The organism is Pseudoalteromonas porphyrae (genome assembly GCF_001298125.1).
In the GTDB taxonomy this organism is placed as follows: Bacteria; Pseudomonadota; Gammaproteobacteria; order Enterobacterales; family Alteromonadaceae; genus Pseudoalteromonas; species Pseudoalteromonas neustonica.
This window is the reverse complement of the sequence record NZ_LHPH01000030.1, coordinates 1-56,815: the sequence shown is the minus strand read 5'-3', so window position 1 is coordinate 56,815 and position 56,815 is coordinate 1. Positions and strand designations below refer to the sequence as shown.

Here is a 56,815-nt window from a genome sequence, read left to right as displayed (position 1 = left end):
TAAATGAATATTGAATGACTACTTTAGCCTGTTCGCAATGCCAAGCTACTCTCACCTGCAATGTTGATAATATCAATGCCTGTTGGTGCAATGAGCTGCCTGCTATTTTACCGCTTGATAGCACAACCACCAGCTGTTTATGCCAAGTGTGTACTTTGGAAAAAATTAATACATTTTTAAACACGCTGTATCAGCGCCCCCTTAAAGAACAAGTCGCTTTTGCTAAGCCCTTTCAAAGTAATGCTAATTTAATTGAACGCCTCGATTATGAGATGCAAAACGGCTATATGGTATTCAGTCGTTGGTTTTTTTTAAAGCGCGGCAACTGCTGCAAAAACAACTGTAAAAATTGTCCGTACCGAAAACAGTAAATAGTTATTCAAATAATTTAAATAATATTGCAAATAACGCATGACTATCAGAATAAAAATACATTACAATTGGATATAAATTCACTAAGAATTTACTTAATTGCGCCTTACAAAGTGGTTTAGGCTACTTTTTAAGCATAAATATACTGTAACTTATTCGGAAAATGAACATGACTGCCTTTAGACCTGCGTTACTTGCCTCTGCCGTTTCTGCCATTTTATTTAATAGCCAACCACTATCAGCTGCTGAATCAGCAATTCAAGCAGATAAAGCAATCGAAACTATTCAAGTAACTGCAACGCGTCGTGCGGGTTCAGTGCAAGAAGCCCCCCTTAATATTACCGCTCTTGATGGCGATGTGATCAAAGATCAAAACATTGGTGATCTTGAAGATATAGCGCGTTGGGTGCCCGGTTTAACTATTTCTGATCAAGGCGGGCGTGAAGGCTCACCGATTATTGTCCGCGGCTTAAATACCAATACCTCTGATCGTATTTCTGACGGCGGTACTGTTGCTACTTATGTGGGCGAAATTCCACTTAATATTGATTTACGTTTAACTGATGTTGATCGTGTTGAAGTACTTATTGGCCCGCAAGGCACTTTGTATGGTGCTGGTACATTAGGTGGCGCTATTCGTTACTTATTAAAGCAGCCTGAGCTTGATATTACAGAAGGCCAAGTAACCGGTGATATATTTGCATTAAATGAAAGTGACGGTACGGGCGGTGAGTTTGGCTTGGTATTCAATACGCCTTTAATTGAGGATGTGTTGGCTATTCGCGCCAGTGTAAATCATTACACTAACCCAGGTTATATCGATTATAACTACGTGGTGCAAAACCCCGGTGTATCAAACCCAAATCCAGATTTTACCAATCAGCAAGATGTAAACGCCAACTTACGCCGTGTTAGTGACGTAAATGATGAGCAAATCACTACTGGTCGTGTATCACTGCGTTGGCAAGCTAACGAAGCAGTTGAAGCAACGCTTAACTACTTTTATCAAAAGCAAGAAAACGGTGGCAATTCAACATCGCAATATAATTCACTAAGCGATACCAACCCATTACACGGTATGATTGGTCAATATGAAAATGCCGCGCGTATTCTTGAGCCAGGTGAAGAAGAAAACGATTTATTAAGTTTAGAGATCAAAGCTGATTTAGGCTTTGCTGAACTTGTGTCGGCATCAGGCTGGTCAAGCTATGAGCAATCTGGGCAACGTGACCAAACTGATTTGCTTTACGATATTTGGAGTGGTTATGCTGATTTCCCTGCGTTTGTAGCGCAAACTTTGGATACGTCAAAACGTGATAGTTTCACTCAAGAAATTCGTTTAGTGTCTAACTCTGATAGCGCTTTTAACTGGATTGTCGGTGGTTATTACAACAAACTTGAAACTCACTCAGACGATCGCGAATACACACCCGGTTTAACTGAGTTTTGGGGCGATGATATTCCTAATCTGCAACAAGATCTCGAGTATATTTTAGTCAGTGACTCTGAGATCACTGAACAAGCTTTATTTGGTGAGGTAGGGTATGCCTTTACCGAGCAATTTAACGTGACACTTGGCGCGCGTTTTTACGAGTATGATGTATCAACAACATCTGGCTCAGCAACACCGTTGTACTCAGGTGATTTTTCATCATTAGATCAACTTACAATGGTGAATACGAGCGCCAGTGATAACGGTAACTTATTTAAATTTAATGCTAATTACACATTTAATTCTGGTGTACTTGCTTATTTTACCGTAAGTGAAGGCTTTAGAATTGGCGGTGGCAACGGTCTAGCACCTTGCCCAGATATATTACCTGAACAGCAAATAGTCTGTGCTCTTCCAAATGAAATTGGTTATGAACCCGATACCACAGTAAACTATGAGCTAGGTTTTAAATCAAGCTGGTTTAAAAATCGCTTACACTTTAATGCGGCGCTATTTAACGTTGACTGGAAAGACGCACAAGTAGGTACTGCAACCGTAAATGGTCAAGAGCTAATCACCTCAAATGCAGCTACAGCTAACTCAAAGGGCGTGGAAATTTCATCTCGCGCTATGATTGCTGATAACTGGACTGCCTACGCCACTTATGCTTATGCAAAGGCACAGTTAACTGAAGATGCTCCTGGGTTATTAGGTGTACTGGACGATGAATACGCACAGTATCAAACATATTACGATGGCTCTGATGGCGACCGTTTACCAGGCGCGCCTGAGCATCAGTTTTCATTTGGCCTACGTTACGAGCAAGATGTACTCGATGATAAATTGCTAAGCATTAACTACGGTATGACCGCGCAAAGTGATGTGATCACTAAAGTCGGCTTAAAAGCTTATGGCGAAACACTTTCAGGTTATGCACTGAGTAACTTATCAGCCAAGTTAACCGGTGATATGTGGTCAGCCACTCTCTATGTTGATAACTTATTCGATAAGTACGCGTTTACCTCGGTACGCCGTGATAAATCATGGGCTGGCATGACTAAGTATGAAGAGCTAAACAAAGAACTGCCTAAATTACAACGTGTGTATGGTCACTACACCACAACACCTCGTACTATTGGTATGAAGTTTACGTATAACTTTGAACTGTAATAACAGCTCTTTGTAAACTAAAAAAGCCTTGGTGTTTTACGCCAAGGCTTTTATGCTTATTACTATGCAATTAACATCCGCTCAAAAAAACCTACAACAACAAATTGAGCACGCTATTAACCATGGCAAGCTTAACGACGCGCATTTATTACTGGTCAGTAATATTAACAACACACCGAATGATCACTTTAGTTATTTTTTACTCGCGCAAATAAACATTGCTGCAAACGATAATAGCAAGGCACATAAACTACTCAATAAAGCGATTAGCATTGATCCAATGCCATTATACTTTGCTCACTTGGCAAAATTAGCGGTACTCAGTGGCAAGCTGTTAGATGCGCAACAAGCGATTAATAAAGCAGTAAAGCACACACAGTTTAATGCTATTGAGTGCGATTTAATTGCCAATGTACTAACTCGTTTAGGGCACTATCAACTCGCGTTAGAATGGCAACTGCAGGCTCATCAACATGCTCCTACAAATCCACAGATGAGCTATAACTTAGCTGTAGCGTATAAAATAATGGGGCAATTTAATGATGCAGTACAGCTACTGCATTCACTTATAAAACAACACCCGCAGCATTTTCAGGCTCACTATTCACTGGCCGAACTTAACGATAACCAACAGGCTAAGCAGCATTTACAACTGCTTTTAGGTTTAACCGAGTACGCTAAAACCCCGATACAGCAGCAATTTTTGCACCACGCAATTGCACTTAATTATGAACATTGCACTGATTATAAGCAGGCCTTTACTCACTTTAATACAAGTAAAAAACTTATCTATCAAAATGTTAAATATAACGCACAAGCCCATCGTGAATTTTGTAGGCAGCTTATCGCTTTAAGTGATGATTATAGGCCGCAAATAAATCACAACAATTTTGCACCATTGTTTATTGTGGGTATGCCGCGCTCCGGCACTACTTTGATGGAGAAAATAATAAACCAGTCAACACACGTACAAGGGGTGGGTGAACTCAATGACATTGCCCAGCTTTGCCAAGGCAATAATACTCAGCTGTTAAATAGTAGCGTAATCAATGCCGTGTATAAAAATAGCGAACTAACAACACAATTGGCTCAATATCAACAGCGTATTACGCAACTAGTGGATCCACAGCTACGTAGCTGCGATAAACAGCCATTCAATTTTTATTATATTGATTTAATTTTAGCAGCCTTTCCTAGTGCTAAAATTATTTGTATGCAACGCGGGGAAAAAGACAGCTGTATTGCTAATTTTCGCCAACTTTATAATCCAGCAAGTCCCTTTCATCACTACAGCTATAACTTAAATAATATAAAGAACTTTTATGAAGACTGCGGTGATTTGATTGAGCACTTTACAAATAAATACCCTGATAATGTAATCACTATAAAGTACGAAGAACTCGTAACTAATCCGATTGCAAGCACGCAGCAGGTTTATGCATTTTGTGATTTAACGTGGCAAGAACAATGTTTAGATTTTTACAAACAACACAGCCCGTCAGCAACGGCAAGTAAAGTACAAGTACGCCAGCCTCTCAATAACAAAGCCATTGATTACTGGCAACACTACGGGTTTGCACTTTAACGTGCTGGGCTAGAGCCGGTTTCGATAGGCAACTCATCACGGCTGCCCCACTCACTCCATGAACCGTCGTATACATGTAAGTTTTCGTAGCCACATTCATCAGCAAACAATGCCAATATGCACGCTGTTACGCCCGACCCACAACTAAACTGTAAGATACTTTGACCATCTATTACCGTCTCAAACGCCGCTTTTATTTGTGTCAGTGGCTTAGCTTCCCCGTCATTGAGTAATGCTGCAAACGGTAATGAACAACTATTAGGAATATGCCCACTGCGCATACCTTCGCGAGGCTCTGCCATTTCGCCAGTGAAACGCTTATAGCTTCGTGCATCAAGCAAAAGTACATCATCGTCATCAATACCATTAAACACGGCTGCTGTATCGATAAAGTACCCTACACGCGCTCTTGCTTTAAAGTTACCCTTGTGGTGATTTTGGCTGTATTCAACTTGAGTGAGGTAACCGAGTGATTGCCATTTAGCTAAACCGCCACTGAGAACCTTAACGTTGTCAAAGCCCATTGCTTTAAACATCCACCAGCCACGCGCGGCACTAAATAGTCCGCCATCTTCATAAATAACAACAAGTGAATCATTATCAACACCCAGCAATTGCATTTGCTCGGTAAACTGCTCAGGACTACACATAGTATGCGATAAGCCGCTGGATAAATCCGCTAACTGCTTTTTAAAATCAAAGCGCAAAGCATTGGGTAGCTTAGCGTGAGGCTGATATTGCCCAGGTAAACCAGGACGCACCATTCCTGCATCAAAAATAACGAGTTTAGGGTCGGTTAGATGTTCATTTAACCACGTGGCGGTTACTAAATTTTTCATACTTTATATGTTGCTGCCTACAATATTTACTGACAATATCAGCGGGTAATAATGCTAAAAATACAAACAAACCAAAAATAGGTTTATTTTTTTTGCTTTTTATTTTGTTCATATAACTTTGCTTCTTTCAAAAAAGCATAATGAGCGGTCATCATTGATTTTATAAACCCTCGATTACCAAACAGAAAAAATCGACAGAATATATACTCTTTAATAAATGTAATAGGAAAAACAAGCAATAATTTCAAAATAGAATAGCGCTTACCTTGTATAATTTTTTCTTTTGCTCTTAAGGTTGAGTAGGTATTATTTTTGGCTGTTAAGGTGTCGATATCGTTATAACCATAATGTAAAAAATACTCTTTAGCATAAAGCTCTTTACCTTCTACAGTGGCACTTTCATGAACCAATTTTTTGGCGTTAAAACATGCATCACTTTTTTTGTAGAACCTGACATTATTTGGCTTTTTAACCCAACCAGTTGGAAACTTATTAATAAAGCGATCAATACGTTTTAAACGCACTGCGGTATATTTATCTTCCTCCATAGCATTACATAAGACCTGTAATGCAGAAGGCGTTAGTTCTTCATCACCATCTAAATTCAAAACCCAATCAAAGCTACAATGCTCCATCGCTATTTGCTTTTGCTTCGCATAACCCTCCCATGGATGGTAAATTACCTTTGCACCTAGCTCTGTAGCTATCTCAACCGTGCCATCAGTACTGCCTGAATCAATAACAATAACTTCAGCACATTCGCTGACACTTTTAAGTGTATTTTCAATATGTTCAGCTTCATTCAATGTGACGATGAAAACACTGATTGGCGCTTTATTTTCTCTATTCTTTTTACTTTCCGACATATTTTTCACTTTAAAACTCTTTTGATAACCTAAACTAACAGCAATCGATAAAGCACTGTTTAAATTTCAATAATCTCAGCTCGTAATGGAGCCATTTTTGCTAACACTTTATTTTGCACTGTATGATTGATATTCAGTTCATTCATCGCATTAATAAGCAACTCAACAACATGATTGAAGTCAGTCTCATTAATATTCATACCAGTATGAATCGCGACCATGTCATCGCCGATGTATTCACAAGGCCCGTCAGTTAAAGCGCATAAGTGGTTAATAAACCCATCACGAAAATGCGTGATGTTTGCATCTTCAAAATAGTGAATTATTTTCTCATCGCGCGCAATCTGATTAATAAAGCTATCAATTAACCTTTCAATTCCTGCTTTACCATCTAGCTGCTGATACAACGTTGGACCACCAGTGGATTTACAGCCCCCCAGCATCAGCAATAACGCGACTATTATTAGTGTGCTTTTCATTACCAATACCCTGTTACTGATAAATACCAACCCGTTTGATCATCTTCGCCAGCTATACTGCCCAAGTCGAGCCAAGCAGCCGTAACGCTGACATACTTATTAGGCATCCAAGCGACAAATACATCACGCCAATCTTCTTCACCCAAACCTAAATTGTTTGATTTTTGGCGATATTCAATACCTACTGCAATATCACGGCTTAAGAAGATAGCCGTACTGCCTTCAAATAATAATTTTTGACGACTATTAGCGCCACCATAGCCAAGCAACCCTAACTGATTCGCATCACTGTAGCGCGTAGTCATATTCCAAAACCAGTTGTAGCCCGCCAAAGCGCCTAAATGAAGCTTACTTGCTGCAAGGTAAATGTCTGTACCGCTTGTTTTTTCTGCGCCGACAAGTGTTGCTACGGCGCCATCGCGTAGTGATTTATGTTGCACGCCTAAACTTAATTGTGGCCATTGGCTATACACTATATCGCCGTATAAACGGATTTTAGCACCGGTGATTGACTGCTCTATTTTTGTGTTTAATGCTGGCACATCAAAGTGTTGCTCTGCATAACTGAATTCAACACGATTAAACAAATTGATCTGCGCACCACAAACATCAAGGGTATAATCACTTACGTCTGCGCGACTGCAAAACCCATTGATTGCAAACTCATCGTCTGTTGCATAACCTGCTAATTGCGCCCAAGGGACTAAACCTCCACCCGCACTACCTTCAACTTGCGATACGCCAGGCGTTGCTAATAATTTCCCTTGCCCTGCAAAGTTACTAAATGGTAATAAACAAGCAATAAATCCCAAAAAAAACTTAAGCATGCTCATTGTTATACTCTTTTAACCATTGTTCAAAAACATCCGCTTTTAAAGGTCGGCTCAAATAATACCCTTGCACATGATCGCATTTCATACTTTTTAACAACTCAAGTGACCCTGCAGTTTCCACCCCTTCTGCAACAACTGAAAACCCTAACTGGTGGCCAAGCGTGATCGTGGATTCTACAATAAATTGATCTTTTTCTGATTCATCAAGTTTTAAAATAAAGCACTTATCCAGTTTAAGCTCGTCGATAGGTAACATTTTCAAGCGCCCCAGCGATGTCTGTCCTACACCATAATCATCGAGTGAAATTTTCACCCCTATTGCTTTAAGATTTTCAAGCGCTTGAATGCCTTTCTCTTCATTTTCGATCATATCGCGCTCAGTCAGCTCTATTGTGATCAAGGCAGGCGCGACCGAATAATTTTTTAATGTGCTCACTAAATTAGAATGAAATCCAGGGTATGCAATATCTTGCGCTGAAACGTTAATTGCAGCTTGCATATAAATGCCATTTTTCTGCCATTGTTCAACCTGCTTAATCACCGTTTTTATAACCCACTCGGTCAGCTCGACTATCAAACCTGACTGCTCAGCTAAATCAATAAATAGCTCCGGCGAAATCCAACGGCCATCTTTTTGCTGCCAACGGATCAAAGATTCAACTTTATCAATTTTTTGTGAAGCAATATTTAATTTAGGCTGGTAAGTCATAAATAATTGGCCGTCGTCATCTGCGATAGCCTGCTTAAGCTCATCAATCATTACTAAGCGCTCTAGATGCTCCTCATCTTCACCCGCTTGATAATAATGAATACTCTCATGGGCATTTTCACCGTTATCAACAGCGATTAATACGCGACGAATTAAGTCATCCGCTTTTAGGCCTTGAGCAGGATATTGCACAACTCCGGTACTAAAACGCAGGTTAATTTTTAATTTCTGAATGGTGTAGCAAGCCTGTAACTGCGCCATTAAACCTACAATATCATTTTTAAAGTTCTGGCTACCATCACTTGGAAATACAGTTAAAAACTCATCACCACCAATACGTGCATGCAAGCCACCAAACTCATCAGAAAACTCAGCTATACGACCTGCAACTGCTTTTAAGCAATCATCACCAATGCGGGGGCCTAACTTATCGTTGATATGACGCAAGCCGCGGATATCGATAGCCACCAGTGTATATTCTCGATCTTTATTTAACTGCTCATTGAGTACTTCTAGCATTGCTGAACGATTATAAAAGCCTGTAAGGGTATCATGTTTAGCTGCAAAACTAATTTGCTGCTCACGCTCTTGAATATCGTTACCCATGTTTTTAAATGCATCAATGAGTGTTGAAATTTCACTACTTTGCTTTTTACTCATCGCATCAACGCTATAATTACCGCGCGCAAATTGACGCGCTAAACTGGCTAACTGCGATAACGGCATAGTCAAATTTTTTGCAAGTAAGCTACTGGTGAAAATACCTATTACTATCGTAATTGCGGCCAAAAACATTAATGTAAAAAATAGTCGCTCAAATTCACTGTAGCTTTGTGTTAGATCAGCACTGAGCATCACATTCACTGAATGCTGGTTAAGTGACGGTAGAGAAAGATCGCGATTGCGATATACAAGCTGCTCGCCAAAAATACGTGAGGTGGTTTTTTTATGGAAGTACTCTGTTGGTATAAATGGAACTGGTCGCTCTAATAAGGAGCTTCGTACTAAATCATCTCCTTTGGCAATAAAACTAACATCTAAACCGGTTAAGTTTTTAAGCTCCAGCACAACACTTTCATCAATTTTAAAACCCACCAAGCTATATGCTACGGTGCGCGGCGCCTTAACGGGTAGTAAAATCACTTGGTAAAGCTCATTATTTAATACAACAAAATTAGACTGTTCTGAGTTGTTTAATAACTCACTCATTAACTGTACTAAATCATTGCTAAAATTCTGCTGCGGGGTATTTGATGAAATTAACTTACCCGATAAATCAAGTAGTAGCATTAAATCTGCATTAATACGCTGGCTGTGGTTATATAATACACTACTAATAGTATCAGCATCGCGAGTGGCTACTGCTTGTTTAAAACCAAAATCAGAGGTCAATACTTTTGCTGCGGTGAGCAATAAGCTTTGTTTAGCGCTTAAGTATTGCTTATAAACATTTTCAGCGACATTAATATCCTGTGTGACCTTTTTTTCATTAAATTCGCTGGTTGACCACCAAAAACTAAATAGGCTAACCATTGTTGTTAGCAGCACCAAGCCAACACATAAAATAATGATGCGATTTTTTAAGCTATTAGTCATTGCGACCCTTAAACTTATTACCAAACGTGTTGCGCGGTGCAGGATCTGCTGTTTGCAAGCTAAGTTGTATATTATTCGGTGTGTTTATCGCTAATGAAATAATTTTTTTCTCTTCAAGCGTCGCTTTTTGTAAAGGATTCCATGCGCTTAATTGAACAGGTAATGTCACATTTTTAAGTTCGATACGACCTTGTTCGTCACTTTGGTAAACATGCTTATTTTTTGACACATAGATATACCCAACCATTGAATCATGGATATTACAGCCTAAAACAACAATACCTTCATTATCAAATGTAATTGGCTTTTCAGGTTGTCCTGAATAAAGCTTTAATTGAAAGGGCTTTGTTGGTGAAAATGAATAAACATGATGGCGAATATTATCGCTATTAGGAAAATTAACTTGTTGACCTTGTTGGGCAATTAATAAAACCGGTGAAAATTGCTTATCCACTTGATCCATTTCAAGAATAGATAAATTATCTTGTGTCGTAACGCTGTTTGCATTTACATGCTCAACCACTGTATTGCTCAGAGGAGCGCCATACTGATCAACAAAATTAAGTGTTAGGTTAGCTGCAAATACGTTATTCGCAAATAAAAGCCCGGCAACACCTAATATGTATTTAGTGATTACTAGTTGCCATGTCATTTGGCGATTCCTTGTTTTATCATCACTAATATATACCTTGAGTTCGTTTTAACCTAAGTTAATTAAAGACAGGCCCTAAATGCAAGAATAAAAGCCCAATCACTATAAATTATAGCTAAATTTTGGGCTTTTGATTCTGTTAACTTGAAAACTAATGACTAAGAATGGGAAACCAGTCCGTATTGCTCATCCAGTATCGCAATGACTTCAGCGCGAGGATCGGCAGGAATAGTTATATCGTGACCTACAATTTTACTTGCAATACCAACATACGTGTCAGATACAGCTAACATAACTGATTCTGGTAACACATAATCTTTCGCTAGTTGTTCGCGCTCCGGCATGCGGTCTTTATTAAGTAGCACATCGCTATCTGGAACATTGTTGATTAATAATTGACGGAAACCTTCTTTCGAGTTTTCTACAATTTTACCATCACGGTACGCTGCTTCATCCCAAATACGTGACGAATCTGGCGTGCCCACTTCATCAATATATATAAGCTTATTTGTGCCATTTAAATCTTCAACATAACCAAACTCAAATTTTGTATCGACAAAAATTTGGTCCAGTTTTGCTAATTCGTCACTGATTAAGCTAAAGCCTTCAACTAATAGCTTTTCATATTTGGCTACATCTTCTGGCGATTTAAAGTTAAACACACCAAGGTTGTTAATAATATTTTCACGTGTGATGTTCACGTCATCGACTTCAGGTATATCGGTAACACCAGTAATAATACCTTTTGTTGAAGGTGTAATTAATACCTCATCAAGCTTTTGATTTGCAACAAGCCCTTCTGGTAACTCTAAACCACAAAAGTTACGCACACCTTTACTGTAATCGCGCCACATGCTGCCAGTAATATATTGACGAGCAATGGCTTCCACTTTTACAGTGCTCGCTTTGCGTACTATCCAAATATATGGGTGCGGAATATCAACAATATGATTTCCTGCCAGACCAGCCTTATCAAATAATTTAAACCAATGAGAGGCAACACTGTTCAAAGCAATGCCTTTACCAGGCACACCATTTAAACCATTTTCACCTTGCCAAATACAATCGAATGCAGAGATACGATCAGAAATAATCATAATAGCCAGCTCAGTACCTTTTGGCACTTGGTAGCCTTTTTCACTGATCAAACGCGCGCTATCTTCGTCTGTTAACCAATAAACTGAACGAACTTTACCACTGTGGACAGGACCTTTGGTACGCACTGGTAAATCATCGTTTACGTCTAAAACTTTATAGCTAGTCATGCTATCTCCGAGGTATATGACATGCTCTTAAAGAGCACGTGTATGGTATTGGGGTTATAAGGAGCTAATGATAATCGAGACCGCCTAAAATCACAATTAAAGCGCAATGCGATTTAACGCAGTTTAGTTTGAATTTTATTCTCTACGTTATAAGATAACATCAAAATTCAGCAGTAATTGAATAATAATGATTGATATAGAAGAATTAAGCTTTCAATGGCAACCACAGCAAAGCAAGCCCACCTTGGCCATCCCACGCCTTCAAATAGCCAAAGGCGAACATATTTTTTTACATGGCCCCAGTGGTTGCGGTAAATCAACGCTATTATCGTTGTTAGCGGGTATAAACCGACCAACAACTGGTAAGCTGAGTATTTTTGGTTGTGAGCTTAATAAGCTCAGTAATAGTAAACGTGATGCATTTAGGGCCGATCATATTGGCTATATTTTTCAAAATTTTAACTTGCTGCCTTATTTGTCACCTATTGATAATGTCACTCTTGGGTGCCAATTTTCAAAACAACGCCATCAAAAGGCATTAACCTGTAGTCCTTCCCTCCCACTTGAAGCTGCAAGGCTTTTAAATGCATTGGGGCTAGATAACCAATTCCACCAGCAAAATGTTGCTAATTTAAGTATTGGTCAACAACAGCGTGTTGCCGCTGCCCGGGCATTTATTGGCGCTCCTGAACTCATTATTGCCGACGAGCCAACCTCAGCTTTAGATACCAATAATCGCCAATCATTTATTGCGCTGCTTTTTGCGCAAGCTCAAGCCGTTAACAGCACCTTAGTATTTGTTAGTCACGATGAAAGCTTACAGCCACTGTTTAATCGTAGTATTGATTTAGTCGCATTGCAGGAGCAAATTTAATGATTTTAATAAAGCTTGCTCTTCGTAGTTTATACAATCGCCGCGCCAGTGCATTTTTAACCTTATTCACTATCGCAATTAGTGTAATGCTGTTACTAAGCATTGAACGTGTACGGGTAGACGCAAAAACCAGTTTTAGTAATACCATTTCGGGGACTGACTTAATCGTTGGTGCCCGCACAGGTGATATACAACTGTTACTTTCGTCTGTGTTTCGTATTAGTCACGCAAATAATAGCGTTAGCTGGTCAAGCTATGAATACATTAAACACCAACGCGGCGTGAAATGGACGATTCCAATGTCACTGGGTGATAGCCATAAAGGCCAAGCAGTGCTTGGTACATCTGCCGACTATTTTAAACATTATAAGTTTGCTAAAAAGCAACCACTGAGCTTTCGCGACGGCCACGCTTTTAATCATCTAAACGAAGTTGTTCTTGGCGCACAAGTTGCGCAAAAATTAGGGTACAAACTGGGCGACAGCATTATTATCTCCCACGGTATGGGTAATACCAGTTTTCATCACCATGATGATAACCCATTTACAGTGGTTGGAATTTTAAACGCCACTGGCACGCCGGTTGATAAAACATTACACATCCCATTAGCTGCCATTGAGTTAATTCATGGTGGCACTGGCGGCCACGCTGAGCATGAGCATGAGCATGAGCATGAGCATGAGCATGAGCATGAGCAGCATAGTGATCTGATCGGTGAACCAAAACAAATTACCGCTTTTTTAATTGGCTTTGATTCCCCGCTATATACTTTGCAAGTAAGGCGTAACATAAACCAATTTAAAGCCGAGGCATTACTGGCAATCATGCCTGGCGTTACCTTACGTGAGTTATGGGAAATGCTCACAATTATAGAAAAAATCTTATTACTATTTTCGATGGTAGTGGTACTTGTGAGTTTACTTGGCATGCTAACAACCCTATTAGCGAGTCTCAATCAGCGTCGCCGTGAATTAGCAATTCTACGCTCTGTAGGCGCGCGTCCTTGGCATTTATTTACGCTGATCAGCATGGAATCGTTATTAACAACATTTTTAGGGTGCCTACTTGGGTGCGGCTTATTTTACATATTAATGTCTCTTGCTGCTGGTTACTTACAAGCGCATGCAGGTATTACAATCACTATAGCCATGCTTTCTAGCTATGAACTCATGTTAATAGGCGCTATTATGGCGGCCGGCTTTATCGTTGGTTTGATCCCAGCAACCCGCGCCTATTTTTACTCATTGTCAGATGGCATGAGCATTAAAATTTAAGAGGAACACCATGCAGTATTTTCGAAAGTTCACGCTACTGTGCTTAGTTATTTTTAGTTTTTGCTACAGTTTCAATGGTCACGCGAATGCACCAAAAGAGATTTTTTGGGAAGATTTGATCCCTAAAGGCCATGTACAAATAGACACTCAAGATCAAGCAAGTCATGAAGGAAGCGAACAAAACTGGATCCAACCAGATCTTGATGCCCCTGTTGTAAAAGAGCTTAATGGTCAATCGGTTAGCTTACCGGGCTTTGTTGTGCCACTAGAGGGCGACAGCGAAATGATCACCGAATTTTTATTAGTACCCTATTTTGGTGCCTGTATCCACGTGCCACCACCGCCACCAAATCAAATTGTCCATGTAACGATTAAAGGCGGCGTACCTATCGAAAGCTTGTACGATGCAATTGTGGTTACGGGTATTATTAGCACAGAAGGATGGAGTGGTGATATTGCCCAAGTAGGCTATAAAATTAAAGCCGTAGGCGTTGCACCATTTGAGCTATAAACTGTAAATACACAATTAAAACCGATGCCTAAACATCGGTTTTTTTACACCTTATTTTTGGCAGTTGCTGCAATAAACGGTGCTACGTTGCCCTAATCGAATCTCAGTAAGCTCTTTTTCGCATTTCATGCATGGCTCACCTTTGCGGCCATAGACAAGTAATTGTTGTGCAAAATAACCCGGCTTACCATCACTTTGAGCAAAGTCTTTTAATGTCGTACCGCCTTGGGTAATTGCAGCTGCGAGAGTCTCTTTAATAATTGGGATCAATTGCTGATAACGTGCTAACGATACTTTACCCGCTTCACGTTTAGGGTGGATACCCGCTTTAAACAATGATTCGTTTGCATAAATATTACCAACCCCAACGACCACAGCATTATCCATAATGAACTGCTTAACGGGCACTTTTTTATTGCGAGAGTATTCATAGACTCGTTTTGCAGTGAACTCATCAGTTAACGGTTCAGGACCAAGTTTAGACAGTAGTTTATGAACCGTGTCTGGTGCTTGCCACAAACAACAACCAAATCGGCGCGGATCATTTAATCGCAGCGCCTTGTCATTACCAAAGATAAATTCAATATGATCATGCTTTTTTAGTGGCTCATTTTTATCTACAACCCGTAAGTTACCCGACATGCCTAAATGCAAAATCACGCTGCCGAGTTCACATATCAGCAGTAAGTACTTTGCCCTGCGCTCAACCGCGATCACAGATAAGTTAGTAATCTGATAAACATCATCAGGTACAGGCCAGCGCATATTCGGATTGTGAATATTCACTTTAGTGACTGTTTGCTGCAAAATATGAGGAGTGATCCCCATCCGACTAACCTCAACCTCTGGTAATTCAGGCATACTATTTAGACTCACTAATTGGAAAATTAAAGCTCACGAACAACCCCCGCGCTGTCACGCTATCTAGTAACATTACACGTTGTGTACTTTTATCTAATAAATAATACCCCTGCGGCGCTTTGTATAATTGATACAACCAAGGTAACTGCTCACCAGCAAGCCATATCGTAGCAACACTGAGCGGAACATTACTCTTTAATGACGTAGAGGCAGGCGCAAGCGGTAACTCACTTCCTTGCCATTTATTAATCAATTGTACAATGTTGCTCTGAGTTGATTGCCATTGACTCTCTGGCGCATTTTTAAATAAAGCCTGACTGCGCCACGCAGTCCCGATACGCTCTATTTTTTGATCAGGAAACTCCAGCGCTAAAATAAAGCTTTGCACAGGCAAGAGTGTTTGTATCCCTGATTCAACAGGAACACTATTAAGCTTTTTATGAAGGCCATTAAAAAAAAAGATCATCAATAACATAGAAAATATAAGAACATTATTCCACGCTTTGCGGCTGAGCTGCATTAGGGCACTCTTCTATGTAAATTCAAGTCGTTAAAGTGTAACCAAAAAGATTAAAAAAGGGCAGTCGAATTTTCTGTGCTTACCATAAACAAGTAACTTCAAAATACTTGCTTCAGTTAACCCAAGTACTAAAAGCGCTTTAGCAAAATATTGATTGCAAATAATATTCAATCCTTCTTAAAAACGAATGTGTTTGGTGCTAACTAGCGCTTGATATTAGCCCCCTACAACATGCTAAATTGTGAACAATGAGGTTGTTTGGGTATATTATAAAAATTCACCAATGGGGATGTGTCAAAGCACAATTACTTTGTTAGAATATCGACAAATTTTAAGGAGCTCCGTCAATGTCAATGTATGTAGTGGGTCATAAAATCCCAGATTCTGATTCTATTTGTGGTGCAATTGCACTTGCTTATTTAAAAAACCAAATCGATGAGCCTGCAATTCCAACTCGTCTTGGTGATATTTCACCTGAAACACAATTTATCCTTGATAAATTTGGCTTTGAAGCACCAGAGCTAAAATTAAGCTATGCTGGTGAAGACGTTTACATCGTTGATCATACTGAAAAAACGCAAGCACCTGATGATATTGATCTAGCCCGCGTAGTTGGTGTTGTTGATCACCATAAATTAGGTGACCTAACTAGCTCAACCCCACTTGAATGTTGGATCCGCCCAGTTGGTTGTTCGAACACCATCATTAAAATGATGTATGACTTTTACAATGTTGACATTCCAAAAGACATTGCAGGCATCATGTTATGTGCCATTTTAAGTGACACGGTTATTTTTAAATCGCCAACCTGCACCACTGCTGATATTAAATGTGTTGAAGCACTTGCTGAAATCGCCGGCATTGAAGACTTTAAAGAACTAGGCATGGATATGTTCCGTGTTAAATCAGCGGTTGAAAACACCCCTGCACGTGATTTAGTAATGCGTGACTTTAAAGACTTTAATATGAACGGCCAACTAGTGGGTATTGGCCAACTAGAAGTTATTGACCTTGCTGTATTTGATGATATTAAAGCAGACCTAGAAGCTGATATTGCCAAGCTGAAAGAAGAAGGCGGACGCCACTCGGTATTTTTACTGCTTACTGACATCATGAAAGAAGGTTCACAAATGCTAATCGTATCTGATGATGCGGGCATAGTAGAACTGTAAGCTGTAAGCTGTAAGCTGTAAGCTGTAAGCTGTAAGCTGTAAGCTGTAAGCTGTAAGCTGTAAGCTGTAAGCTGTAAGCTGTAAGCTGTAAGCTGTAAGCTGTAAGCTGTAAGCTGTAAGCTGTAAGCTGTAAGCTGTAAGCTGTAAGCTGTAAGCTGTAAGCTGTAAGCTGTAAGCTGTAAGCTGTAAGCTGTAAGCTGTAAGCTGTAAGCTGTAAGCTGTAAATTCTAAAAACCGTTGTTATGTAAATAGCAACGGTTTTTTGTTGGCTGTAAGCCATTTATACAAATAAACCGAAGGAGTAAAAACTTCCATAATGCAGTTTTTTGATGCAGACAGAGAGAGGATTTTTTCGTTGGGTTTCGCGCTGCTCAACCACAACCTACGTAGCCAATTTTAACGCCGTTCAGCTTAAAACTTACAGCTTAGTGCTCCTAGCTGCTCTTAACTGACGGCTAGTCTAAAACAAAAAACCCAGCCTAAGCTGGGTTTTTAATATTCATAAAAAACTAAAATTACTTGATTTTAGCTTCTTTGAAAAGAACATGTTTACGGATTTTTGGATCAAACTTTTTGATTTCCATTTTTTCCGGCATGTTACGCTTGTTCTTGTCGGTAGTGTAGAAAAAACCAGTACCAGCTGTAGAAACTAAACGGATCTTATCACGCATGACTCAGGTCCTTAAACTTTTACGCCGCGACCACGGATTTCTGTTAGAACCGTGTCGATGCCTTTTTTATCGATAATACGCATACCTTTAGTAGTAGTGCGTAATGTTACAAAACGTTTTTCACTTTCAACCCAAAAACGGTGTGTTTGTAGGTTAGGTAGGAAACGACGTCTAGTCGCGTTTCTCGCGTGTGAACGGTGATTACCAACCGCTGGACGCTTACCTGTAACTTGACATACTTTAGACATGTCTATATATCTCCAATAACTTCGCTCGAGCTTAATTTTCCCTTAGGCCATGTATTTTGTGCCCCAGGGATAAATCGAAGGGCGCTCTTTATACAGCTTATACAGGCAAAGATCAAGTAATTGATCTTATCCAACCAGCTCATGTGTAAATTTGATAGCGGCTAATTATAAAGATCGAATGCCCTTAGGGAAAGTAAAAACTGCATTTAAATTAAACTAATTTGCAAAACAGCACTAAACTGCTCATTTTTAACACGCTAGTAATCCGAAACCGCTTAAATCAACCCTCTTTGTGCAAAAGAAACACAATTATCACCACCAACAATGATGTGGTCTAAGATATTTATATCGACTAATTGCAGTGCTTGCTGCAATTTATTCGTAATAAGCTTATCAGCTTGGCTTGGTTCAGCGATACCTGATGGGTGATTGTGTGCCAAAATAAGTGCTGCAGCATTATTTTTTAAGGCTGCTTTTAACACTTCCCGTGGATAAACAGATGCTGAATTAATTGTCCCATAAAAAAGCGTTTCTTCTTTTATTAAGCGATTTTGACTATCCAAGTACAACACCATAAATACTTCTTGCTGCAATCCTCGCAGCTCGAGTGTTAAATAGTCATACACAGATTGTGGCGAGTTAAATACTGCTTTTCGCTGGCATTGCTCCATCATGTAACGACGACTTAATTCTAATACAGCTTGTAACTGCACAAACTTAGCTGTGCCTAATCCTTTTTGTGCACAAAAATCATCAATCGATGCGTTAAATAAATTATGTAATGTTTGGTTTTGCGTCATAAGGTGCTGTGCTAACTCAACGACATTCATGCCCGGTAACCCTGTTCGCAAAAATATCGCAAGTAACTCGGCATCACTGAGCGACTTTGCCCCCTTAGCTAATAGCTTTTCTCGTGGTCGCTGATTACTCGGTAAAGAAGTGAGCTGCATTATTTCGTCCCTAAAATCTAATGTAGTCATTTAACTGTAATGCAAAAATAAAGTTTCGCCTCTAAAACGCTTAATAAAATTCAAAATTAAAAACTTCGTCCATTCGCCAAAGATTTGCTATCGTTAGCGCATATTGAAAAGAGCTTTATCAGCTTATGGCAACGTTTATGGCAGATTTAATGGCAAAGTTAGCAAATAAAAAAATTGTATTGGGGATCAGTGGTGGAATTGCCGCTTATAAGTGCGCAGAATTAGTAAGGCGCTTAAAAGATCACGGTTGTGAAATAAAAGTGGTGATGACTGAATCAGCCAAACACTTTATCACGCCACTTACCATGCAAGCCGTTAGTGGTGAGATTGTTTCTGATTCATTATTAGACCCATCTGCAGAAGCTGCAATGGGCCATATTGAGTTTGCTAAATGGGCTGATTTGATCTTAGTCGCACCAGCCACCAGCAATATAATTGCAAAAATGGCCGCTGGCATTGCGGATGACTTACTCACAACCTTGTTACTGGCAACACCTGCCAAGGTTGCGGTTGCCCCAGCGATGAATCAACAAATGTACGCCCACCCCGCTACTCAAGCTAATCTAGCCACATTAGCGCAGCGTAACGTGGCTATTTGGGGACCTGGTAAAGGTGAGCAAGCTTGTGGGGACGTAGGTGCTGGCCGTATGCTTGAACCACATGAACTTGTAACGCTATGCACACAACCTGCACACCCACAGCTGTTAGCAGGTAAAACGATTACAATTACAGCGGGCCCAACTCGCGAACCACTTGACCCTGTACGCTTTATTTCAAACCACAGCTCAGGAAAGATGGGGTATGCACTTGCTCAAGCTGCACTATCGTTAGGCGCACACGTAAATTTAATTTCAGGGCCTGTCACAATAACGCCACCCGCCGGTGCTAACGTGATTCAAATACAAAGTGCACAGCAGCTATTGAATGAGTCTTTACTCTTAGCCCCTCTTTCTGATGTGTTTATAGGCTGCGCTGCTGTAGCTGACTATCGCGCTAGTGCTGTTGCAGATCAAAAAATGAAAAAGCAAGGTGACGAACTCATTCTCACCTTAGTTAAAAACCCTGATGTTATTGCTGCTATTGCAAACCTTACAGAAGGCCGCCCTTACACAGTTGGTTTTGCAGCCGAAACTCAAGATGTAGCGAATTATGCTAAAGGTAAACTCAGTAATAAAAACCTCGATATGATTTGCGCAAATGATGTGTCACAAGCAGGCCTTGGCTTTAATTCAGATCATAATGCACTGACTTTATTTTGGCTAACTGAGCAAAAAGAGTTAGCTATCGAGACAAAAAGTGCATTAGCACTGAGCGTAATGACCGAGGTTGCTAAACGGTTGTAAAAAGGCTGGAAAGAAGCTGCATAAAACATTAACATGGCCTTAATCGCTTGTTCAAAAAATAACTGGCGAGTAGTCATTAAAGCTAAGTAAATTACTATAAAGAAAGGAATGTTCATGCCTGCGACAAAAAGAAGTAATCGCAAAGAGCAAATACTACAAGCACTCGCACAAATGTTAGAAACAAGCCCAGGACAACGCATCACCACAGCCAAATTAGCTGCTGAAGTGGGCGTATCTGAAGCAGCGCTATATCGTCATTTCCCGAGTAAAGCACGGATGTTTGAAGGCTTAATTGAATTTATTGAAGACACTTTACTGTCGCGTATAAACCTTATTCTTGAAAACGAAAAAGAAACGCAAAGCCGCGTTTATAATATTTTATTATTACTATTGGCTTTTGCAGAAAAGAATCCAGGTATCACACGTATTTTAACGGGTGATGCACTTCAAGGTGAGCAGGAACGTTTGCGTGAACGCGTGCAGAGCTTATTTGAAAAACTTGAAACTCAGCTTAAACAGGTTCTACGTGAACGTAAATTGCGTGAAGGCAAAACGTTTCAAAGTGACGAGCTAACAATCGCAAACTTTTTGCTTGCCTATATTGAAGGTAAAATGAACCAATTTGTGCGTAGTGATTTTAAAGCTAAACCCAGTGCACAATTTGAAAAACAATGGCTTGAGCTGCAAAAGATCTGGCTTTAGCCCCTAGCTCCTAGCTCCTAGCTCCTAAAATGATCAACCTTGCGAATCTCTTCGCAAGGTTTTGTTAGGTTCACCCCTCTTTTTAAGCCACTTATCGTATCTACTCGAATTGTTTAACAAAACCGCTATGATGGGGATGATCAAACAAAAAGAGAATCAATAATGAAAGCCCAACTTTCCCTACTAAGCATTGCCCTAGTTGCAAGCCTAAATAGCGTACCTGCCCACGCAAAAGACGCGCTACAATTTAAAGATGTATTCAATTTTAAAGCAGCTAAAACAACACAGTTATCAGAAGACGGTAAAGTGCTCAGCTTTAGTGCAACACCCTATCGCGGCAATGCAACAGGCCAAGTTTATACGTTAAACAACAATAAACTACTCGCCGAAGTTGAGCGCGGCACTAAACCTCAGATAAATAAAGTCGCCAACTGGGTGGCATTCACTCAAGTTCCGACTTTGCTAGCAAAAGAAACCACCAAAAAGAAAAGTACATTAAAAAATAATCTGGTATTGGTAAGTACTGCCACTGGTGAACAACAAACTTTTGATAACGTAAAAGACTATCAGCTCTCTGATGATGGAAAGTGGTTAGCATACCGTTTAGACCAAAAAGCAGATAAAGACGATGATAGTAAAGATATTGATGATGCTAAAAATACCGATAAAACCAGTGAAATCAAACCAGATAAGAAAGATAAAGTATTTGATCTCATTGTTGTAAATTTAACAGATGCTACAACCCATACAATAAATAGTGTGTTTAGTTACGCTATTAATGCATCTGGCAGCGAGCTTATAGTCAGCCAAAGCTACCCAGATGGTAGCGATAATCAGGTGGCGTTAATTTCATTAAATAATACGTTTGAAACAAGTGTATTAATTGATGAACCAGGTGTTGTTGCAAATAAAATTGCCTGGCATCCAACTAAAAACATCGCCGTATTCACACTGGGTAATTATGTGAATGACGATATGCGCCGTCGCGACCATCAATTAAAATTATGGCAAAACGAGCAGCTTACAGATATAACCTCACCTGAAAAAAATTGGACTATCGGCAAAACAGCAAAACTGAGCTGGTCTGAAGACGGTGAGCGCTTATACTTTGAAAATCACCCTAAGTTAGCAGCTAAAGTTAAAGACAAAAAATACACGGATCAAGCCTCACTTTTTGATTACGACACGATACGTGCGCAAAAAGGTCTTAATGTGTGGCATAACAATGACGCCGAAATAAAACCTCGCGAAGAACAACAGTGGAACGAAACCAATAAAAATAAGCATTACCAAGCGGTTTATCATCTTAATGGTAAGCGGGTCGCTCAGCTAAGCGACGTAGATATGCCCTATGTGACACTAAATACTAACAGTCGTAATGCGCTACTTGGTTCATCTAACTTACCTTACCTCGAACGTATTATGTATGGCGGTTTTTTTGCAGATTACTATGCTGTAGATGTGAATACCGGCGAAAAAAAAGCAATCATAAAAGATTACCCGTTTAGACCTAGCTTATCGCCAAGCGGCGAGTTTGCTGCCTACTTTAATAACAGTCAAGTGCAACTTAAAGACTTAGGTAACAATAAGGTAAGCACCTTAACAAAAGCAATAAAAGCTGTTTTTGCTGATGATAAACATGATTACCCATCAGCCCAACCAGGCTACGGATTTGCTGGCTGGTTAGAAGATAGCAGCCAAGTACTTGTGTACAGTAAATATGACGTATGGGCGTTTGATGTCAACACCCTCAAAGCAACCCAACTTACGCAAGGTAAAGAGAGTAATACGCAATATCGCATTATTAAGCTTGATAAAGAGCAAGTAGGCTTTGCTAAAAACGACACTCTTCTAGTGAGTGCCACAGACCTTCAGAACAAGCAAACCGAGATTGCCAAACTTAACTTAACTGATAATTCAATTACTAAAGTTTTAACAGGCAATAAGCGCTTTGATGTAATTAAAAAAGCTAAAAATGCTGATAAATATTTGTTTACTGAGCAAACCTATCATCAGTTTCCTGATATTCATCAAACAAATTTTAGTTTCAAAAAAGCACAGCGCGTCACTCACTTAAACCCACAAGTGGATAACTTTGCATGGGGCCAAAAACCAGAACTAATAAATTACAAAGGCTTTGATGGGGAAGACTTGCAAGGTGTGTTGATCAAACCTGCAGGCTACAAGAAAGGCGATAAAGTGCCTGTTGTTGTGTACTTTTATCGTTATATGAGTCAGCGTATGTTTGATTTTCCAAAAATGGAATTAAACCATCGCCCCAACTTTCCTATGTTTACCTCAAATGGTTATGCAGTATTTTTACCTGATATTCGCTTTGAAATAGGCCATCCTGGCAAATCATCAACACAAACGATGATCAACGCGACCCAAAAACTGATTGATTTAGGTATTGCCGACCCTGATAAAATTGGCCTGCAAGGTCATTCGTGGGCAGGCTACCAAAGTGCCTTTATGATCACCCAAACCGACATGTTCAAAGCGGTTGTATCGGGCGCACCAGTATCGAACATGACCAGCGCTTACAGTGGCATTCGATTAAAGTCAGGCCTTGCTCGTCAGTTTCAGTATGAAACAGGCCAAAGCCGTATCGGTAAAAATCTATTTGAAGCCCCTGAACTTTATATTGAAAATTCACCGGTATTTTTTGCAGATAAAGTAAATACACCTATTTTAATCATGTTTGGCGATAAAGATGATGCTGTACCATGGCATGAAGGTGTGCAGTATTACTTAGCGCTTCGTCGTGCAGGTAAAGATGCTACATTTTTACAATATGAAGGTGAACCACATCACTTAAAAAAATTCCCTAACCAAGTGGATTTCTCAATTCGTATGATGCAGTATTTTGATCATTACTTAAAAGGTAAACCAGCCGCTAAGTGGATGACCGAAGGCGAATCGTTTATTGAAGAGTAAGCTGAAGAATAAACTGAAGAATAAGTAGCGACTATTTACTCGTTCAAAACTAAAACGCCCAGCAAATGCTGGGCGTTTTGACGTGTGCTGTAAAGCTATCTAGCCCGCTGGCGGTTTCCACCCACTTTGGGTTTAGTATTGGCTTTTTTAAACTGACTAAACCCGGTATGACGGCTCAGTGCAGGACGCCCGCCTTTGCTTGCTTTAAGTGACTTTTCGTCACGCGTTTCTTCTGGCACTAAACAGTTAGGCCCTTTACCTATCAACTTAGCTTTACCCATGTTACGCAAAGCTTCGCGGATCATTGGCCAACCAGCAGGATCGTGGTAGCGCAGTATCGCTTTATGTAAGCGACGTTGGCGCGCACCTTTTGGCACGGGTACTTGCTCAGTATTATTTTTAATATTACGTAGCGAGTTCATCTCAGTGTGATAAATAGTGGTTGCGTTTGCCATCGGTGATGGGTAAAAATTTTGCACTTGATCAAGTTTAAAATCATTTGATTTAAGCCACAGTGCCATGTTAACCATGTCTTCATCTTTTGTGCCCGGATGTGCGGAAATAAAGTACGGGATCAAATATTGCTTTTTACCCGCTTCTTTAGAGTACTTATCAAATAACTCTTTAAACTGATCATATGCGCCCATACCCGGCTTCATCATTTTAGATAATGGCCCGTCTTCAGTATGCTCTGGCGCTATTTTTAAGTAACCACCAACATGATGCGTTACTAACTCTTTTACATAACGTGGATCTTGTACAGCTAAATCGTAACGTACACCGGAGGCAATAAGGATTTTTTTCACCCCTTTTACTTCACGGGCTTTTTTGTATAAATCGATTGTAGGCGTGTGGTCAGTATCCATATGCTTACAAATATCAGGGTACACACACGATAAACGACGACAGGTACTCTCTGCTTTTTTGCTCTTACAGCGCAGCTTGTACATGTTGGCCGTTGGGCCACCTAAATCAGAAATAACCCCAGTAAAGCCAGGTACTTTGTCACGAATTTGTTCAATTTCTTCAATGATCGACTCTTGCGAGCGACTTTGAATGATCCTCCCCTCATGCTCTGTAATAGAGCAAAATGAACAACCACCAAAACAACCCCTCATGATATTGACCGATGTTTTGATCATGTCATAAGCAGGGATTTTTTCACTTCCATAGCGTGGATGAGGAATACGTTGATAAGGTAAACCAAACACGGCATCCATTTCATGAGTTTCTAATGGATACGCTGGCGGATTAACCCAAATAGAGCGCTCACCGTGGCGCTGAAACAATGCTCGGGCACAACCAGGGTTAGTTTCTTGGTGTAAAATACGCGATGCATGGGCATATAACGGCTTGTTAACGCTTACTTGTTCGAATGCTGGTAACTTAACATAGGTTTTTTCCCACGGCTTAGGGCGCGCTGGTTGAATGGTAATTGGCTTAGCAGCTTCCGCTTTTAAATCGATGCCTGCTTGTTTAAATTCACTTTTACCACAACCAACATCATCTGCGCCGTACGGATTAGGGATCGGATCAATCTTGCCTATTTTATCAATTGCCGTTGAATCACTACCACGCCAACCCGGAAGCGGCTCTTTACGTATAACTGCAGTACCACGAATATCTTGAATCGTATCCATTGTTTCGCCTGCCGCTATGCGGTGCGCAACTTCAACTAAAGGACGTTCAGCATTACCATAAATAAGAATGTCAGCTTTGGCATCAAACAAAATACTACGTCGTACTTTTTCTTGCCAATAATCATAATGAGCAATACGACGAAGGCTGGCTTCGATACCACCAATAACGATAGGAATGCCTTTATAGGCTTCGCGGCATTTTTGAGAATAGATCATAACTGCGCGATCTGGGCGCTTACCACCAATATTACCTGGCGTATAAGCATCATCATGGCGCATACGCTTTTCAGCTGTGTAACGGTTGATCATCGAATCCATGTTACCGGCTGTCACACCAAAAAATAGATTCGGTCTGCCAAGCTCCATAAAGGCATCTTTTGACTGCCAATCAGGCTGGGCAATAATACCCACTCGAAAGCCTTGTGCTTCAAGTACTCGACCAATCACTGCCATACCAAAACTAGGATGATCAACGTAAGCATCGCCACTAATTATGATTATATCGCAGCTATCCCAGCCAAGTGCATCCATCTCTTTGCGTGTAGTTGGTAAAAATGGTGCTGTGCCATAACACTCGGCCCAATATTTTGGGTATGAGAATAAGGCTCGTTTGGCTTTAAGTGCGCTCATGAATTAATGACCAATTGCTTTAAAAAAGGTCGCAAAGTATACCCGAATTAATTACCAAACGATATTAACGATTTACTTCACAGTCCCAACTAATACAACAATACTATTTGGGTCTGTTTATCTTTTGAGGTTGAATTTCAAGCGGTGTGTTTAGTTTTCAAGCAAGGCGGAGCCGATGTAATGTAGTTGCTCCCCATAAATAGGCGATATCGCAGCATAAATGCCAAACACGCGCTGCCCGAAGAGTTCTGCCTAGGGCGATTAACTCTTTGTTACTTCCATGGATGTAGGTAAGGGGCGTAAGCAGGGCGCAGAAACTTTGCTCGATTTTGACTTATTCTCACATGGATGTGAGCCAGTAGAATAACGCAGGAGCAGTTATCGAGCCCACTCGATTCCAAACCTCACGCCGCGATTAAATCGCCCCTAGATTGAACAAATTTCAATCCACAAAGGTCAACAACCCCTAACTTTTGCTCTCAAAGTACTGAATAAGTTGCGCTTCAGGCATCGGCTTAGCATACATAAAACCTTGTACTTCATCACAACCAAGCTCCCTGAGTAAATCAGCCTGCCCCTGTGTTTCAACGCCTTCTGCAATTGTTTTCAACCCAAGCTGCGCACCAAGAGCGACTACTAATGCTGCAATGGCTCCTGAATCTTTCTGCGGGAGATCTTTTATAAATGTCCGATCGATTTTCAACCGATCTATTGGCAGCTTTTGTAAATAACTTAATGAGGAAAAACCAGTACCAAAGTCATCTATAGCAACTTGAATGCCAAACTCTTTCAATTCTTGCAATGTTTCTATCACGGCATTCATTTCATCCATGACGACACTTTCGGTCACTTCTAGCTCTATATTTTTAGGCTTCACATCATACTTTAATAATGTATTTTTTACCTGCTGGGCAAAACCTTTTACTTTAAACTGCGGGACAGAGACATTAACAGCAATACAGATTTCTACCCCTGTTGCTTCTAAGCGCTTTTGTTGCATACATGCTTGCTCTAATACCCATTGGCCTATGCCAACAATTAAACCGGCGTCTTCGGCGAAAGGTATGAAGATAGCAGGAGAGATATAATTCCCCTGACCTGAAGGCCAACGTAACAAAGCTTCACAACCAATAAGTGCTAAATCATTGAGTGTGAACTGTGGCTGATACCACACCTCTAATTTATTATGCTCAAAATCTTGGCGAAGTTGGCGAATAATACCTAAACGCCATGCCATTTGCTCTTCCATATCAGGTGTATAGCACACAGCAGTGTTATACTTACCTTTTTTTGCTTGGTTAAGTGCTATATAAGCAAGCTTTAAGGTTTCAATACCGATTGCTTGAAAATCTTTTTGCTCGCAAATGCCAATTTTGAACGTGACAGGTAAAATATGTTCTGCGGCTGCAAAAGGTAAATTTAAATTATCATAGAGCTCAGTTTGGTCAAACCCCTGCTGCTCGATTAAAAAGCCAAATACATCAGCTCCAATCCGCGATAATAATTTAGCTGCTGGGTACTCTTGTTTCAAACGTTCAACAATCGCAACAAGTAAGTTGTTTCCAACTTCCTGCCCCAAACCATTATTTATATCAGAAAAATGCGCTACATCAATCAGCACAAACACATGATCATTGTTAGTTAAGCGGTGATATTTTTCTATTTGCTCAGTAAAGTAGGTACGATTAGATAGCCCTGTTAATACGTCTTTAAACGCCGCATCTCTGAGGTTATTAAACAGTCGCACGTTATCTAAACCGACACTGACGTTAGTAAGAAATATTTCAGCAAATTGCAGCTGGGCATTACTCGGCTGGCTAACATACTCAAGATAAATTGCAGCTTGGCGGCTTTTACTTTTCAGTAATAAGGTCGTATCGTGCTTTGTATGTTGGTGTTCTTCATATTCAAAACAGTTTTGCACTTGTAAAATAATGCGCCCATTATCAAGCTGCTCAATACCTTGACTAAAAAAAGCACTAAACTGAGTACTCCCCCCGAGCACGCTAATACGATTACTATCATCAAGCGTGCCACATACAACCCCTGTTGCCTCACAATCAAGAATGACACTAAGCTGTTTAATTACCGCCATGGTAAATGCTTTAATATCAGTAAAGCCTAAAATAGCTTTAGAAGCACATAAAATATTATTTAGGGCTTTGCTTTGGGCTTCTAGCTGACATACCTGTTCATAAGAGCGGATTGCAGTGATTAAAGATGTCACTAACTTGCTGCGAGTTAGCTCAGTTTTTGTTTTATAATCGTTAATATCATATTCACGAATCACCTGTTCTTCAGGTGCATATCCAGGCTGCCCTGTACGTAATATAATGCGCACGTTATGGTTTTTTAGTGTTTCACGCACCTCTTTAACCATTTTTAAACCCGCATCATCAGACTCCATAACAACGTCAAGAAGTAACACTGATACATTAGGCGCTTTGCTTAATACTTCTATACCTTCCACTGCTGAATATGCATGATGAAAGCGCAAACCCTTTCCCCAAAATTCAACCCCAGAAAGAGCCAGCTTCGTCACTGAATGTATTTCTGGGTCGTCATCTACAATTAAAATATCCCAAAACTCTGTAGGCACAACCTCATTTAGAGGTTCATCTTGATGATTAAAAAACAAAAAATCACTGTGCTCTGACGTCATTTTAAATCCTTCAGTTTCAAATACGGTGTACAGTTAAAGGGTTAAGATCGAACCAATGTTGACTCACAGCGTATCATTACTTAGCCTGTAGCTCATAATTATTGATTAATATTGGTAAATAGCATTTTACATATTATAGTCGAAGTTCAGCAGCTTGATACTCGTATAGCTTAAATATATTTAAGGAATAATTATTAAAGTCATAAAAAAAATTACCCAATTTATTTTTGTTATTTGTATGCTGTTATTGGTATTAGGGCTAGTACTGCCACAACAGTATCAAGTAAATAAAAGCATAATAATTCAAGCTGAACAGGTGATTATTGAACCATATATAAATGACTTTTCAAAGTGGCAACTATGGTCTCCTTGGGAAGCCGTGGACCCGAGCATTATTTTTGATGTTTCAAACCCTAGTTCAGGTGTAGGTGCCCATCAATTTTGGCAGAGTAACTGGGGGTTCGGTGAAATGACAATCACCAACATTACACCATCAACAATTCATTTAAATATTTTATTTAATGAAGAGCATATTGCCACAGGGACTATTAATTTTACACGCAAAGCCAATGATAATTTAATCTCTTGCACTTTACTTGGCGAAGTAACAACACCTATATTAGGTGGATACTTAGCGTTAATAAGTCAGTATATTCTTACTAATACCGTTGAACTTGGGCTCAACAATTTAAAAACTGTCGTGCAACTACAGACGATACAAGACATTGAGGTCAAGAATGACAATACAAGCAGCACAGGCGAAAATTAACTTAGCTCATATAATTGAGTCAAAGCTTGGTTGCCCAATACGTAAGGCAAGCACGGTTCGAGTTTCACAAAAAAGTGAGGATAGCTACGGACCGCAGGGACGTCCCCCTTTGGCTTATCACGTAAATAGTGAAGATCCAATACTCACTCGCGCCCAACATCGTCAACAGCTATTACTGGTAAATCAACAGCAAAATATCGAAGCAATTATGGCTATGGCAATGAGCTTTTGCCCTGATGTAACCTGTAAAGGGCAGCCGGACAGCGACTGGGTTGAGCGCTTTATCGCACTCTGTGAAGATACATCGAACGAATCAATGCAAAAACTATGGGCCAAAATTTTAGCCGGTGAAACGGTATCTCCGGGCACTTTTTCAATTAAAAGCCTACAAACGCTAAAGCAAATGACACAACGAGAAGCCGATGCGTTACAAAAATGTACTGCGATCTGCGGTTTTAATGAAAAAGATAATAGCCATTTAATTCTACTTGGTTTTTATAAAAAGCCGTCGTTATTTGATTTACTTCGTAAAGGTAACAAAGTATCACTCAACCTTGGTAGAGCGGGTATTAGCTTTCCTGACATTCTGACTTTAATGGATATCGGCCTAGTTTATCGAAAAGAGATTGAATCCCCGGCACTCAAAGCAGGGCATGAAATGAACTTAGCGTTTTTAACGCAACGAGTAATCCTTAAATCTAAAAGCAACGATCTCGTTCTTAGCTATTACAAGTTTACACAAACTGGAGATGAGTTAAGAAAATTAATAAATATGCCTATTAATAAGGGCTACAAAAATTTGTTAAATACTGCGCTTGATGAGGAGTTTGATGTAACGTGGCATTCGAAAAAATAATGCCACGTTAAAATTTTAATCCCTAATGAGATTAAAAATGAATTTGAATACCTGCAAATGGACCTGAGGCGTCGATATTAGTATATACGTTATCAATATCATCAAGCTCAATGACCATTGAGCGATAGCCCGCTTTAATATCCATATCAACCGCTAAGTTATCAAGTAGCGCCCATGCAATACCAGCTTGGTAATCTTGCACTTTACTGTCATCGATTGCTAATAAGCTACCCTCGAAGAAAACACTAAGCCCCGTTAACGGTAAGCCTACTTCAGCACGACCGTAAACCAATGGTACAAAACCTGAGAAATCGATGGTTTCTGTTACTGTATCACCTTTACCATCAGCAGTATTAACATCACCTTTAACAGATACCTGACCATCAAATTGTTTTGCATTTAAACCTAAGTCGATAGACACTAAGTCATTATCAAATATTTCGTAATAAAGGATATAATCTACGTGTGATAAATCACTAATTACCGTAGCATTTACTTCACCATCTTTTGCTGGTTTAAAGTTAGAGCCACCAAAAGTGAATCCATCAGCACCTTCCAGTGAAGAACCATTTAGCTCTAGCTCTGTATACTTTAATTTAATATTTGGCACTAATGGCACAGGATGCTCAAGCGCTGCGTAGTAACTAACAAAAGTTTCATCTTCAAAATTAAAGTTTTGTGCTGTATTACCTTTGTCAGCAAAACTACCTGAATTATCAGATTGCCAGCCATCAACACCAACGTATAAACCCAATATGGTATCTGCGTGGGCAACAGGTGCTAAGAAAGCCATCGAAAGGGCGGCAGCTAAACAGTACTTTTTCATGTTTTATCCTTGCGCTAAAAGTTCGCTAAGTTCGATAAGAGCCGCGTTGGCTCTAGATATGTAATTTGCCATCACTAATGAATGGTTTGCAACAAAACCAAAACCATTACCATTTAGAATAACCGGACTCCAAACAGTTTCTTGGGTTGCCTCAAGCTCGCGAATAATTTGCTGCAAGCTAACACGTGCATTTTTTTTCTCAAGTACATCAGCAAAGTCGTATTCTACCGCTTGCAAAAAATGTAATAAAGCCCAAGTTGCGCCTCGTGACTCATAAAAAACATCATCAATTTCCCACCACGATGTTTTAACCTGACTTTGTAACGGAGCATACGTTGCTTGATGTGCCTCTTTATCTCCGGCTAAATCTGTATTTAAACGCTCTTGCCCAACACTTGCACTTAAACGTTGGCTTAAACTACCTAAACGTTTTTCAGCTTCTTTTAACCAGCCTCTTAAGTTATCAGCGCGAGAATAAAACTGGCTTTCACGCGCATTTTGATCTGCAATTTGTGAACGGTAGACCAATAAAAAGTCGATCCCTTTTTGGTATTCGCTTTCTGCGCTTGGCCATGCCCACGCTTCAGAGCTAATATTAAATTGTGGTTGCGCTTTTTTTAATGCTTCATGCTCTGTTGATTGTGACTGCGAACGACTAAAATCTTTACGCATTGAGAGCGCTAAATCGCGGCTCATTTCTAATGCACCATACTCCCACGCTGGCATATTATCCATAAGCACACTCGGCGGCATCATATCATTCGATAAATACCCACCTGACTTATTTAATAATGTACTTGTAACTTCAATTAATGACGTTGTGGTTGTATAACCTGTAACAAACTTTTCACCACGTTGTTGTGCTTGCTGCTTTGCGTGTGTAATTATGTCAATACGGGCTGGTTCAACGCTCCAATAAACTGCCGTCGCATAAAATAAAATAAACACGAGTATCAGCGCACTGATAATTTTCCCTTTGTGTTGTGACATTTAACCTCCTAATGATGCATATGGTGTTGTTTAGACTGCTCAGCTTGTTCTGCTTGGCTCTCTAACGAAACCACTTTTGCCTGAGTGAAAACACGGTTACCGTCGCTAAAATATAGCGTGAGTTTAAGTTCTTGCCCTACTTTTAATGGCTCTTTTGGTTCAAATACCATTAAATGATAACCGCCCGGTTTAAAGTCGATTTGTGAATGAGCTTTAATTTTTAATGAATCTACTTTATTCATTTTCATCATGCCATTAACGTGTTGGTGCTCATGAACTTCTACACGGCCTAAATTTTCAATACTCGCCTTGGTAAGTGTTACTGCGTTATCGCCCTGATTAACCAAGTTAAAATAACCGACACTCGATTTACTCGCAGGTAGAAAAACCCTTACTTGTGCGTTATTTACAACAATATGACTGTCAGTATCGTGATGGTGTTCTGCATGTGCAATAACAGGTGAGGTGTATAGGCTAATCCCTAAAAGAGCACTAGAGAGTGCTGTAAGTAATGGCTTAAGAGTCATTTCAATCCTTGTTACGATAATCATTTTATTGACTAAATTTAGCATAATTGTGAAAAAATAGTCAGTAAAATTAGTATTTAGGTGGTTGTTAGGCCACCTTTTTATTATCAGAAACAAGCCAACATAAAAATGCAATGAGTAGTAACGGCCAAGCAATCATTAATGAACCAAATAATAACGCAATGAGCAATCCTAAAGAGACTGCAATACCAGCACCTAACAGCCCCACACCAACCAATGCGATACATACAATAACTGCTAGCACGGCTAAAAGTGCGCCTACGAGCTCAATACCTATCCAGCTGAGATCGGTGAACCATAGCGGTAATTGCCATGAATCAAACTGCATAATCTCAAATGGACTTGATGTCATAAGTAACAAAATTAATAGACAAACTGCAACAATCTTCATGGCACTCTCCTAATATACTTTACTTTCTAAGCAACAATGGGCAATTAAATAACCTGCACCTATGACTAATGGAAACTGAATAAGCATTAAGATAGTAACCAATCGAGTAACCCACACAGGTAGATCTAATCGTCGTGCTAACCCACTACACACTCCTGATATTTTTTTATTTAATGGGTCTTTATACCAACGTTTTTGACTATTATAAGTATTCATAACAACACTCCTAAGCTGACTTTTTAACTTTAATTTTTAACGCTGCAAGCTCTTGCTCTAGTGCATCATTTTTAACTAAAGCATCAATTTGATCGGCTGTTGTATTTTGATTAGCCGAATCAGTGATTTCATAAGCCTCAACCTGCGCTTCAATCGCATCAACACGACGCTCAATAACATCAAAGCGTGAAAGTGCATGCGCTACTTTTTCACTGTTTAATTGATGATTTACACGCACTCTGGCATTAACCACGTTATGTACTTGCAGCAAGCTTCTTTGCTTTGCTTTAGCCGCGCCAAGCTTTTCTTGCAAACGCTGAGCGTCATCTTGCAATTTTTCTAGCGAGTCAGTCAGTTTAACTAACTCAGGCTCAATTGCCGCTAAATCAGACGCTACTCGCTGCTTTTCTTTGAGAGCCGCAGCCGCCAAATCATCACGGCCTTTACTTACCGCGATTTCCGCTTTTTCCTGCCATTGTGTAATACTGTTTTGTTTTTCTGTCTGCTGACGTCTCAATACTTTTTCTTCACACAAAATTGCCGCAGCAGTTGCTCGGCACTCACCAAGCGCTTGCTGCATTTCTTGAATAAGCAAGTTTAAGAGCTTTTGCGGATCTTCTGCTTTATCTAGCGCAGCTACTATATTTGATTGAATCAGATCACTTACACGATTAACTAAGCCCATGACTTTCTCCTGTTGATTATGGGTGATTACCACTTAATGATTCCAAGACTTGTGCCATGTTATTTAAATAAAATAAAAACCAAACCATATCAAAAACTTAAACAAAAAAAGAACAGTTTAAAATGACTTTAAGCTGAATGTGAAATGGTTAAAAAAACTAAAATAGTTGCTTTTTAACCATAATTTAGGATCAAAAAAAGCCACTAAAAAGTGGCTTTTATAATCTACTAATTACGGTATTAAATTAGTGATTTACTGCGGCACAAAACTTAACGCCTTATCCATCACTGATAAATCAGCTTGTTTTCCGTGGCCATTTTCCGATAAATGACGTCGAAAGCCACGGGCACCAGGCTGGCCCTGAAAAATACCCAGCATATGGCGCGCAATATGCCAAAAGTTGGCCCCTTGCTGCATCTCAGATTCAATATAATCATACATTGAACGCACTACATCATGGCGTGATTGAGTGAAATTACCGTCACCGTAAATCTTTTCATCAACTTCGCTGAGTATAAATGGGTTACTATATGCTTCTCTGCCAATCATAATACCATCAACATGAGCAAGGTGTGCTTGACTGTCAGCAATCGTTTTAACACCACCATTTAAACTTAAATGTAATTGCGGGTAGTCTTTTTTTAGCTGATAAACACGTGGGTAATCAAGTGGCGGTACTTCACGGTTTTCTTTAGGGCTTAAGCCTTTTAACCACGCTTTTCGTGCGTGAATAATAAAATCATCACAACCAACATTATGACTGGCCTCAATTAAAGCACATAAGAATTCATACGAATCTTGCTCATCAATACCTATACGGGTTTTAACTGTAACAGGGATATTAGCCTGCTCTTTCATTGCAGCTACGCAATCAGCAACAAGTTGCGGTTCACCCATTAAACATGCACCAAAACGACCATTTTGAACACGATCTGACGGACAACCCACATTAAGATTAATCTCGTCATAACCACGCTCTGCGGCTAATTTTGCACACTGAGCAAGTGCTTTAGGATCTGACCCGCCCAACTGTAAAGCAACCGGTCCTTCATGCTCATTGAAATGCAGATAATCACCACGGCCAAATAAAATAGCACCAGTAGTTATCATTTCAGTATACAACACTGTGTGCTTTGTCATTTTACGATGAAAAGTACGGCAATGACGATCAGTCCAATCGAGCATCGGGGCAACGGAAAAGCGTCTATTCAAAGTAAAATCCTCAGGTAATTAATAACAATTAAGGCTAAATAAAAGCCCCATATTTTACATAAATGCAGGGCTTCCATCAATCTTAAGCATTCAAATCAAAAAACATCGATCACAAACTTATGAAAACACCTGCAACCCGAAGTAATGAGCAATGCCATCTAATATATTCGTAACGGCAACTGATGTAAGAATCAATCCCATGATCCGACTAATAATGCTCGCGCCGCTATCACCTATTAACTTATGAACATGAGTCGCCAGCAATAATAAAACTAACACCACCGCAAGTACTGCAAGCATGACAGCTGAAGTAATTGATTGTTCGACCCATGTATACTCATTATTACGTGTCATAAGCACAGCCCCGAGCATTGCCCCAGGGCTAGCAATTGACGGAATTGCCAAAGGAAATATAGCCGTTGCCGTACTATCTCTCACACTTTTGATTTCGGTTTCAGGCTTACTTTCACCAAAAATCATAGATAGTGCAAACAAAAGTAGGACAATACCACCTGCAATCTGAAAAGCGGACAGTGGAATTTTGATTGCATTTAAAAGCAGCTCTCCCGCCAGAACAAAAAACAACAACACTACTGCAGAAACCGCAACAGCCTTGTAAGCTACTTTACGCTTAAACTGCTCACAGTCGCCACGCGTAGTAGCAATAAAAACAGGAACAGTGCCAATTGGATCGATAACCGCAAAAAAGAAGATAAATATCGCTAATAATTCATTCATTGCTAGACTTCCTAGAATAAAACTGTCTAATAAAAACGCTGCAAGTACAACACAGTATGTTAGTATATCACGGTAGCGTAAGGATAAGAGAATGATGAATATAGAGTCACTCGTTAGTAAAGCAAAACAAGTATGCGACAATCGTGGCGCCCGATTTACACCGATCCGTGAAAAAGTATTTCGCCTACTGGCTAGCGCCCAAGGCGGCGTTGGGGCTTATGATTTATTAGAACAACTTAAAATCACTGAGTCAGGGGCTAAACCTGCGACGATATATCGTGCATTAGACTTTTTAGCAGAACTAGGCTTTATCCACAAAATTGAAAGTACTAACGCATTTATGCTGTGTCATCATTTTGACCACATTCATCCTGTACAACTTTTAATATGTGATAAGTGCGGTTTTGTCAAAGAGTTACACTCAACTGTGATTTCACACGAACTTAACAGTCTTGCCGCCGAAAGCGAATTTACTGTATCAGGGCAAACAATAGAAGCCCATGGTATTTGTGGTTCATGTAAGGAATAATTAAGTGCAGAGCTCAAATTAGCCGCTACACTTTAATTTATAACAGCAGTATAAACTGCCAACTCAAGGGATAAGTAACAATGAATGTAGAGTTCATCAATCCTTTTTTAACGTCTCTGTTAAATGTACTAGGTACAATGGCTCAAACCGAATTAAAACCGGGTAAGCCTAGAATTAAAAAAGATGAAGTTGCCTGTGGTGATGTTTCAGGTTTAATAGGTATGGTAGGCCCGCAAACTAAAGGTTCATTTTCTATTACCTTTGATGAAAGCTTAGCGCTGACTATTATGGAACGTATGCTAGGTGAGCGCCCTGACTCAATTGACGAAGAAGTAACTGACATGGTTGGTGAAATAACCAACATGGTTACCGGTGGTGCAAAAAACCTACTGGGTGAAAAAGGTTATGACTTTGACATGGCCACACCTATAGTTGTATCTGGTAAAGGCCATACTATTACGCATAAAAGTGATGGTGCAAAAATACTCATCCCATTCACCTCTGATGCAGGTAATGCAAATATTGAAGTCAGTTTCGATAAAATATGAGTTGGTTACAAAAACAACTGGTTTTGAAGCCTCGCTCTCGAGGCTTTCATATTATTGATAATGAAATACTCACTCAACTCCCTGAAATCTCCCATTATAAAATTGGCTTACTCCACCTTTTTATTCAACACACTTCTGCCAGCTTAACGATTAATGAAAATGCTGATCCTACCGTACGTATGGATATGGAGAGTCATTTCAATAAGTTTGTACCCCAGTGCCAACCTTATTATCGTCATGATTATGAAGGCGATGACGATATGCCAGCACATATCAAAAGTAGTACCTTAGGGTGTGAGCTTACAATTCCTATTAATCAAGGATGTTTACAATTGGGGACATGGCAAGGCATTTATTTAGGTGAGCATCGCGACCATGGCGGCACAAGAAGACTTATAGCGACACTGCAAGGGCAAGTTTAAAGCCATCAGCCATCAGCCATCAGCCATCAGCCATCAGCCATCAGCCATCAGCCATCAAGAAAAGCATACAGTTCTGTAAGGTTTAAGATAATTTACTTAATAGAAGATTTTGATTTGTTTAATAAACATTGGAGCGGTACACGAGGCTCGAACTCGTGACCTCGACCTTGGCAAGGTCGCGCTCTACCAACTGAGCTAGTACCGCTTTATAAATTGTGTGTTTAAAAATAATTCAACTTCTTATGGTTAGAAATTGGAGCGGTACACGAGGCTCGAACTCGTGACCTCGACCTTGGCAAGGTCGCGCTCTACCAACTGAGCTAGTACCGCATTAATTTTTAAATCACTCCAATTTCTTTGGTTAGAAATTGGAGCGGTACACGAGGCTCGAACTCGTGACCTCGACCTTGGCAAGGTCGCGCTCTACCAACTGAGCTAGTACCGCATTAATTTTTAAATCACTCCAATTTCTTTGGTTAGAAATTGGAGCGGCACACGAGGCTCGAACTCGTGACCTCGACCTTGGCAAGGTCGCGCTCTACCAACTGAGCTAGTGCCGCATTTAAATAGTCAGTAATTCGTCCGTTGTCACGCGACTAGTCGCAGTGAACGTTCAGGCAACTGAGCTAGTGCCGTACTACATGTTTATTTCAAGCAACTTAAACACACTAACCCCGCTGGGGTTATCGTCTTAAGCGGGGCGGGATTCTACAATAATTCCATGTGTTTGCAAGTGTTTTTTACAATTTAAAGAATTTTTCTTGATAGACTTTTAATTCCATAATGGAATCTTTAATATCATCAAGAGCAAGGTGTGAGCCTTTTTTGTTCACTTGCGCTAAAACTTCAGGTTTCCAGCGTCGTGCGAGCTCTTTAATTGTACTGACGTCTAAATTGCGGTAATGAAAGTAATCTTCCAGTTCGCGCATGTATTTATTCATAAAGCGTCTATCTTGCCCTATCGAGTTACCACACATAGGTGAGGCACCTGCTGGAACCCACAACTTTAAAAATGCCAATGTTTGCTCAACGGCATCTTGCTCTGTGAATTTACTCGTCTTACAACGAGCTGTTAGACCTGATTGACCGTGCTGGTTAGTGCACCATTCATCCATACCATCGAGCAACTCATTACTTTGATGAATTGCAATAGTTGGACCTTCGGCCAAGATGTTTAGCTCACTGTCGGTGACAACGGTGGCGATTTCGAGTATTTTGTCTGTACTTGGTTCTAGACCTGTCATTTCGAGGTCGAGCCAAATCAGATTTGATTTATGAAAAGACATAATTACCTTGCGGTGCTTTCCTTTAGATCTAACGCATTTAGATATATCATATTAGTATCATCAGTCGACCTAAAGCTTTTTTTTCAAAAAGCACGACATTTAACTAAGTTATGGGCCAAAAGTGGCAAAACAGAAGAAATTAAGTAAAGGTCAATCCCGTAGGATTAAGGCCAATCATGAAAAACGCTTATCTAATGCAGATTCTGCACCAGCCAAAAGTAAGGCTGATAAGTGGCAAACCGATAATTTAGGTGCGCCTGAAAATGCTGTAGTGATCAGTCGTTTTGGTCAACATGCCGATATTGAAACCGATGACGGTGACGTATTGCGCTGCAATATTCGCCGTACTGTTAAAGGTATTGTTTGTGGCGATGAAGTGCAATTTCGTCGCGCTAAAGTAAGTGAAGGTGATTTAGCCGGCGTTATTGAAGCAATGCATGAACGCCGTTCGCAGCTTACACGCCCTGATTTTTACGATGGTGTAAAAGTCATTGCCGCCAACATAGATCAAATTTTGATGGTGTCAGCAGTATTACCTGAATTTACCCCCAGTATTATCGACCGCTACCTTATTGCCTGTGAAGACATGGGCATAGAGCCTATTTTAGTGCTCAATAAAATAGACTTAATTGATGAGCAAGGGCTTGCCAATATTAATAAAATTTTGGATATTTATAGAGCACTTGATTACCAAGTGTTACTGGTTAGTAATATTACAGGCAAAGGTATTGATGAACTCAAAGATACTCTGGTCGATAAAAATAGCATTTTTGTTGGTCAAAGTGGTGTCGGTAAATCTACGCTCGTGAACACGGTATTACCTAATGCCGAAATACTTACCAAAGAAGTCTCTGAGAACAGCGGCCTTGGTCAACACACAACAACTGTGTCACGACTTCACCACTTACCTTCTGGCGGTAACTTAATTGATTCTCCTGGTATTCGTGAATTTGGCTTGTGGCATTTAGATGTAGAACGCGTTACTTGGTGTTTTAAAGAGTTTCGTGAGTTTATTGGTGGTTGTCGCTTTAGGGATTGTAAACATTTGAATGATCCTGGCTGTATAATTCGCCAAGCAATCGATGAAGGTGATATTTCACAGCTACGTTTTGATAGCTACCACAGAATTTTAGAAACTATGGCCGATGGCCGCGCCGGAGCGCGTGCTCCTCGTATTTAATTTTTAGGAAGAAACTTGTGAGTTTAGATAAATTCAAAATCGCAATGCAGTACGCAATGCCAAAACATTTTGTATCTCGTATGGTAGGCAAGTTAGCCGCGGCTAAAGCTGGTGCATTAACCACTACTTTGATCAAATTGTTTATTAAACAATATAAAATAGATATGAACGAAGCGCAGTATAGCGATCCGGCTCACTATAAAACCTTTAATGAGTTTTTTACTCGCCCATTAAAAGAAGGTGTGCGCCCATTAACAACCGATGATAGCATCATTACTCATCCCGTTGATGGTGCAATTAGCCAGCTAGGCGCTATCGTAGACGGTCAGCTTATTCAAGCTAAAGGACATGATTACAGCTTACAAGCGCTACTAGGTGGCTCTGAGCAGGATACAGCACCATTTTTAGGTGGCGAGTTCGCAACGATTTACCTTGCTCCGAAAGACTATCATCGTATTCATATGCCGATTGATGGCACCTTGAGCAAAATGATTTACGTTCCGGGTGATTTATTCTCAGTAAACCCACTGACCGCGCAAAATGTGCCTAACTTATTTGCACGTAATGAGCGTGTAGTGGCGATTTTTGATACTGAAATTGGCCCTCTTGCTATGGTACTAGTGGGCGCAACAATTGTTGCCAGCATCGAAACCATTTGGGCTGGTACAGTTACCCCACCAGCAGGTAAAGATGTCTTTAGCTGGAATTACCCAACCTCAGGTGACAACAGCATTACCTTGAAAAAAGGCGATGAAATGGGCCGTTTTAAATTAGGCTCAACCGTTATTTTAGCCTGGGGTGCTAATAAAGCAGGTATTTTAGATGATCAAAAGCCGGAAACGGTAACGCGTATGGGCACACCATTTGCCAAGATTAATTGTTAATTATTAATCTTAAATAAAAACGCGGAAGACTAATTCAGTCATTCCGCGTTCTATTATTTCAAGCCTCTTCACAGCCACACTCTGCACACTGCGGCGCTTTACTTAATTTAAACTGCTGCTGCACTAAACCTAAGCCATCAAAGCGAACAAATTTACTTCCCTGATGATGACCTAAAATTACATTAACCGCTAATAATGCCTGCATTGAACCAATCACACCTAATAACGGACTTAACACACCAGCATTACTGCAGTTAAGCGTCTGCTCATCAGCGGTTCGTGGAAACACACAACCGTAACATGGGCTGTGTTGATCACGAAAATCAAAACACATTAGCTGTCCATCGGTTGCGATTGCTGCACCAGAAACCAAAGGGATAGCGAGCTTTAAACAAAAATGATTAACCACATAACGAGTATTAAAGTTATCACTGCAATCAAGCACTAGGGTTGCGTCTGTAAAAATCTGCTCGGCATTTTCAGCACTAAGCTGAATGTTTAAGGTGTTAATCGTAATTTGATTATTTAAGCTACTCAGTACTTTACCCGCCGCACTGACTTTCTGTTGCCCAAGGTGATTTACTTTATAAAGCACTTGGCGCTGTAAATTTGAAAGCTCAACGTTATCATCATCCAATAAAGTAAGCTTGCCAACGCCAGCAGCAGCTAAATACAACAAGGCAGGACTGCCTAAACCACCAGCGCCAACCACCACAACGTGAGCTGCCTTGAGCTTTAACTGCCCTTCAAGGCCAACTTCTTTAAGCATTAAATGGCGACTGTAACGCAACTGCTCTTTGTCAGATAAAGCGCCCTCGATTACCTCAGCCATCGCTGTTAATCGCCATTTGTAATTCTGCTATCGCCTGTTGATAATCACTTGCCTCTGTAATGGCTCTAACAACAGCCACACTGCCCACGCCAGTTGCTGCAACCTCACTCGCGCGTGCTAAATCAATGCCACCGATCGCCACTGTTGGGTAATCGCTCATTAACGGCACAAAGTGTTTTAGTTTTTCAAGACCTTGTATTTGCCCTGTCATATCTTTAGTGGTGGTTGGGTATATTGCCCCAAACGCCATATAACTAGGACGATAATTATGAGCACGAAGCATTTCATAAAACCCATGCGTCGAAAGTCCCAAACGCAGCCCAGCTTCTTTAATGGCGACTAAATTAGCCTCAAGCAAATCTTCTTGACCTAAATGTACACCGTACGCGCCATGCTTAATTGCTAACTGCCAGTGATCGTTTATATATACATGACCATCGTATTTTTTACCCAGCATCACCGCAGCAGCCACGGCATCATCAAGCTCACGCTCTGTACCTTGCTTCATTCTTAGCTGGACGGTTTTAATACCTTGCGCCAGGCATTTCTCTAACCAATCAACAGTATCAACAACAGCATATAAACCAAGCTGTTTGCTCTCACAAGCAGGAAAACCAGCAGCCATAGTAAATTCATTTGGCGCATCAAAGTCTAATTCGTCAGCAAGCCAACTCCCGGCTTCAATCACTTGTGGGTAATCATCAAGGTTTTCAGGGAAACACGTTTGTGCCACAGGGCCAATCCCTTCACCATAACGTACTGCGGCTTTTAAGCCTTGGTTGATATACGCTTTTGCTAAAATAAAGGCATCTTTTAAGGGGTATTGTTTTGCTAAACACGCCGCAATAACAGAGGCCATACTACAGCCAGTCCCATGGCTATGTGGTGTTTGAATTTTTTCATTGCCGAGCCAATACTCACTCCCCCCATCGGTGCTGCCATCGATACAATAATCAATACAATAACCGCTCGGGTAATCCCAATGACCGCCCTTGATCACCACGGCTTTTGCGCCCCAGCTTTGTAACTTTGCTGCGGCTTCTCTTACGGCGCTTGGTCCAATTAAATACACACCCGTTAACAGCTGCGTTTCGTGCGTATTCGGGGTGATCACATCTACCAGCGGCAATAAACATTCTTTAATTGCACTAACGGTGTCTTCTTCGGTAAGTAAATCACCACTGCTGGCAATCGCAACGGGGTCATACACTACTAAAGGCGGCACAGACCAAGTACTTTGATAATGCTTAATATGTTCACTGACAAGTTGAATTTGCTGTACATTTGCTAACATGCCGATTTTAATTACTGCGGCTTTCATATCATGCTCAAGCGCAAGTAACTGCGATTCAATAACCTCTGTAGAAATAGGATTTAGTGCTTCAACGCCTAAACTATTTTGTGCAGTGAGTGCGGTAATTGCTGTACAGCCATGCACACCAAAGCTTTGCATCGCTTTAATATCAGCCTGAATACCTGCACCGCCACCTGAATCTGAGCCTGCAATTGTCCAAACAACCTGTTTCATAAACACATTTATCCTAAATTTTATCTTGATGCCAAAATGGCATACCCATTGTTGGTGTTGAGGGAGCCGCAACCTCTTTTTCAGGCATTGCTTTAGCCAAATAACCAAAACGTCCAGCTTCAACCGCAGCTTTAAATGCACAACTCATAGTGACAGGACAACCCGCCCCCGCAATGGCTGAATTTAATAATACCGCATCATACCCCATTTCGAGTGCTTGGCAGGCATGTGAGGGGAGACCAAGGCCCGCATCAACTATTAAAGTCAGCTCTGGCAATCGTTCTCGAATAGTTTTTAAATTATATTGATTTAACAACCCTTTACCTGTGCCTATTGGCGCACCCCATGGCATTAACACTTCACACCCGGCCTGCGCTAAGCGCTGGCATAGCACTAAATCATCCGTGCAATACGGTAGCACTTTGAATCCTTCAGCTAAAAGGATTTTAGTCGCTTCAAGCAGTGCAAAGGGATCGGGTTGCAGGTTGTATTCGTCGCCGATTAACTCTAATTTAATCCAATCGGTGGCAAACACTTCTCGGCACATTTGCGCCAATGTAACCGCTTCTTTAACACTGTGGCAACCTGCGGTGTTAGGTAATATTTTTAAGCCAGTGTCTTTTATTAATTGCCAAAAATCATCCCCCGCAGCAGCACTTTGCTGGCGGCGTAAAGACACAGTGACAATCTGCGAACCAGACGCCTCAATCGACTCAGCCATAATCGCCGGTGAGGGATACAGTGCAGAGCCAATTAATAATCGACTATTAATCTGTTCGCCATAAATATTAAAACTGTCGTCGATACAATCTTTCATACTATCCCCCTTGAATTGGCGAGAGTAACTCAAGGCTATCACCTTCATTCAATTGTGTATCTGCACATAAGCTACGCGCGATAAAAACCCCATTTAATGCCACTGCAAATGGCTCTTTCGCGCCAAATTGGCTAAGCGCATCGAGTAACGTGTGCTTATCACTTAATACAAATGGCTGTCCATTTATCATTATATTCATAGTTTTATTCATCTTATTCGATTTTAGCTACGGCATCAGCCACTAGACTTGGCGCTAATAAATAACCATGGCGATACAGGCCATTAATGCTGATCACCTTACCTTGCTTGCTTACTTGTGGGCGGTTATCGCTAAATGCTGGGCGTAAACCAGTTTGAATATTTAACAGTCTCGCTTCAGCAAAACCACTGTGAACGGTGTATGCAGCAGAAAATAACTCAAGCGTTGAACGCACTGTGGCTGGACCATTATCTTGTGATTCAATTTCGGTCGCGCCAATAACATATTCATGCTTAGGTTTAGGTGCAATATAAATGGGATAACGTGGATGCATTAGTCGTATGGGCCGAGTAAGTTTAACCTCAGGCGCATATAAACGCGCAACTTCACCACGGACTCCACGTAATTTACAACTGACGCTTTTTGCCCCAAGCCCTCGACAATCAATTATATAGTCAAACGCGCCTTGTATACTTTCTGAATTTATATCAATTGTTTTACCAAATTCAAAACTCACGCCTCGTGCTTGTAGTGTTTTATAACTTGCCTGATAAAATGCTTGGTTATCAATTTGCCCTTCGCAAGGTAAATAAAGCCCTTGGTTAAAACGCCCAGATAACTCAGGTTCGAGTTCATTAATATGTGTACTGGTTAGTGAATGAGCCTGATGCCCCAGCAAAGGTTTTAGGCGCTGAGCAAAGCTTTGTAAATCGCCTTTATCTTGCTGATGAGCAACCACTAATGTGCCCTGCTGTTGAAAAAACACCTCATCATCTAACTGCGCTAAAATAGCAGGCCAACGGGCTATCGAATCAAGCCCCATTAATGCTAAATCTTGTTCACACAAAACAGACTCAGCAAGTGGTGCAAGCATCGCCGCCGCAACACGACCTGCACTATCAAGCGCTTGCTCATCACCCGCTTCAAATACAGTTACCTGATGCAGCATACTCAATTCAAGCGCCGCCAAACGCCCAGTTAAACCAAAACCTATTACCGCAATTTTGTAAGACATAATAACCTCTCAGCTATAAGCTGTAAGCCATAAGCGGTGCTCTGCTTACAACTTAAAGCTTATCGCTTACAACTAGCTTTTAAACCGCTTTATGGTAAATCTCTGAGCCAGTTTGTTTAAACTCGTCAGATTTAGCTTTCATCTCAGCTTCCACATCAACCATTTTTATTTCAATACTCTCACCAACATTGTTTGGATCGATACCTCTGGCTTCTAGGTCTTTGGCATATTCGCGCACTTCTTGGGTGATTTTCATTGAACAGAATTTTGGCCCACACATAGAGCAAAAATGCGCTACTTTTCCTGACTCTTGCGGTAGCGTTTCATCATGGTATTCGCGGGCGCGAACTGGGTCTAAACCAATATTAAATTGGTCATGCCAGCGGAACTCAAAACGCGCTTTTGACAATGCATTATCACGCTCTTGTGCTCCCGGGTGACCTTTTGCTAAATCTGCAGCATGGGCCGCTATTTTATAAGTGATCAGCCCTTCTTTTACGTCTTCTTTATTTGGCAGACCTAAATGCTCTTTGGGTGTTACATAACACAACATTGCACAGCCATACCATGCAATTTGTGCCGCACCAATACCGGAGGTAATATGGTCATAACCTGGTGCAATGTCAGTTGTAAGCGGGCCAAGCGTATAAAATGGCGCTTCATCACAATGCTTAAGTTGCTCTTCCATGTTTTCTTTGATCATGTGCATTGGCACATGGCCTGGACCTTCAATAAAGACTTGTACGTCGTGCTTCCATGCTATTTTTGTCAGCTCACCAAGTGTGCGCAATTCACTAAATTGTGCATCATCGTTGGCATCAGCAATTGACCCCGGACGCAGGCCATCACCTAATGAGAAACACACATCGTATTGCTTTAAAATCTCGCAGATATCTTCAAAATGCGTATAAAGAAAGTTTTCTTTATGGTGCGCTAAACACCACTTAGCCATAATTGAACCACCACGCGATACAATACCGGTAACACGCTTTGCCGTCATAGGTACATAGCGTAGTAAAACACCAGCGTGAATAGTAAAGTAATCTACGCCCTGCTCAGCTTGTTCAATTAGGGTGTCGCGGAAGATTTCCCATGTTAGGTCTTCTGCTACACCATTTACTTTTTCAAGTGCTTGATAAATTGGTACGGTACCAATTGGTACAGGCGAGTTACGTACTACCCACTCACGGGTTTCGTGAATATAACGCCCTGTTGATAAATCCATTACGGTGTCAGCGCCCCAACGGGTTGACCACACCATTTTTTCAACTTCTTCTTCGATAGATGAACTTACTGATGAATTACCTATATTTGCGTTTACTTTCACTAAAAAGTTACGCCCTACTATCATCGGCTCGGTTTCAGGGTGGTTAATATTGTTTGGTAAAATCGCACGTCCGCGAGCAATTTCATCACGCACAAATTCAGGAGTAATAAACTCAGGAATGCTCGCGCCAAACGATTCACCTTTATGCTGCTGCGCTAATAACTCTTTTTGGATTTGCGCACGACCCATATTTTCGCGTACTGCGACATATTCCATTTCTGGTGTGATAATACCTTGGCGAGCATAATGCATTTGCGTGACGTTTTTACCCGCTTTAGCGCGACGAATTTTAGGTAAGTGTTCAAAACGAATGTGGTCAAGACCTTCGTCAGCCATACGTTGCTGCGAAAATTGCGACGTGACTGATTCCAACACCTCGGTATCATCACGGCTTTCAATCCACTGCTCACGATATTTATCAAGGCCTTTTCGCACATCAAGAGTGAAATCTGGGTCTGTGTATGGGCCCGATGTATCATAAACACGCAGTGGTGCATTTGACTCGTACACTGGGTTTTCATCAGTGCCACCAATGAAAGTATCGCTTAACGTAATTTCTCGCATACCAACGCGTACATTCTCTTGGGTACCTTGTACATACACTTTGTGTGAACTTGGAAAAGGTTGCCCAGTAAGGTTATAAATATAATCTGATGCAGCCGCACGGGTTTCGCGGCGAGACGGTTTATTTGATGTATTTGACATGACTTACCTCATTGCTAAAGGGTTGTCTCGTCAGATATTGCAATGCAATAGAGAGTAGCAAATGCTACATGGATCGTAGATTGGTGTTACAAAAAAGCACTACCAACTTTGGCAGCCAGAGTACTTATACGCCAAACAGGCGCACAAGCACCCGTTTATGGCAGCTTGTTCCCTACGCAGGTGTTAGCCTGATCAGGTTCACGGATCCCGCTTTCGCGATCTCAGCCTTTGAGCTAAAACTCAAGGCACTCCGACAAGTAAAAATTCTATATATTGTTCGCTGACGAGTGTACGTCAGATGTAATTAGCCTGCAAGGGGTTAACTTGCAGGAATAAACGCAAATGTCTGTTCGCCATTTAAAACTAATTGTTGATTTTGGATTTGTAACGGCACACCCTGCTTCAACGCATTTAAAAATTGCTGCTCAAACGCATCTAACTCATCACCACATGATTTTCGGGTCATGCCTAACTTATTAACCGTTAAATGATTATCATCCAGCAAGCCTTCGCCAAAAAATTTATTGCAACCCGCAAAACCATTGACTTGCAACGCTTCAATAAAACTTAATGATGCAGTGTAAGATGTCGGGATCGCTAAACCATCAACATGTGATAGTTGCCACTTAGTGTATTTCAATTGCTCACTTGTGACTGTCCCTGTCGATGAGCAGCCAATACAAAAACCGATAACAAGCATCGGTATTGCTGCTAATTTCATGTGATTCTTAACCTAAAATTCAATCAACACATAGTAACAATAATTAACAGTTTTTACCGTTAATAATGCATGTTTTAAATGTAAAAAATTGTTCTAAGATAGTAAAAAACATTCGCACTAATGAATTATTCACTTTTAAATAGCTGATTAACTTGCTCTGGTAAAAATGGTCGCCCTTGCTCGTTGACACTAGTTCCTATTACTAATGCTTTAAGCATGACTTTATCATCACTTTTACGTATCACGGTTTGCCTAAATCCGAATTTTAATCTGCTAATACGCTCCGGCTCTACAGCAACATAAAACTCATCGCCAGGCACTAAAGACTGTTTATAGTCTATCTCACTACGCATAACCACTAAATTAATTTTATCTCGGGCAAGCTGCGCGAAATCAATGCCGTTGGCGTATAAAAATTCATGGCGAGCATGCTCTAAATAATTAAAATAAACACTGTTGTTTACTATACCCTGTAAATCACATTCATAGTCGCGCACTTTAAAGTCTACTTTAAATGTCATATTCGTAATCCTAATTATGTATACTGTGCGCGTTTATAACATATAGACACCCAAAAGTTGAATAACGACTTTAATGAGAATAGTTGTTATCATACAAGTCCCTGAAATGGAGTTAAGCAACCGAATGAAACTACGTCTGTCTTTAATTACCGCTGCGCTACTACCTTTATTAAGCGCCCCAGCTTTTGCTGAAGATACTGATCTTGAAAAAATACTTGTTACTGGGGACTTTCAAAAAGAAAGCATTCAAACCCTCAGTGCCAGCGCCAGTTTATTTAGCCAGCAAGAAATTAATGACCGAGGCGCTAACTTTTTAGATGAAATGTTGGCCAGTGCCGCTAATGTTAACTTTTCATCTGGTGCATCTCGCGGACGCTTTATCCAAATTCGTGGGGTTGGTCTGCGCTCACAATTCGTTGATCCAATTAACCCATCGGTTGGTTTAGTGATTGATGGCATTAACTATTCAGGCCTTGGTGGCAGCTCATTACTTTTTGATGTAAACCAAATTGAAATTTATCGCGGCCCACAAGGTACACGCTTTGGTGCTGATGGTTTGGGTGGGATGATCCAAATGGAATCAGCTGATCCTACATTTGATCCTAGCGTAAAGGTTCAACTAGGTGCTGGTAACTATAATAGCTACGAAGCAGGTATTGCTGCCGGCATTGGTATTACTGACAGCACTGCGGTACGCGCCAGTATTTACCAACGTGAATCTGATGGCTTTATGGATAATGAGTATTTAGGTAAGCCAACACAACAACAAGATGAAATGATCAGCCGCTTTAAGCTACACAGCCAATTAAGCGATCATTTACGTACTGAATTAAGCGTTCACTATATTGATATTAACAATGGCTATGACGCATTTACCCTTGATAATAGCCGTAATAGTGTAGCGGATAGCCCAGGACAAGATAACCAAGAAAGTATTGCTGTAGGGCTTGCCAATATTTATACCGGTTTTGATCTATTTGATGTGAGCTTAAACTTATCAGGCATAGACAGTGAATTACTATATAGCTTTGATGAAGACTGGGTATGTAATGATACCAGTAAGCCAAAATTATGTGGTGCAGGTTTACATGAGCAAAGTTATAGCTACAAAGATGCATACTATCGTGATCGCAAAGATAAAACGGCAGAGCTGCAATTTAATGGAAAAGCCCAAGACTGGATTACCGGAATCTATTATCAAAACCGTAATGTAGGGCTTGATCGTCAACGCATAGAAAATTCTGATTTAGCTTTATTTAATTCTACTTATGAAGTTAGTAATGTTGCTGTTTATGGTCAATTAGCCACTCCAATAAATGCTAAAACAACATTGATTACTGGTCTACGTGTTGAAGAGCACAGTAGTGATTACAGTGACAGTAATGGGTTTATTGTGAGTAGTGATGATGTAATGGTCGGTGGTAAAGTAGCCCTTGAATATCAAGTAATTGATCGAACAATGATCTACACAAGTATTACTCGCGGCTACAAAGCTGGCGGCATTAACTCTGAAGCCCTCGCCAAAGCACAAGAGTTCGGCCTCGGCGCTGACTTTTTTCAACAACACACAACTTTTGATCCTGAGTACTTATGGAATGCCGAGTTCGGCGTTAAAGGCAGCTCATTGGATGACAAATTTGTACTGCGCTTAGCGGCATTTTATATGTACCGTGAAGACATGCAATTAAAGTCTTGGTTGGTAGAAGGTCAAAACTTTACTAGCTATTTTGATAATGCAGGATCTGGTGAGAACTACGGTCTAGAAATTGAAGGCAGCTACCAGCTAACCGATGATTTATTTTTTACTGGTAGTGTTGGTTATTTAGATACTAAGATTAATGATTATGTAGCTAGAACAAGCCTCTATTCACCTCCATTAGATCAAGACGGTCGTGAGCAAGCTCAAGCACCTAAATACCAGTACGCATTTACCGCTCGTTATAACTTTACTGATGAGTTATTTGCTACGGTAGGTATTGAAGGTAAAGACGACTATTACTTTTCTGATAGTCACAATTCACAAGCGCCCAATGTTAACTTAGTGAACTTTACTGCTGGATATGAGGCCGACCAATGGTCAATCCGCGCTTGGGCCCGTAAGAAATTTGTTCAATCTAGGGGCGATTTAATCGCGGCGCGAGGTTTGTAACCTAGCGGGCTAAGTAAAAACCGAGCAAAGCTTCCGCGTCCTGCTCACGCCCCTTACCTACATCCGTGTAGGTAACAAAGAGTCAATCGCCCCTAGGAAGAACCCTTTGGGCAGCGCATGTTTGGCATTTATACTGCGTTATCGCCTATTTATGGGGAACAACCACACTGCATAGGCGCTGCCTTGCCTAAATACCAAATAGACTGCTGCAAAATTAATCACGAAAGGTCAACACGCCCTAGGTAGCTAGGCTCTAGAACTTTCTAGTACCTAGCTACCTTACTAGTCACGCTCTTTCAACATCAAACGCGATAACTTCTTTGATGCTATTTTTATCTGTCGCTAGCATCACTAATCTATCAATTCCTAATGCGACACCGGCACATTGTGGCAAGCCATGCTCAAGCGCGGCAATTAAACGCGTGTCTATAGGCACCGCAGTTAAGTTATTTGCATTACGGTACACATTGTCATCATTAAAGCGCTTTGCTTGCTCCTGTGCGTTTGTAAGCTCATTAAAGCCGTTTGCAAGCTCCATGTTCTGATAATAAAGCTCAAACCGCCCAGCAACTCTTGTATCATGCTCACAAATACTCGCCAGCGCAGCTTGTGATGCGGGAAAGTGATACACAAAACACGGTTTATCTTGGCCTATAGTCGGCTCTACTTTCATACAAAACAATAACTGCAATAATGTATCGCGATGCGTTTCATGCTTAGCTATATCGGCAAAGCCCTGCTCGCAGGCAATGTTTTGCAGTTGTGCAATTGTAGCTGTTAGCGGGTCGATCCCTAGCGCTTGCTCAAAAACCTGTTGATAGGTTAAACGTTTTGCAGGCTGCACATTTAAAATTAACTGTATCAGCTCATCCATTTCGTCCATTAAGGAAAATTCATCAAACCCCGGTCGATACCACTCAAGCATAGTAAATTCTGGGTTATGATGATTGCCAGCTTCTTCATTACGAAATGCTTTACAGATTTGATAAATCGCGCCGCTGCCCGCAGCCAATAAACGCTTCATGGCAAATTCTGGGGATGTTTGTAAATACAAAGGTAAACCTTGCGCGTATCCTGGACCAATAAATTGTGTTTTGAAACTCGCTAAATGCACGTCGGTAACACTTGCACTACTTAAACTAGGTGTCTCAACCTCCATCACCTGACGCTGATAAAAAAACTCACGAATAGCTCGTAAGATTGTAGCTCGTTGCGCCAAAGTATTTACTTGTGCGCTTGGCTGCCAAAGATCGATTGACATATTTTCTCCAAAAAAAATCCCAGCTTAAAGCCAGGATTTAGTTAAGTCGTATTTTTAAAGCTTACTTAACACGGCTTACGTATTCACCGTTACGAGTGTCTACTTTAATAACTTCACCAATTTGCACGAATAAAGGAACACGTACGACTGCGCCAGTGCTTAAGGTCGCTGGTTTACCACCAGTACCCGCCGTATCACCCTTAAGGCCAGGATCTGTTTCTGTGATCTCAAGCTCTACAAAATTAGGCGCAGCAACAGCAATTGGGCTGCCATTCCATAACGTAATAGTACATACGTCATTTTCAACTAACCACTTAACAGTATCGCCAAGTGCTTTTTCATCTGCAGCAATTTGCTCAAATGTTTCGTTGTTCATGAAATGCCAAAACTCACCATCAGTGTAAAGATACGCAAGATCGGTATCCATTACATCAGCACCTTCAACTGACTCACCCGATTTAAAGGTTTTTTCAAGTACTTTACCTGAAATAAGCTTACGAATACGAACACGGTTAAACGCTTGGCCTTTACCAGGTTTTACCATTTCATTTTCTAAGATACTGCAAGGCTCGCCGTCCATCATAATTTTTAGGCCGCCCTTGAACTCGTTGGTGCTATAATTCGCCATCGTTTCCTCTATCTAATAATTTTTCGAGTAATTTACGTGCCAATGATACAAAGAAATGAAGCAAATTTGCATAAAAACTGGCAAAAAGAATTAGCAAATGTCGTTACTTGCCCAAAAGTACTATTAGAAATGCTTGGCTTATCAAGCCAAGTCCATGAAAACGACATAAAAGCTCGCAGTTTATTCCCTGTTCGTGTGCCTGTCCCTTTTATAAAAAAAATGCGCCATGGTGATGTAAATGACCCTCTTTTATTACAAGTCATGCCACGCCACCAAGAATTCATTGCAAAAACAGGCTTCAATAAAGATCCCTTAGAAGAACAAGATAACAAACAACCTGGGCTATTACACAAGTATCGTTCTCGTGTTTTAGTGATGTTTAAAACAGGCTGTGCTGTAAATTGCCGTTACTGTTTTCGTCGCCACTTTCCGTATCAAGAGAACCAACTAAACAAACGCAGTTTAATTGATGCACTCGATTACATTAAATCGGACACGAATATTAACGAGGTGATTTTAAGTGGTGGTGATCCATTAATGGCCAAAGACGATGCGATTAGTTGGTTTATGGATGAACTTGAACAATTACCACAAATTAAGCGGATGCGAATTCACAGCCGTTTACCTGTTGTGATCCCATCTCGGGTTACTGATGAACTATGCCAGCGCTTGGCTGACTCACCGCTAAAGATTATATTTATCAATCATATTAATCATGCCAACGAGATCGATAATGAATTCAAAGCGGCTATGCAAAAGTTAAAAAAAGCAGGTGTTACATTACTCAATCAAGCGGTGATTTTAAAAGATGTAAATGATAGCGCTCGGGCTCAAATTGATTTAAGCGAAGCATTATTTGATGCCGATGTACTACCTTACTACTTATACCTGTTAGACAAAGTTGAAGGTGCGAGTCATTTTGATATCAAAGAGGAGCAGGCACGCAAAATTGTGGGCGAAATGCTACTCGCATTACCTGGTTTTTTAGTGCCCAAACTGGTGCGCGAGATCGGTGGACAACAAAGTAAAACCCCTATCGATCTCAAGCTTACATGAACGTAGAGTCTATACGTATACGTTTACGTTATTACCCAGTGATGCTGTAACCGACTTAGTAGGCGTTTGTGCTGCACTAGAGCTTGCTGCACCTTCAATTAAGGCTAATGCAGCGGCGCCATCAGCTTGTTGCTGCTTTTTAGCTAAAGCAGCGCTGTATACTTCGCCGCTTTGTGCTGTGCCACTCATGGCTGGTAAACTTCCACCTGATATATTCATAGTTCAATACCTGACTTTTATATGCAATCCACGTAATATATCGGCATCGCAGTTTAAAGCTTTAGGAAAAAAATGGATTCAATTATTGAGCAACTAAATGAAAACTTAAAAGTTGTTTATCGTCAATCACTTGATGCCGATAAAAAATTAGATGAGCTTCAACAACAAGGCCACGGTAAATTTAAGGCTCTCTTCCCAGCCGATGCAGGCTTTGATTTTGAAGCTAAGCGCTTCAAACCATACGTACTTGATGTTGCAGCCGATGTCGAAAGCTTAAGTAGCGATGGCTTTAGTGAAGAAAAATTAAAAACAACCGTGATTAAATTACAACAAATATTGCAATTATTAACAACGTTTAAATAATAACTAAAGGCACTAATACTTGAATATTCGTGCCTTTTAAATTTACTTATTGAGGCACAACTGCTGGAATTAATTCTTTTTTAAACCAATCTGTTAGCAAACGCTTATCGTAATAAAATGCATCATCACGGCCCATTTTAATTTTATCCATAAAACCCATATCTTTTAACGATACTTTGTCACTTTCAGTCAAAATCTTTCCATTTTTATCTGTCACAGAGTATGTAAATTCAATACGTGGAAAGTAGATAGGTTTTATAATACGTAACTCATTCATACCACCAAAACGAACATCTCCGGCTAAATCTAGCTCCGTTACTTCTACATTAAACTTATAGCCTTCAGGTAAATTTTCGGCGAGCTTAGTAAAATGCTTTTCAAAACTCGATGCTACGCGTTTATGAAAAGACCCTCTCACTTCATTTGATGGACGAACATCACGATAATCATTAAAATCTTGCCACTTAACTACGGCCTCACCTGCTTGGGCAAACACAGGTAATGCGACTAAGAAAGTAAGTGCAATTTTTTTGACCATATTCATAATTTTCTCCAATAGGTAACTAACCAAATATAAGTAAGATACTAGCAGTAACGACTTAACTATAGCTTAATATATGCACATTAAGTTGTTATCATTTACATCAATTATGTAATCAAATATACCTCTATTCGCCAAAAAGATATACATATCAAATAAACGGACTAAATTTAACGATAGCGCATGCAATTCATCACTATATATGATGGAATTACGTCAACTTAAAAGCTTGCCCTATATGGAGATTACATGACAATTTTAGTAACAGGTGGTGCTGGGTATATTGGCTCGCACACAGTATTAGAGCTTCTACAGCAGGGTAATGACGTCGTCGTCATTGATAATTTAAGCAACTCGTCAAAAGAATCGCTTACAAGAGTAAAAAACATAACAGGTAAAGAGATCACTTTTTATCAAGGTGACATTCTCGATGAGGCGTTTTTAGCTAATGTGTTTTCAAAGCATACTATTAAGAGTGTTATTCACTTTGCAGGACTGAAAGCTGTAGGTGAATCTGTAGTAAAGCCTATCGAGTATTATCAAAATAATGTGCAAGGTACACTTACCCTTGTAGATGCTATGCGAGATGCTGATGTTTTTAAACTCGTCTTTAGCTCATCCGCAACAGTATATGGTGATCCAGCGAGCTTACCTATTCGTGAAGATTTCCCAGTAGGTGGCACAACAAATCCATACGGTACATCAAAACTCATGGTGGAAATGATGCTGCAAGATATAGCAAAATCAGATGAACGCTTCGCTTTTGCTATACTGCGTTACTTCAACCCCGTTGGCGCACATGAATCTGGTCTGATTGGCGAAGACCCTAATGGTATCCCAAACAATCTACTCCCTTATATTTCACAAGTTGCTGTTGGTAAATTAAAACAGTTAGGCGTATTTGGTGATGATTATGACACCGTTGATGGTACTGGTGTACGCGATTATATTCATGTTGTTGACTTAGCTCTTGGCCATTTAAAAGCATTGAATAAAATTAATCAAGATACTGGTGCACATGTATACAACCTTGGTACAGGTAATGGTTACTCTGTACTACAAATGCTCAATGCGTTCAGTAAAGCCTGTGGAAAAGAAGTTCCCTATCAAGTGTCTCCACGCCGCCCTGGTGATATAGCATCTTGTTATGCTGCACCTGAAAAAGCACTCACTGAGCTTAATTGGCAAGCAGAACGTGGACTAGAGGTAATGATGCAAGACGCGTGGCGCTGGCAAAACAATAACCCTAACGGATATAAATAAGCTTTCTTATACCAATCTGGATAGATATGGGGTCTATTTAATAACAAGAAAATTGCGCTATAACTAGGCAAAATTTTTTTGTATCTAGTTGTTCTAAATAAAAATTTTTAACGACGTTATAGCGTGATTTAATTCGTTAAATTGTTCAAATATTTATGCAGATTGGTATTACACACACTATTTGAGTTCACTCAGTGTAGGTCGTGATTTATCGCGACAACCGATATATGGGGGTGTATTGCTTTCAGATGAACGCCTGAGCGACATTGACCACCTTGCACCTTGCTCACTTTTTCACTTTCCTGCAGACGTAAAAAAGCCCGACTCTATGAGTCGGGCTTTCTTTATTTGGAGCCTGGCGATGACCTACTTTCACATAACAAATGCTACACTATCATCGGCGCTGTTTCGTTTCACTACTGAGTTCGGCATGGGATCAGGTGGGTCCAAAACGCTATTGTCACCAAGCAAATTGGGTGTCAGTTCGTATCTCTACGCACTAACTAAAATTTGAAAATGCTGATAATTGTCTTCTTACAACTTTAAGCTTATCGCTTACAGCTGTTAGTAAATCTACTTTAGTTGTCGCGATAAATCACGACCTACAATCTTAACTTCTTGCGCTTAAACAGTCACATAAAACGCGTTTGGCGTTGTATGGTTAAGCCTCACGGGTAATTAGTACAAGTTAGCTTAACATATCACTATGCTTCCACACCTTGCCTATCAACGTTGTAGTCTCCAACGGCCCTTCAGAGAGCTTATAG

The 56,815-nt window shown here is 40.4% G+C and carries 55 protein-coding genes, 4 tRNA genes, 2 rRNA genes, 1 pseudogene and 1 riboswitch; of the genes and pseudogenes, 21 read left to right on the top strand and 41 right to left on the bottom strand.

All coding sequences use genetic code 11. The features are described 5' to 3' along the window. The first annotated feature begins 14 nt into the window (after nucleotides 1–14). The 3 genes from ADS77_RS19405 to ADS77_RS19395 all read left to right on the top strand — a co-directional run bounded on the left by ADS77_RS19405 (nucleotide 15) and on the right by ADS77_RS19395 (nucleotide 4,559). Entirely contained in the window at nucleotides 15–371 is a 357-nt protein-coding gene (locus ADS77_RS19405) for a DUF5522 domain-containing protein (RefSeq protein WP_054203029.1), read from the top strand. Between the two features lie 170 nt (nucleotides 372–541). Continuing rightward, on the top strand, nucleotides 542–2,974 hold the full coding sequence (locus tag ADS77_RS19400) for a TonB-dependent receptor (RefSeq protein ID WP_054455895.1): 2,433 nt from the start codon (nucleotides 542–544) through the stop codon (nucleotides 2,972–2,974). A gap of 64 nt (nucleotides 2,975–3,038) precedes the next feature. Further along, the gene (locus tag ADS77_RS19395; protein ID WP_235575815.1) at nucleotides 3,039–4,559 is read left to right on the top strand and encodes a tetratricopeptide repeat-containing sulfotransferase family protein; all 1,521 of its coding nucleotides are present in this window, start codon (nucleotides 3,039–3,041) and stop codon (nucleotides 4,557–4,559) included. On the opposite strand, the gene ADS77_RS19390 is transcribed toward ADS77_RS19395, so the two are convergent. From ADS77_RS19390 to ADS77_RS19360, 7 genes are all read right to left on the bottom strand, one after another. After that, nucleotides 4,556–5,398 (bottom strand): sulfurtransferase, encoded by an 843-nt coding sequence (locus ADS77_RS19390; RefSeq protein WP_054455891.1) that lies wholly within the window; start codon nucleotides 5,396–5,398, stop codon nucleotides 4,556–4,558. The genes ADS77_RS19395 and ADS77_RS19390 overlap by 4 nt on opposite strands. Nucleotides 5,399–5,481: 83 nt before the next feature. Then, complete coding sequence (locus ADS77_RS19385) at nucleotides 5,482–6,264, bottom strand: glycosyltransferase family 2 protein (protein ID WP_054455890.1); 783 nt, start codon at nucleotides 6,262–6,264, stop codon at nucleotides 5,482–5,484. Nucleotides 6,265–6,323: 59 nt separating this feature from the next. Next, nucleotides 6,324–6,743, bottom strand: coding sequence for a group I truncated hemoglobin (locus ADS77_RS19380; RefSeq protein ID WP_054203024.1), 420 nt, complete (start codon nucleotides 6,741–6,743; stop codon nucleotides 6,324–6,326). Beyond that, entirely contained in the window at nucleotides 6,743–7,570 is an 828-nt protein-coding gene (locus ADS77_RS19375) for a DUF3034 family protein (RefSeq protein WP_152960643.1), read from the bottom strand. The genes ADS77_RS19380 and ADS77_RS19375 overlap by 1 nt, the downstream gene beginning before the upstream one ends. Further along, nucleotides 7,563–9,881 (bottom strand): EAL domain-containing protein, encoded by a 2,319-nt coding sequence (locus ADS77_RS19370; protein ID WP_054455888.1) that lies wholly within the window; start codon nucleotides 9,879–9,881, stop codon nucleotides 7,563–7,565. The genes ADS77_RS19375 and ADS77_RS19370 overlap by 8 nt, the downstream gene beginning before the upstream one ends. Then, nucleotides 9,874–10,533 (bottom strand): methylamine utilization protein, encoded by a 660-nt coding sequence (locus ADS77_RS19365; RefSeq protein WP_054455887.1) that lies wholly within the window; start codon nucleotides 10,531–10,533, stop codon nucleotides 9,874–9,876. The genes ADS77_RS19370 and ADS77_RS19365 overlap by 8 nt, the downstream gene beginning before the upstream one ends. Nucleotides 10,534–10,691: 158 nt before the next feature. After that, a complete protein-coding gene (locus ADS77_RS19360) occupies nucleotides 10,692–11,798 on the bottom strand; it encodes a phosphoribosylaminoimidazolesuccinocarboxamide synthase (protein ID WP_054203020.1) in 1,107 nt (368 codons plus the stop codon). A gap of 187 nt (nucleotides 11,799–11,985) precedes the next feature. Here ADS77_RS19360 and ADS77_RS19355 point away from each other — a divergent pair, with 187 nt between their 5' ends. From ADS77_RS19355 to ADS77_RS19345, 3 genes are read left to right on the top strand one after another with little or no spacing between them, the layout of a single operon-like run. Further along, nucleotides 11,986–12,672, top strand: a complete 687-nt coding sequence (locus ADS77_RS19355; RefSeq protein WP_054455885.1) for an ABC transporter ATP-binding protein — start codon at nucleotides 11,986–11,988, stop codon at nucleotides 12,670–12,672. Further along, nucleotides 12,672–13,946 (top strand): ABC transporter permease, encoded by a 1,275-nt coding sequence (locus tag ADS77_RS19350; RefSeq protein ID WP_054455882.1) that lies wholly within the window; start codon nucleotides 12,672–12,674, stop codon nucleotides 13,944–13,946. The genes ADS77_RS19355 and ADS77_RS19350 overlap by 1 nt, the downstream gene beginning before the upstream one ends. 10 nt (nucleotides 13,947–13,956) lie before the next feature. Next, the gene (locus ADS77_RS19345; protein ID WP_054203017.1) at nucleotides 13,957–14,457 is read left to right on the top strand and encodes a DUF3299 domain-containing protein; all 501 of its coding nucleotides are present in this window, start codon (nucleotides 13,957–13,959) and stop codon (nucleotides 14,455–14,457) included. A 51-nt stretch (nucleotides 14,458–14,508) separates the two neighbouring features. Here ADS77_RS19345 and mutM read toward each other — a convergent pair whose 3' ends face one another. Together mutM and ADS77_RS19335 are read right to left on the bottom strand one after the other, a co-directional pair. Beyond that, nucleotides 14,509–15,318 (bottom strand): bifunctional DNA-formamidopyrimidine glycosylase/DNA-(apurinic or apyrimidinic site) lyase, encoded by an 810-nt coding sequence (mutM, locus tag ADS77_RS19340; RefSeq protein ID WP_054203016.1) that lies wholly within the window; start codon nucleotides 15,316–15,318, stop codon nucleotides 14,509–14,511. 1 nt (nucleotide 15,319) lies between these two features. Further along, nucleotides 15,320–15,838: a hypothetical protein gene (locus tag ADS77_RS19335; RefSeq protein ID WP_054455880.1), complete on the bottom strand. Its 519-nt coding sequence runs from the start codon at nucleotides 15,836–15,838 to the stop codon at nucleotides 15,320–15,322. A gap of 347 nt (nucleotides 15,839–16,185) precedes the next feature. On the opposite strand from ADS77_RS19335, the pseudogene ADS77_RS19330 reads away from it, so the two are divergent. Further along, a pseudogene (locus ADS77_RS19330) lies at nucleotides 16,186–17,004 on the top strand (manganese-dependent inorganic pyrophosphatase); the annotation flags it as partial. A gap of 521 nt (nucleotides 17,005–17,525) precedes the next feature. Here ADS77_RS19330 and rpmG read toward each other — a convergent pair. From rpmG to radC, 3 genes are all read right to left on the bottom strand, one after another. Further along, nucleotides 17,526–17,681 (bottom strand): 50S ribosomal protein L33, encoded by a 156-nt coding sequence (gene rpmG, locus ADS77_RS19320; RefSeq protein WP_004335545.1) that lies wholly within the window; start codon nucleotides 17,679–17,681, stop codon nucleotides 17,526–17,528. 11 nt (nucleotides 17,682–17,692) lie between these two features. Continuing rightward, nucleotides 17,693–17,929 (bottom strand): 50S ribosomal protein L28, encoded by a 237-nt coding sequence (rpmB, locus tag ADS77_RS19315; protein WP_054203012.1) that lies wholly within the window; start codon nucleotides 17,927–17,929, stop codon nucleotides 17,693–17,695. A 275-nt stretch (nucleotides 17,930–18,204) separates the two neighbouring features. Further along, nucleotides 18,205–18,879 (bottom strand): RadC family protein, encoded by a 675-nt coding sequence (gene radC / locus ADS77_RS19310; RefSeq protein ID WP_054203011.1) that lies wholly within the window; start codon nucleotides 18,877–18,879, stop codon nucleotides 18,205–18,207. A 179-nt stretch (nucleotides 18,880–19,058) separates the two neighbouring features. On the opposite strand from radC, the gene coaBC reads away from it, so the two are divergent. The 3 genes from coaBC (at nucleotide 19,059) to ADS77_RS19295 (ending at nucleotide 23,891) form a co-directional block, all read left to right on the top strand. Further along, on the top strand, nucleotides 19,059–20,252 hold the full coding sequence (coaBC, locus tag ADS77_RS19305) for a bifunctional phosphopantothenoylcysteine decarboxylase/phosphopantothenate--cysteine ligase CoaBC (protein ID WP_054203184.1): 1,194 nt from the start codon (nucleotides 19,059–19,061) through the stop codon (nucleotides 20,250–20,252). A gap of 114 nt (nucleotides 20,253–20,366) precedes the next feature. Continuing rightward, nucleotides 20,367–20,954, top strand: coding sequence for a nucleoid occlusion factor SlmA (gene slmA, locus ADS77_RS19300; protein WP_054203010.1), 588 nt, complete (start codon nucleotides 20,367–20,369; stop codon nucleotides 20,952–20,954). A 162-nt stretch (nucleotides 20,955–21,116) separates the two neighbouring features. Beyond that, on the top strand, nucleotides 21,117–23,891 hold the full coding sequence (locus tag ADS77_RS19295) for an alpha/beta hydrolase family protein (RefSeq protein ID WP_054455877.1): 2,775 nt from the start codon (nucleotides 21,117–21,119) through the stop codon (nucleotides 23,889–23,891). 95 nt (nucleotides 23,892–23,986) lie between these two features. On the opposite strand, the gene ADS77_RS19290 is transcribed toward ADS77_RS19295, so the two are convergent. After that, entirely contained in the window at nucleotides 23,987–26,161 is a 2,175-nt protein-coding gene (locus tag ADS77_RS19290; protein ID WP_054203008.1) for a YgiQ family radical SAM protein, read from the bottom strand. A 466-nt stretch (nucleotides 26,162–26,627) separates the two neighbouring features. Then, nucleotides 26,628–28,823 carry an EAL domain-containing protein gene (locus ADS77_RS19285; protein ID WP_054455876.1) on the bottom strand — a complete coding sequence of 732 codons (2,196 nt, stop codon included), beginning with the start codon at nucleotides 28,821–28,823 and terminating at the stop codon, nucleotides 26,628–26,630. Nucleotides 28,824–29,061: 238 nt separating this feature from the next. On the opposite strand from ADS77_RS19285, the gene ADS77_RS19280 reads away from it, so the two are divergent. Then, on the top strand, nucleotides 29,062–29,592 hold the full coding sequence (locus ADS77_RS19280; RefSeq protein ID WP_054455874.1) for an SRPBCC family protein: 531 nt from the start codon (nucleotides 29,062–29,064) through the stop codon (nucleotides 29,590–29,592). Then, complete coding sequence (locus ADS77_RS19275; protein WP_054203005.1) at nucleotides 29,561–30,448, top strand: TIGR03899 family protein; 888 nt, start codon at nucleotides 29,561–29,563, stop codon at nucleotides 30,446–30,448. Before ADS77_RS19280 ends, ADS77_RS19275 begins: the two co-directional genes overlap by 32 nt. A 31-nt stretch (nucleotides 30,449–30,479) precedes the next feature. On the opposite strand, the gene ADS77_RS19270 is transcribed toward ADS77_RS19275, so the two are convergent. The 8 genes from ADS77_RS19270 to ADS77_RS19235 all read right to left on the bottom strand — a co-directional run bounded on the left by ADS77_RS19270 (nucleotide 30,480) and on the right by ADS77_RS19235 (nucleotide 36,054). Continuing rightward, complete coding sequence (locus ADS77_RS19270; protein WP_054455871.1) at nucleotides 30,480–31,274, bottom strand: TIGR04219 family outer membrane beta-barrel protein; 795 nt, start codon at nucleotides 31,272–31,274, stop codon at nucleotides 30,480–30,482. 3 nt (nucleotides 31,275–31,277) lie between these two features. Beyond that, nucleotides 31,278–32,264 (bottom strand): DUF2333 family protein, encoded by a 987-nt coding sequence (locus ADS77_RS19265; RefSeq protein ID WP_054203003.1) that lies wholly within the window; start codon nucleotides 32,262–32,264, stop codon nucleotides 31,278–31,280. 8 nt (nucleotides 32,265–32,272) lie between these two features. After that, complete coding sequence (locus ADS77_RS19260; RefSeq protein ID WP_054203002.1) at nucleotides 32,273–32,791, bottom strand: copper chaperone PCu(A)C; 519 nt, start codon at nucleotides 32,789–32,791, stop codon at nucleotides 32,273–32,275. 88 nt (nucleotides 32,792–32,879) lie between these two features. Then, the gene (locus ADS77_RS19255) at nucleotides 32,880–33,203 is read right to left on the bottom strand and encodes a hypothetical protein (RefSeq protein WP_054203001.1); all 324 of its coding nucleotides are present in this window, start codon (nucleotides 33,201–33,203) and stop codon (nucleotides 32,880–32,882) included. A gap of 9 nt (nucleotides 33,204–33,212) precedes the next feature. Beyond that, entirely contained in the window at nucleotides 33,213–33,419 is a 207-nt protein-coding gene (locus tag ADS77_RS19250; protein WP_054203000.1) for a PspC domain-containing protein, read from the bottom strand. 10 nt (nucleotides 33,420–33,429) lie between these two features. Continuing rightward, on the bottom strand, nucleotides 33,430–34,104 hold the full coding sequence (locus ADS77_RS19245; protein ID WP_054455869.1) for a PspA/IM30 family protein: 675 nt from the start codon (nucleotides 34,102–34,104) through the stop codon (nucleotides 33,430–33,432). Nucleotides 34,105–34,356: 252 nt separating this feature from the next. Continuing rightward, complete coding sequence (dusA, locus tag ADS77_RS19240) at nucleotides 34,357–35,316, bottom strand: tRNA dihydrouridine(20/20a) synthase DusA (RefSeq protein ID WP_082355727.1); 960 nt, start codon at nucleotides 35,314–35,316, stop codon at nucleotides 34,357–34,359. A 117-nt stretch (nucleotides 35,317–35,433) separates the two neighbouring features. Beyond that, on the bottom strand, nucleotides 35,434–36,054 hold the full coding sequence (locus tag ADS77_RS19235) for a MarC family protein (protein ID WP_054202988.1): 621 nt from the start codon (nucleotides 36,052–36,054) through the stop codon (nucleotides 35,434–35,436). A 94-nt stretch (nucleotides 36,055–36,148) separates the two neighbouring features. Here ADS77_RS19235 and ADS77_RS19230 point away from each other — a divergent pair, with 94 nt between their 5' ends. From ADS77_RS19230 to ADS77_RS19220, 3 genes are all read left to right on the top strand, one after another. Beyond that, a complete protein-coding gene (locus ADS77_RS19230; RefSeq protein WP_054203182.1) occupies nucleotides 36,149–36,583 on the top strand; it encodes a transcriptional repressor in 435 nt (144 codons plus the stop codon). 80 nt (nucleotides 36,584–36,663) lie between these two features. Continuing rightward, the gene (locus ADS77_RS19225; protein ID WP_054202987.1) at nucleotides 36,664–37,131 is read left to right on the top strand and encodes a chemotaxis protein CheX; all 468 of its coding nucleotides are present in this window, start codon (nucleotides 36,664–36,666) and stop codon (nucleotides 37,129–37,131) included. Continuing rightward, nucleotides 37,128–37,553, top strand: coding sequence for a secondary thiamine-phosphate synthase enzyme YjbQ (locus ADS77_RS19220; protein ID WP_054202986.1), 426 nt, complete (start codon nucleotides 37,128–37,130; stop codon nucleotides 37,551–37,553). The genes ADS77_RS19225 and ADS77_RS19220 overlap by 4 nt, the downstream gene beginning before the upstream one ends. Before the next feature lie 129 nt (nucleotides 37,554–37,682). On the opposite strand, the gene ADS77_RS19215 is transcribed toward ADS77_RS19220, so the two are convergent. From ADS77_RS19215 to orn, 5 genes are all read right to left on the bottom strand, one after another. Continuing rightward, nucleotides 37,683–37,758: transfer RNA gene (locus tag ADS77_RS19215), tRNA-Gly, on the bottom strand. Nucleotides 37,759–37,807: 49 nt separating this feature from the next. Continuing rightward, nucleotides 37,808–37,883 (bottom strand) — tRNA-Gly (locus ADS77_RS19210). Between the two features lie 39 nt (nucleotides 37,884–37,922). Beyond that, nucleotides 37,923–37,998 (bottom strand) — tRNA-Gly (locus ADS77_RS19205). Nucleotides 37,999–38,037: 39 nt separating this feature from the next. Then, nucleotides 38,038–38,113 (bottom strand) — tRNA-Gly (locus ADS77_RS19200). A gap of 180 nt (nucleotides 38,114–38,293) precedes the next feature. Beyond that, nucleotides 38,294–38,839, bottom strand: a complete 546-nt coding sequence (orn, locus tag ADS77_RS19195) for an oligoribonuclease (protein WP_054202985.1) — start codon at nucleotides 38,837–38,839, stop codon at nucleotides 38,294–38,296. Between the two features lie 121 nt (nucleotides 38,840–38,960). Between orn and rsgA the strand changes: the two genes are divergently transcribed. Together rsgA and asd are read left to right on the top strand one after the other, a co-directional pair. Then, a complete protein-coding gene (gene rsgA, locus ADS77_RS19190; RefSeq protein ID WP_054202984.1) occupies nucleotides 38,961–40,019 on the top strand; it encodes a small ribosomal subunit biogenesis GTPase RsgA in 1,059 nt (352 codons plus the stop codon). Between the two features lie 17 nt (nucleotides 40,020–40,036). Continuing rightward, a complete protein-coding gene (asd, locus tag ADS77_RS19185) occupies nucleotides 40,037–40,903 on the top strand; it encodes an archaetidylserine decarboxylase (RefSeq protein ID WP_170174163.1) in 867 nt (288 codons plus the stop codon). A gap of 58 nt (nucleotides 40,904–40,961) precedes the next feature. Here the strand turns inward: asd and ADS77_RS19180 are convergent, their stop codons facing one another. From ADS77_RS19180 to ADS77_RS19145, 8 genes are all read right to left on the bottom strand, one after another. Continuing rightward, nucleotides 40,962–41,735: a HesA/MoeB/ThiF family protein gene (locus tag ADS77_RS19180; RefSeq protein WP_054455864.1), complete on the bottom strand. Its 774-nt coding sequence runs from the start codon at nucleotides 41,733–41,735 to the stop codon at nucleotides 40,962–40,964. Further along, entirely contained in the window at nucleotides 41,728–43,263 is a 1,536-nt protein-coding gene (thiE, locus tag ADS77_RS19175) for a thiamine phosphate synthase (RefSeq protein WP_054455862.1), read from the bottom strand. Before thiE ends, ADS77_RS19180 begins: the two co-directional genes overlap by 8 nt. 13 nt (nucleotides 43,264–43,276) lie before the next feature. Next, a complete protein-coding gene (locus tag ADS77_RS19170; RefSeq protein ID WP_054455861.1) occupies nucleotides 43,277–44,080 on the bottom strand; it encodes a thiazole synthase in 804 nt (267 codons plus the stop codon). A 1-nt stretch (nucleotide 44,081) separates the two neighbouring features. Next, nucleotides 44,082–44,279 carry a sulfur carrier protein ThiS gene (gene thiS / locus ADS77_RS19165; protein WP_054203180.1) on the bottom strand — a complete coding sequence of 66 codons (198 nt, stop codon included), beginning with the start codon at nucleotides 44,277–44,279 and terminating at the stop codon, nucleotides 44,082–44,084. Between the two features lie 13 nt (nucleotides 44,280–44,292). Further along, entirely contained in the window at nucleotides 44,293–45,294 is a 1,002-nt protein-coding gene (locus tag ADS77_RS19160) for an FAD-dependent oxidoreductase (RefSeq protein WP_054455855.1), read from the bottom strand. A gap of 79 nt (nucleotides 45,295–45,373) precedes the next feature. Next, nucleotides 45,374–47,326: a phosphomethylpyrimidine synthase ThiC gene (thiC, locus tag ADS77_RS19155; RefSeq protein WP_054202979.1), complete on the bottom strand. Its 1,953-nt coding sequence runs from the start codon at nucleotides 47,324–47,326 to the stop codon at nucleotides 45,374–45,376. 152 nt (nucleotides 47,327–47,478) lie between these two features. Next, a riboswitch (TPP riboswitch) is annotated at nucleotides 47,479–47,589 on the bottom strand. Between the two features lie 56 nt (nucleotides 47,590–47,645). Further along, a complete protein-coding gene (locus ADS77_RS19150) occupies nucleotides 47,646–48,047 on the bottom strand; it encodes an META domain-containing protein (RefSeq protein ID WP_064435819.1) in 402 nt (133 codons plus the stop codon). A 125-nt stretch (nucleotides 48,048–48,172) separates the two neighbouring features. Further along, nucleotides 48,173–48,568: an acyl-CoA thioesterase gene (locus tag ADS77_RS19145; protein ID WP_054202978.1), complete on the bottom strand. Its 396-nt coding sequence runs from the start codon at nucleotides 48,566–48,568 to the stop codon at nucleotides 48,173–48,175. Between the two features lie 106 nt (nucleotides 48,569–48,674). Between ADS77_RS19145 and ADS77_RS19140 the strand changes: the two genes are divergently transcribed. Then, nucleotides 48,675–50,717 carry a TonB-dependent receptor domain-containing protein gene (locus ADS77_RS19140; protein WP_200909658.1) on the top strand — a complete coding sequence of 681 codons (2,043 nt, stop codon included), beginning with the start codon at nucleotides 48,675–48,677 and terminating at the stop codon, nucleotides 50,715–50,717. 286 nt (nucleotides 50,718–51,003) lie between these two features. Here the strand turns inward: ADS77_RS19140 and epmA are convergent, their stop codons facing one another. Continuing rightward, nucleotides 51,004–51,978, bottom strand: a complete 975-nt coding sequence (gene epmA, locus ADS77_RS19135) for an elongation factor P--(R)-beta-lysine ligase (protein ID WP_054202976.1) — start codon at nucleotides 51,976–51,978, stop codon at nucleotides 51,004–51,006. A 61-nt stretch (nucleotides 51,979–52,039) separates the two neighbouring features. Continuing rightward, a complete protein-coding gene (gene efp, locus ADS77_RS19130; protein WP_054202975.1) occupies nucleotides 52,040–52,606 on the bottom strand; it encodes an elongation factor P in 567 nt (188 codons plus the stop codon). A gap of 42 nt (nucleotides 52,607–52,648) precedes the next feature. On the opposite strand from efp, the gene epmB reads away from it, so the two are divergent. Continuing rightward, on the top strand, nucleotides 52,649–53,662 hold the full coding sequence (gene epmB, locus ADS77_RS19125) for an EF-P beta-lysylation protein EpmB (protein ID WP_054455853.1): 1,014 nt from the start codon (nucleotides 52,649–52,651) through the stop codon (nucleotides 53,660–53,662). A 9-nt stretch (nucleotides 53,663–53,671) separates the two neighbouring features. Here epmB and ADS77_RS19120 read toward each other — a convergent pair whose 3' ends face one another. Beyond that, the gene (locus ADS77_RS19120; RefSeq protein ID WP_054202973.1) at nucleotides 53,672–53,881 is read right to left on the bottom strand and encodes a hypothetical protein; all 210 of its coding nucleotides are present in this window, start codon (nucleotides 53,879–53,881) and stop codon (nucleotides 53,672–53,674) included. Nucleotides 53,882–53,953: 72 nt separating this feature from the next. On the opposite strand from ADS77_RS19120, the gene ADS77_RS19115 reads away from it, so the two are divergent. Then, on the top strand, nucleotides 53,954–54,244 hold the full coding sequence (locus ADS77_RS19115; RefSeq protein WP_054202972.1) for a hypothetical protein: 291 nt from the start codon (nucleotides 53,954–53,956) through the stop codon (nucleotides 54,242–54,244). A gap of 46 nt (nucleotides 54,245–54,290) precedes the next feature. Here the strand turns inward: ADS77_RS19115 and ADS77_RS19110 are convergent, their stop codons facing one another. Then, a complete protein-coding gene (locus tag ADS77_RS19110; RefSeq protein WP_054202971.1) occupies nucleotides 54,291–54,788 on the bottom strand; it encodes a DUF3016 domain-containing protein in 498 nt (165 codons plus the stop codon). 246 nt (nucleotides 54,789–55,034) lie between these two features. Here ADS77_RS19110 and galE point away from each other — a divergent pair, with 246 nt between their 5' ends. Further along, complete coding sequence (gene galE / locus ADS77_RS19105; RefSeq protein WP_054455851.1) at nucleotides 55,035–56,048, top strand: UDP-glucose 4-epimerase GalE; 1,014 nt, start codon at nucleotides 55,035–55,037, stop codon at nucleotides 56,046–56,048. A 353-nt stretch (nucleotides 56,049–56,401) separates the two neighbouring features. Here galE and rrf read toward each other — a convergent pair. Further along, nucleotides 56,402–56,516: ribosomal RNA gene (gene rrf, locus ADS77_RS19100) — 5S ribosomal RNA — on the bottom strand. A gap of 189 nt (nucleotides 56,517–56,705) precedes the next feature. Continuing rightward, a 23S ribosomal RNA gene (locus tag ADS77_RS19095) occupies nucleotides 56,706–56,815 on the bottom strand; the annotation flags it as partial.

What these genes read in the sequence shown, in the direction of transcription:
- thiS (WP_054203180.1), bottom strand. Translation starts at nt 44,279, where the DNA reads ATGAATATAATGATAAATGGACAGCCATTTGTATTAAGTGATAAGCAC.
- mutM (WP_054203016.1), bottom strand. Translation starts at nt 15,318, where the DNA reads ATGCCTGAATTACCAGAGGTTGAGGTTAGTCGGATGGGGATCACTCCT.
- galE (WP_054455851.1), top strand. Translation starts at nt 55,035, where the DNA reads ATGACAATTTTAGTAACAGGTGGTGCTGGGTATATTGGCTCGCACACA.
- ADS77_RS19380 (WP_054203024.1), bottom strand. Translation starts at nt 6,743, where the DNA reads ATGAAAAGCACACTAATAATAGTCGCGTTATTGCTGATGCTGGGGGGC.
- ADS77_RS19285 (WP_054455876.1), bottom strand. Translation starts at nt 28,823, where the DNA reads ATGACGTCAGAGCACAGTGATTTTTTGTTTTTTAATCATCAAGATGAA.
- ADS77_RS19230 (WP_054203182.1), top strand. Translation starts at nt 36,149, where the DNA reads ATGAATATAGAGTCACTCGTTAGTAAAGCAAAACAAGTATGCGACAAT.
- ADS77_RS19220 (WP_054202986.1), top strand. Translation starts at nt 37,128, where the DNA reads ATGAGTTGGTTACAAAAACAACTGGTTTTGAAGCCTCGCTCTCGAGGC.
- ADS77_RS19275 (WP_054203005.1), top strand. Translation starts at nt 29,561, where the DNA reads ATGACAATACAAGCAGCACAGGCGAAAATTAACTTAGCTCATATAATT.
- ADS77_RS19260 (WP_054203002.1), bottom strand. Translation starts at nt 32,791, where the DNA reads ATGACTCTTAAGCCATTACTTACAGCACTCTCTAGTGCTCTTTTAGGG.
- ADS77_RS19390 (WP_054455891.1), bottom strand. Translation starts at nt 5,398, where the DNA reads ATGAAAAATTTAGTAACCGCCACGTGGTTAAATGAACATCTAACCGAC.
- ADS77_RS19395 (WP_235575815.1), top strand. Translation starts at nt 3,039, where the DNA reads ATGCAATTAACATCCGCTCAAAAAAACCTACAACAACAAATTGAGCAC.
- ADS77_RS19400 (WP_054455895.1), top strand. Translation starts at nt 542, where the DNA reads ATGACTGCCTTTAGACCTGCGTTACTTGCCTCTGCCGTTTCTGCCATT.
- epmB (WP_054455853.1), top strand. Translation starts at nt 52,649, where the DNA reads ATGATACAAAGAAATGAAGCAAATTTGCATAAAAACTGGCAAAAAGAA.
- ADS77_RS19295 (WP_054455877.1), top strand. Translation starts at nt 21,117, where the DNA reads ATGAAAGCCCAACTTTCCCTACTAAGCATTGCCCTAGTTGCAAGCCTA.
- thiC (WP_054202979.1), bottom strand. Translation starts at nt 47,326, where the DNA reads ATGTCAAATACATCAAATAAACCGTCTCGCCGCGAAACCCGTGCGGCT.
- ADS77_RS19160 (WP_054455855.1), bottom strand. Translation starts at nt 45,294, where the DNA reads ATGTCTTACAAAATTGCGGTAATAGGTTTTGGTTTAACTGGGCGTTTG.
- ADS77_RS19255 (WP_054203001.1), bottom strand. Translation starts at nt 33,203, where the DNA reads ATGAAGATTGTTGCAGTTTGTCTATTAATTTTGTTACTTATGACATCA.
- ADS77_RS19360 (WP_054203020.1), bottom strand. Translation starts at nt 11,798, where the DNA reads ATGACTAGCTATAAAGTTTTAGACGTAAACGATGATTTACCAGTGCGT.
- coaBC (WP_054203184.1), top strand. Translation starts at nt 19,059, where the DNA reads ATGGCAAAGTTAGCAAATAAAAAAATTGTATTGGGGATCAGTGGTGGA.
- ADS77_RS19370 (WP_054455888.1), bottom strand. Translation starts at nt 9,881, where the DNA reads ATGACTAATAGCTTAAAAAATCGCATCATTATTTTATGTGTTGGCTTG.
- ADS77_RS19250 (WP_054203000.1), bottom strand. Translation starts at nt 33,419, where the DNA reads ATGAATACTTATAATAGTCAAAAACGTTGGTATAAAGACCCATTAAAT.
- ADS77_RS19385 (WP_054455890.1), bottom strand. Translation starts at nt 6,264, where the DNA reads ATGTCGGAAAGTAAAAAGAATAGAGAAAATAAAGCGCCAATCAGTGTT.
- thiE (WP_054455862.1), bottom strand. Translation starts at nt 43,263, where the DNA reads ATGAAACAGGTTGTTTGGACAATTGCAGGCTCAGATTCAGGTGGCGGT.
- ADS77_RS19405 (WP_054203029.1), top strand. Translation starts at nt 15, where the DNA reads ATGACTACTTTAGCCTGTTCGCAATGCCAAGCTACTCTCACCTGCAAT.
- ADS77_RS19225 (WP_054202987.1), top strand. Translation starts at nt 36,664, where the DNA reads ATGAATGTAGAGTTCATCAATCCTTTTTTAACGTCTCTGTTAAATGTA.
- ADS77_RS19270 (WP_054455871.1), bottom strand. Translation starts at nt 31,274, where the DNA reads ATGAAAAAGTACTGTTTAGCTGCCGCCCTTTCGATGGCTTTCTTAGCA.
- ADS77_RS19180 (WP_054455864.1), bottom strand. Translation starts at nt 41,735, where the DNA reads ATGGCTGAGGTAATCGAGGGCGCTTTATCTGACAAAGAGCAGTTGCGT.
- ADS77_RS19350 (WP_054455882.1), top strand. Translation starts at nt 12,672, where the DNA reads ATGATTTTAATAAAGCTTGCTCTTCGTAGTTTATACAATCGCCGCGCC.
- ADS77_RS19120 (WP_054202973.1), bottom strand. Translation starts at nt 53,881, where the DNA reads ATGAATATATCAGGTGGAAGTTTACCAGCCATGAGTGGCACAGCACAA.
- ADS77_RS19290 (WP_054203008.1), bottom strand. Translation starts at nt 26,161, where the DNA reads ATGAGCGCACTTAAAGCCAAACGAGCCTTATTCTCATACCCAAAATAT.
- ADS77_RS19355 (WP_054455885.1), top strand. Translation starts at nt 11,986, where the DNA reads ATGATTGATATAGAAGAATTAAGCTTTCAATGGCAACCACAGCAAAGC.
- ADS77_RS19235 (WP_054202988.1), bottom strand. Translation starts at nt 36,054, where the DNA reads ATGAATGAATTATTAGCGATATTTATCTTCTTTTTTGCGGTTATCGAT.
- orn (WP_054202985.1), bottom strand. Translation starts at nt 38,839, where the DNA reads ATGTCTTTTCATAAATCAAATCTGATTTGGCTCGACCTCGAAATGACA.
- rpmG (WP_004335545.1), bottom strand. Translation starts at nt 17,681, where the DNA reads ATGCGTGATAAGATCCGTTTAGTTTCTACAGCTGGTACTGGTTTTTTC.
- radC (WP_054203011.1), bottom strand. Translation starts at nt 18,879, where the DNA reads ATGCAGCTCACTTCTTTACCGAGTAATCAGCGACCACGAGAAAAGCTA.
- ADS77_RS19150 (WP_064435819.1), bottom strand. Translation starts at nt 48,047, where the DNA reads ATGAAATTAGCAGCAATACCGATGCTTGTTATCGGTTTTTGTATTGGC.
- ADS77_RS19265 (WP_054203003.1), bottom strand. Translation starts at nt 32,264, where the DNA reads ATGTCACAACACAAAGGGAAAATTATCAGTGCGCTGATACTCGTGTTT.
- ADS77_RS19375 (WP_152960643.1), bottom strand. Translation starts at nt 7,570, where the DNA reads ATGCTTAAGTTTTTTTTGGGATTTATTGCTTGTTTATTACCATTTAGT.
- ADS77_RS19145 (WP_054202978.1), bottom strand. Translation starts at nt 48,568, where the DNA reads ATGACATTTAAAGTAGACTTTAAAGTGCGCGACTATGAATGTGATTTA.
- ADS77_RS19140 (WP_200909658.1), top strand. Translation starts at nt 48,675, where the DNA reads ATGGAGTTAAGCAACCGAATGAAACTACGTCTGTCTTTAATTACCGCT.
- epmA (WP_054202976.1), bottom strand. Translation starts at nt 51,978, where the DNA reads ATGTCAATCGATCTTTGGCAGCCAAGCGCACAAGTAAATACTTTGGCG.
- slmA (WP_054203010.1), top strand. Translation starts at nt 20,367, where the DNA reads ATGCCTGCGACAAAAAGAAGTAATCGCAAAGAGCAAATACTACAAGCA.
- ADS77_RS19115 (WP_054202972.1), top strand. Translation starts at nt 53,954, where the DNA reads ATGGATTCAATTATTGAGCAACTAAATGAAAACTTAAAAGTTGTTTAT.
- ADS77_RS19280 (WP_054455874.1), top strand. Translation starts at nt 29,062, where the DNA reads ATGCTGTTATTGGTATTAGGGCTAGTACTGCCACAACAGTATCAAGTA.
- efp (WP_054202975.1), bottom strand. Translation starts at nt 52,606, where the DNA reads ATGGCGAATTATAGCACCAACGAGTTCAAGGGCGGCCTAAAAATTATG.
- rpmB (WP_054203012.1), bottom strand. Translation starts at nt 17,929, where the DNA reads ATGTCTAAAGTATGTCAAGTTACAGGTAAGCGTCCAGCGGTTGGTAAT.
- ADS77_RS19335 (WP_054455880.1), bottom strand. Translation starts at nt 15,838, where the DNA reads ATGCAGCTCAGCCGCAAAGCGTGGAATAATGTTCTTATATTTTCTATG.
- ADS77_RS19365 (WP_054455887.1), bottom strand. Translation starts at nt 10,533, where the DNA reads ATGACATGGCAACTAGTAATCACTAAATACATATTAGGTGTTGCCGGG.
- ADS77_RS19170 (WP_054455861.1), bottom strand. Translation starts at nt 44,080, where the DNA reads ATGAAAGATTGTATCGACGACAGTTTTAATATTTATGGCGAACAGATT.
- ADS77_RS19110 (WP_054202971.1), bottom strand. Translation starts at nt 54,788, where the DNA reads ATGAATATGGTCAAAAAAATTGCACTTACTTTCTTAGTCGCATTACCT.
- ADS77_RS19245 (WP_054455869.1), bottom strand. Translation starts at nt 34,104, where the DNA reads ATGGGCTTAGTTAATCGTGTAAGTGATCTGATTCAATCAAATATAGTA.
- ADS77_RS19345 (WP_054203017.1), top strand. Translation starts at nt 13,957, where the DNA reads ATGCAGTATTTTCGAAAGTTCACGCTACTGTGCTTAGTTATTTTTAGT.